Source organism: Streptomyces sp. NPDC002573 (assembly GCF_042889625.1).
GTDB lineage: Bacteria > Actinomycetota > Actinomycetes > Streptomycetales > Streptomycetaceae > Streptomyces > Streptomyces gibsoniae.
Window position 1 is genome coordinate 1 of the sequence record NZ_JBIARC010000055.1, and the last position, 51,962, is coordinate 51,962.

Sequence of the window (51,962 nt, forward strand, 5' to 3'; positions counted from 1 at the left end):
TCGAACAGCCCATCGCCACCACTCATACCGAGATCATCCCGCATGAATGATCACGAACCGCAGACGGGTTGCCGGTTACTGAGACACGCTCCTAGCCATTGCTGGGGGCGTAGTTGTGAAGCGCGCGTGTCCGCCCTGCCGTGAAGGAATCTCCCATGGCCCAGTCCACAGCCTTGCCTGTCATCGACGTCTCCCGCTTCCGCGCCCCGGACGCGGACCGTGACGCTTTCCTCGCCGAACTCCGCTCCGCCGCCCACGAGGTGGGCTTCTTCTACGTATCAGGGCACGGTGTGTCAGCGGCACTGCGGGAAGAGGTGCTGAGCGCGGCCCGCCGCTTCTTCGCGCTGCCGGAGGAGCAGCGGCTGGAGATCGAGAACCTCAACTCACCGCAGTTCCGCGGCTATACGCGCACCGGCACCGAATACACGGGGGGCAGCGCCGACTGGCGCGAGCAGATCGACATCGGCCCGGAGCGGGCGGCGCTCGAGACCGGCCCGGACGATCCCGACTATCTGCGCCTGATCGGCCCCAACCAATGGCCCTCCGCACTACCGGAGCTGCGGGACATCGTGCTGCGCTGGCAGGCGGAGGCGCTGCGGGTGAGTCGTGAGGTGCTGCGGGCGCTCGCCGCGGCGCTCGGGCAGGACGAGGGCTACTTCGACCAGTGGTTCGACGGCGAGGCGGCCGTGCACGTGAAGATCGTGCACTATCCGCCGCGCGTCGCCGAGGACGCAGACCAGGGCGTGGGTGCGCACAAGGACTACGGCTATCTCGCGCTGTTGCAGCAGGACGAGGTCGGCGGGCTCCAGGTGCAGCGCGAGGACGGCGAGTGGATCGACGCGGTACCCGTGCCCGGCGCGTTCGTGTTCAACATCGGTGAGATGCTGGAGATCGCGACCCAGGGCTATCTGAAGGCCACTCAGCACCGGGTGGTCAGTCCGCAGCCGGGTGTTCACCGTTACTCGATCCCCTTCTTCCTCGGCCCGCGCCTGGACGCGGTTGTCAGGCCGCTGCAACTTCCCCCGGAGCTGGCGGCGTTGAGCCGTGGAGTGACCGACGACCCGGACAACCCGCTGCTCGCGGCCTTCGGGGAGAACGCGGTCGTCGGCTGGCTCCGCTCGCATCCGCGGGTCGCCGAGCGCTGGTGGTCCGAGGCCCTGGTGAAGCGGGAGGCCGAGAACCTATGAGCAACTGGGCCTTCGAGACCCGTCAGGTGCATGCCGGTGCCGTTCCGGACCCCGCGACGGGCGCCCGGGCGGTGCCGATCCACCAGGCCACCAGCTACGTCTTCCGGGACGTCGCGCACGCCGCCGCGGCCTTCGAACTGTCCGACCTGACCACCCACGCCTACACCCGGCTGTCGAACCCCACCACCTCGGTGGCCGAGGAGCGCATCGCCGCGCTGGAGGGCGGGTCGGCCGCGGTCGCCGTGGCCAGCGGCCAGGCCGCGACGAGCCTCGCCCTGCTCAACCTGGCTCGCGCGGGCGATCACATCGTCGCTTCGTCGTCCCTGTACGGCGGCACCCGCACCCTGCTGGAGCACACCTTCGCCGACTTCGGCATCGATGTCACCTTCGTCGACGACCCGGACGACCTGGGCGCCTGGCACACGGCCGTACGTCCCACCACGAAGGCGTTCTTGGGTGAGACCATCGGCAACCCACGCGGCAACATCCTCGACAACGAGGTGGTGGCCCGCATCGCCCACGAGGTCGGCGTGCCGCTCGTCGTCGACAACACCGTGCTCACGCCCTACCTGCTGCGCCCGTTCGAGCACGGCGCCGACATCGTCGTGCACTCCACCACCAAGTTCCTGTCCGGCCACGGCACCGGTATCGGCGGGGTCGTCGTGGACAGCGGGCACTTCGACTTCGGTGCCGACCCCGATCGATGGCCGGGACTGACCCGCCCCGATCCGACCTACAACAGCCTGTCCTTCTGGGACTCCTTTTCCGACCTTGGCCTTGCCTACGCGCTGCGCCTGCGCACCCGCCTGGTCCGGGATCTGGGACCGGCCGTTTCCCCCTTCAACAGCTTCCTGCTCCTGCAGGGCCTGGAGACGCTCAGCCTGCGCATCGAACGGCACGTGGCCAACGCCCAGTCGCTCGCGGAATGGCTGGAGGAACAGCCCCGGGTGACGCGAGTGCACTACGCCTCCCTGCCCTCCAGCCCGTGGCAGACGCAGGCCAAGCGGTATCTGCCGCGCGGTGCCGGAGCGGTCCTCGCCTTCGAACTTGTGGGTGGCCTGGAGGCGGGCCGGCGATTCGTCGAAGGCGTCCGGCTGTTCAGCCATCTCGCGAACATCGGCGACGTACGCAGCCTCGTCATCCATCCCGCCTCCACCACCCACGCCCAACTGGACGCCGGTCAGCAGGCCGCAGCTGGTGTCACCCCCGGCCTGGTGCGGCTGTCGGTCGGGATCGAGGGTATCGACGACCTGATCGCCGACCTCGACGCAGGGCTGAGAGCCGCCGTCGTATGAACCCCGTCGCCAGCACCCGAGGAGCACGATCCGCCATGCGCCGCAGCACCGCCCTCCGGCTCGCCGCCAGCTCAGTCCTCGCCGGCCTGGCCGCGACCGCCTGTGGCACCGGCGCGGCCGACGACCCGGCGAACGCAGGGCCGAGCAGCCTGGACGCCTTCGCCGAGCGCGTCATCCCCGGGTTGCGGCGCCGCAGCCTGTTCCGCACCCACTACACGCGCCGCACACTGCGCGATCACCTGGGCCTGCCGCAGTCGTCCCGGCGGGCGTAGTGCTCCCGGGAGAAGACCGCGCCGCACGGCGGGTGCTGCTGGTGTGCATGGCGGCGGGCGGGACGACCCTGCTGGACCAGGCTGTGCTCAACATCGCGATCCCCAGCATGCGCCAGTCGCTCGGGGCCACCGGGGCGGACGTCCAGTGGATCGTGGCCGGGTACTCGCTGGCCTTCGGCCTGGCCCTCGTCCCCGGTGGCAGCCTCGGTGACCTGCACGGGCGCAAGCGGCTCTTCATGGCCGGGGTGGCGGTCTTCCTCCTTGCCGGGGTGACGGCCGCGACCGGAGGTGAGCCGGAGACCCTGATCGGTGCCCGGCTGGTCCAGGGTGCTGCGGCCGGGCTCGTCAACTCGCAGGTGATCGGCACCATTCAGGACGTCTTCCACGGTCCGGCCCGCGGGCGTGCGCTTGGCCTGTACGCGGTCACCGGCGGCGTGGCCACGGCCCTCGGCCCGCCACTCGGCGGTGCGCTCGTCGCCGGACTCGGCCCCGAGGCGGGCTGGCGGTGCTGCCTGTTGATGAGCACTCCGTGCGCCGTACTCACCCTGACCCTCGCGGCCCGCCTGCTGCCTCCGCCCAGGCGCACCGCCCGCAACTCCCGGCTGGACGTCCTCGGCCTCGGTCTGCTCTGCGGCTGCACGCTGACGCTGATGGTGCCCTTCATCCGCACCCCGGACGGCGGGGGAGAAACACTGCTGTGGGGCACCGCGGTGGGCGTGCTGGCAGCCGTCTTCGCCGTGCACCAGCGCCTGCGGGTGCGGCGGGGTCGTCAGCCACTGGTGCACCCCGCGCTGACCTCGTCGAAGCCGTACATGCTGGGCACAGCCGTCGCCATGGCCCAGTTCGGCTCCTCACTGGCCGCGTTCCTCGTACTCACCGTCTTCCTGCAAAGCGGCCTCGGTCTGTCCGCTCTGCTCACGGCGGCGGTCACCCTCCCCGGGGCGGTCGGGATGGGCATCTCCTCGGCCCTCGCCTGGCGGCTCGTGCGACGGATCGGACCGCGTACGGTGACCGTCGGGCTGACCCTGGGCATCGGTGCCGCCCTGACGGGAGCGGCAGTCGCGCTCTACGCGCCGACGGAGGCGCTGCCGATGGCACTGGCCGGGACGCAGCTGATGTCCGCCACCGCCGGAGGGCTCACCGTCTCGCCCAACCAGACCCAGGTGCTGCAGCATGCTCCGGCCGAGGCCGCGGGAGTGGGCGGCGGCGTCCTGCAGATGGCCCAGCGCATCGCGGCGGCCATCTGCCTCAGCGCCGTCCCGGCGGTCTATCTGCACGCCGCTTCCGGTCCCCCGGGAGACGGTCAACCTCGGACCGGGTACGCGCTGGCCTCCTGTGTCTGCGCGGGCCTGCTCGCCGTTGCCCTGCTGCTGTCCTCGAAGCGCCGCCCCGTCCCGCCGTCTCGCCTGTCCGCACCACCGTCGGCGCACCACGCCGGCGCGGTTCCCCGCTCCAAGGAATCGACCTGATCCCCCGCGACGCGGGTGCCACACCTCGCCCTCTTCATGCCTCAGCGGCTCTCTCACCCCTACTGAAACCGGAGGAGATCACATGAGTTCGACCAGAACGCGGCCCGCCCTCGTAGTCCTGGGTGCGGCGGCGCTGTTGACCGCGTCCGTCGCCGTTCCACAGGCCGCGGCGGCCGGCCGTACGTCCACGTCCCTCGCCTGGTACGACGCCACCGCCGAAACCATCGCGGCGGCCGGGGCATCCACCCAGATCACCAACAGCCGCACGTGGGCCATCAGTTGGCTCGCCGCCGCCAGGGCCACCCGGAGCGTGCCCACGGGCGTCGAGCGCGGCGTGTATCAGGAGGCGGCGCTCGCCGGGGCCGTACACCGTGCGCTGGTGACGCTGGTCCCAAGCCGTGCGGAGCAGCTCGACGCGACGTACAAGGCGACCCTCGACGCGATCCCCGATGGCCCCGCTGAGGAGCGGGGTGTCGCAGCGGGGGAGAAGCAAGCCGATCTTGTCCTGAAGTCGAGGGAGGGCGACGGCCTGGATCCCGCCTCGGTCAACGCGCCCTATCCCGTGAAGCCCGCGGCGCCGGGCGTCTGGCAGCCGACGCCGCCCGACTACGCACCGGCGGCCCAGTACGGCAACCGTCTCGCCAAGCCGTTCCTGCTCAGAACGCAGAGCCAGTTCCGGCTCGGCCCGCCGCCCGCCCTCGACTCCAGGCGCTACGCAGCCGACCTCGCGGAGGTGCGGGCGTACGGTGCCGCGGACAGCGCGGTGCGCAGCGCCCAACAGACCGAGACCGCCACCTTCTGGCTGGGCTCCTCCCTCACCCTCTACACCGAGCCGCTGCGGGTGGCGCTCTCGCGCGCGGACCAGGGGATCGCCGGGCAGGCGCGGCTGGTCGCGCTCTTCCACGTGGCGCTGGTGGACACACAGATCGCCACCTCCGACAGCAAGTACACCTACGAACGCTGGCGTCCCGTCACCGCGATCCGCACCGGCACCATCGTCCCTGACCCGGACTGGACGCCGCTGCACACCACCCCCGCTCACCCGGACTACCCCAGCGGCCACAACACCTACGCGGGCGCCGCACAGACCGTGCTGTCGGCGCTGGTCGGGCCGCGTACCGCCCCGTTCGACCTGACCAGCCCCACCGCGCCCGGGGTGACGAGGACGTACACCGCCTGGAAGCAGCTCTCGGACGAGAACGTGGACGCTCGGGTCTTCTCCGGCATCCACACCCGGTCGGCCGACCAGGCGGGGATCACGCTTGGCACGAACGTTGCACGGTACGTCCTGCAGAACGCGGGACGGCTCCTCGCCCCACGCTGACCCTCCGAGCGCTCACCGGCAGCGCGGCGCCCAATCCGTTGCTGACAAAACGCAGGCGATGACCGTACCGAGGCCCCGCCGTCGTGTGGGGCCTCGGTGGGCCGGCCTCATTCGAACGCCGCCGCGTCGCGCAGCGCCTGGGCCGCATGGCCCCACCCCGGCGCACCGCCCGCAACTCCCGGCTGACGTTCTCGGCCTCGGCCCGATCTGCGGCCGCCCGCTGACGCTCACCGGGGTGGCTGTCTGCAGGGCCCGCTGTTCGGGCGTGGCCACCGGGGGGATCGAGCAGAGTGCGCAGCCCGGGGAAGACAACGAAGCACCGCTGCTGATCGAGGGAAACGGGCCGAGCGTGGACGACCGGCGGCGCTGCCGCACAGGAGGCTTGCCCTTGACGCACACGTCAGAGGCAAGCAATGCGGCCTGTGCGGTCTCCACGACCAGGCGGAGGCGTTCTCCGTGTCCGCAATGCAAGACCTGTCCGGAAAGTTATTGACCGACGTGGTGGACCTCTGCTGAACTCCCGTCTTATGAACCCGCGCGTGGATCTCACTCGGCGGCGCCACATCGACTTGGCGCACGTCTCCAGCGCGTTTTGTTGTCGCTGACGCGGCAAGGGATCGTCGTATCCACCTCCTGAGGGCTCCCCTCTCCTCTCATCTCCTTCTCGTATGAGCCGGGGCCTGTTCGCGCACGCCGACGCGGCCGCTGAGAACGCGGCTGTAGCGGTCATGCGACCACGCGCCTTCTGCGACCACGCGTCCTCTCTCCGGCCGACCCAGTCCGGTATTCCGCGTGGTCGATCAGTCCTGCGCAGTACCCAACCCCCTTCACCCGACTCCCCGTTCTCCAGCAGCCCTTGGCGTGCCCATCTGCCCGGGAGGGATCCCCTCATGCCTCCGTCCATCCGAAAGCTCACCGGCCGCATCGGCGCGGTCGTCGACGGCGTCGACCTCGCGGCGCCACCCGACCTCTCGACAGTCACGACGCTCCGAGACGCCCTCAACGAGCACAAGGCGATCGTGTTCGACGACGTGCAGCTCGACAACGCCGGTCAGGAGCGTGTGGCCGGGTGGTTCGGCGAACTCACCACCGCCCATCCGAACGTGCCGGCCGCCGACGGCACGACGAATGTCCTCGCCGTCGACAGCGCGACGTCCAAGGCCAACGAGTGGCACACGGACGTCACCTTCGTGGTCAACCCGCCGCAGCTCACCACGCTCCGGTCCATCGTGACCACGCCCTACGGCGGCCAGACGCTCATCGCCAACGCTGCTGCGGCCTACCGCGACCTGCCCGAACCGCTGCGCACCCTCGCGGACACGCTGCGCGTCGTGCACACCAACCAGTACGACTACGCCCGCCCCGCAGCCACGACGGCGCAGCGACAGGAGTACGACCGGGCCTTCGTCTCGACGCCCTACGAGGCTGAGCACCCGGTCGTGCGAGTCCATCCGCTCACTGGCGAACGCGGGCTGTTCATCGGCGGGTTCGCCAAGCGGATCGTCGGCCTGTCGAGCAGCGACTCGGCAGATCTGCTGCGCATCCTCCAGTCGTATGTGACCCGTCCGGAGAACATCCTGAGCTGGACCTGGTCCCCGAACCAGCTGCTGATCTTCGACAATCGGATCACCCAGCACTACGCGGTGGACAACTACGACGACCACCCGCGCCGCCTCAACCGGGTGACGATCGCAGGAGAGGTACCGACCGGTGTCGACGGCCGCCGCAGCGAGCAACTGATCGGCGATGCCTCGCACTACAGCAGCGTGCTGGCGGTGGCGGCATGACCGAGCTCAGCCTCAAGGCGCCGGCCGTCACCAAGGGCTCGGACGTCGAGACGACGAACGTGCGGGAACGCGAGGTGTTCCTGCCGCGCGACGCCCGCCGCCGGACGTTGCTCAGCACACTCCGCGAACGCCTGCGCTGGCCGCTGGGCATCTACACGACACCGGTCGCGATCCTCATCGCCTGGGAGATCCTCGCCCGGGCCGGAGTGGTGTCGAAGACCTACGCCCCCGCGCCGACCTCGATCGTGAAGTCCGCCGCCGATCTTTGGCAACAGGGCGTCCTCGGGCCGGACTTGGCCATCTCGCTGCAGCGGGCCGGCATCGGTCTCGCGATCGGTCTGACGGTGGGCATCGTCAGCGGGGTGCTCGGCGGGCTGCTACGCAGCGGTGAGTACCTGTTCAACGGCTTGGTACAGGTGCTGAACACGATCCCCCTCCTCGCGGTGCTGCCGCTGATGATCGTGTGGTTCGGTATCGACGAGCTCACGAAGGTGCTGCTGATCTCCTTCGGCGCCGGTGTCCCGATGTATCTCAACCTGTTCGCCGCGATCCGGGGTGTCGACCAGCGGCTGATCGAAATGGCGCGCACGACGGGCGCGGGCACCTGGCGCCTGGTGACGCGCGTGCTGGTGCCCGGGGCCCTGCCGGGGTTCCTGGTGGGCCTCCGGTTCTCCCTCGCGTACAGCGTCCTGGGCCTGGTCGCCGCCGAAACGGTCAACGCGGACAAGGGACTTGGCTTCCTCATCACTCAGGGGCAGACCTATCTCCAGACCAACCAGGTCTTCGTGGGGCTGGTGATCTACTCGCTCCTCGGTCTGCTCGCCGACCAGTTCGTCAGGGCTCTCGAGCGGGTGCTGCTGCGGTGGCGCCCCAGTTATGAGGCGTCATGAGCAACACGATCGCGACGGAGCCCCGTCGGCAGACCGGGGTCGTCGTCGAGCAGGTGGTCCGACGGTTCGGTGACCGAGTGGTGCTCGACCATCTCGACCTCACCATCGCCGAGGAGGAGTTGGTGATCCTGCTCGGTCCTTCGGGCTGCGGCAAGAGCACCCTGCTGCGGCTGCTCGCCGGACTGGACCGGCCCGACGGCGGGCGCGTGGAGGTCCCGGCCCGGCGCGCGATCGTCTTCCAGGCCGACCGGCTGCTGCCCTGGCAGCGGGTCCTGCGCAACGTCACGCTCGGCCTGCACGCGGCAGACGCGGAACAGCGGGCCCGCGACGTGCTCTCCGAGGTCGGCCTCGCCGGGCGCGAGAAGGCCTGGCCCAAGGAGCTCTCCGGCGGTGAGGCCCAGCGGGTCTCACTCGCGCGGGCGCTCGTCTCTGAGCCCGAACTCGTCCTGCTCGACGAACCGTTCGCCGCCCTCGACGCGATCACCCGGCTGCGCATGCACGACCTCGTACGCGCACTGCGGACCAAGCATCAGGCCGCCATGCTGCTCGTCACCCACGACGTCGACGAGGCGATAGCCCTGGCGGACCGCATCGTCGTCATGAGCAACGGCCGCATCGGCACATCGCACGAGGTGCACCTCACCGCCGCGGACCGCGAGGCGAGCGTCGCCCGCGAGGAACTCCGCGCCCGGCTCCTTGAAGACCTCGGCCTCGCCGGCCGGCACTGACCTGCTCGAACACCCTCACCCAGCACAGAAAGCACGACAACCCCATGCGAAAGAGAACCACGAGACTCATCGGCGCAGTCGGCTCGCTCGCTCTGGCGAGCACCCTCGTTGCCTGCGGAGGATCGTCGTCGGACACCGCCGCGCCGCTGAGCAACGCCGTCGACGCGAGTGACGCCAAGCACCCCGAGTGGAGCAAGTACACCTTCACGATCGGCGACAACGGCGGTGACGGCAGCCAGGAACTGGCGAAGGTCACCGGCGTGTTCGACAACGCGCCCTACAAGGTGAAGTTCGCCCGCTTCACCTACGGTCCGCCGCTCGTGCAGGCCGCCGCCTCGGGCGACATCGACCTGGGCAGCGTCGGCGACGTACCGCCGATCACCGGCGCGGCGAAGGAGTACGGTTTCAAGGTCGTCGCCGTCAACCGCTCGCTCACCCCCGACCAGGCGGTGGAGAACATCATCGTGCCCAAGGGCTCGAAGCTGAAGACGGCCGCCGACCTCAAGGGCAAGAAGATCGCCGTCCCGCAGGGCAGTTCGGCCCACGGTCTGGCCCTGAACGCGCTGAAGAGCGTCGGTCTCACCCCCAAGGACGTGAAGCTGGTCTTCCTCGATCCGGCGGCCGGTGCCACGGCGTTCAACACCGGGAAGGTGGACGCCTGGTCGATCTGGAACCCGCAGTCGGCGATCGCGGTCAAGAACGGCGCGCGGATCCTGGTGAAGGGTCTCCCGCCGATCGACCAGACGAGCAGTTACTACGTTGCGAGCGACACGTCACTGAAGGACAAGACCAAGCGTGCGGCTCTGACGGACGTCCTGAAGAGGCTGTCGCGAGAGTTCGCCTGGGCGGTCAAGAACCCCGACAAATACGCGCAGGCGCTGTCGAAGGAGCAGGGCATCCCGCTGGCCGACGCCAAGGCGTCCCTGGCCGCCTACTCGAACCGGGTGACTCCGGTGGAGCAGTCGGACATCGAGCTGGAGCAGAAGCTCGCCGACGCCTTCCTGGAGGCGGGGCAGATCGCCAAGAAGGTCGACGTCCCGTCGATCGTCGACAACCTTCTGCCGGCCGACTACGACAGCTCCAAGCTCAAGGTCACCTCATGAGCGCGGGACGGAGGAGGCTCCACCTCAACGCCTTCCTCATGGAGGCGGGCCACCACGAGGCGGCGTGGCGGCTCCCGCACAGCAATCCCCGGGCGGACTTCGACCTGCGGCACTGGATCGAGCTGGCACAGCTCGCAGAGAGCGCCAAGTTCGACTCGCTGTTCCTCGCGGACGGCCCGGCCCTCATCGGCACCGGCGAGTTCCGCCCGCCCGGCCAGCTCGAGCCGCTGACGCTGCTGACTGCGCTGTCCCAGGCGACCAGCAGGATCGGCCTCATCGCGACCGTGTCGTCGACGTACAACGAGCCGTACAACCTCGCCCGCAGGCTCGCGTCCGTCGACCACGTCAGCGGTGGCCGCGCCGGCTGGAACATCGTCACCTCGGCAGGGGCCGACGAGGCCGCCAACTTCGGCCTCGACGACCGCCCTGGCCACGCCGAACGCTACGCCCGCGCCGACGAGTTCCTGAAGGTCGCCAAGGCGCTGTGGGACAGCTGGGAGTCCGAGGCCGTCGTCGCGGACAGGTCCACGGGCCGCTACGCCGACCCCGGGCGCCTCCACCGGCTCGGCCACCAGGGCAGGTACTTCAAGGTGGCCGGCCCGCTCAACGTCGAACGTCCGCCGCAGGGCTACCCGCTGCTCGTCCAGGCCGGCTCCTCCGAGGACGGCAAGGACTTCGCGGCCCGCCACGCCGAGGCCGTCTTCACCGCCCACACGACGTACGAGCGCGCCGCCGCCTTCTACGCCGACATCAAGGAACGCACCAGGGCCGCGGGGCGCGACCCGGACGGCGTCATCGTGCTGCCCGGCATCGTCCCGTACATCGGCTCGACCGAGGAGGATGCCCGGGCGCTTGCGCGGCAGTTCGACGAGCTGCGCGTCCCAGAGTACGGGCTGCGTCAGCTGGCCGCGGTGTTCGAGACCGAGCCGTCGGCCTTCGAACTCGACCAGCCGCTGCCGGAGTTCATCCTGGCGAGACCGAAGCTGGAGGGCTCGCAGAGCCGTTCCGACCTGATCATCGATCTCGCGGTGCGCGAGCAGCTCACGGTCCGGCAGATCATCTCTCGGCTCGGGGGCGGACGCGGCCACTTCGAGTTCGTCGGCACACCCGAGCAGGTGGCGGACACGATCATCGCCTGGTTCGAGGGCGGTGCGGCAGACGGGTTCAACATCATGGCCCCCGCGCTGCCGTCGGGCCTGGCGGCCTTCGTCGAGCACGTGCTGCCGATCCTGCGCGGCAAGGGGTTGTTCCGCGAGGAGTACGAAGGCACCACCCTGCGTGAGCACTACGGGCTCCCGGTGCCCGCGAACCAGTTCCATGGCTGACCTGCTTTCCGGGCCTGATCCGCTTCCCACGGCCGGCCCGCTTCCCCTGGGGGACCCGCTCGCGACTCCCGCCGCTTCCACTTTCCGGAGCGGCGGGAGTCCGCCCGCGCTGCGGGTCGAGGGCCTGCGCAAGATGTACGAGGACGGCTTCACCGCGGTGGCTGGGCTCGACCTGGAGATACCGGATGGTGCTTTCTTCGGGCTGCTCGGCCCGAACGGCGCGGGGAAGACCACGCTCATCGGTTCGGTGTGCAACATCGTGCGCCCCAGCGCCGGCAGCCTCTCCGTCTTCGGGCACGACCACCGCAGCCGTCAGGCCCGCAGACTGCTGGGTCTGGCCGCGCAGGAGATCAACTTCGACCGGTTTCTGTCCATCCGGCAGATCCTGGTCTACCACGCGGGATATCACGGCATCGGCCGGAAGGCGGCCGCCTGGCGCGCGGACGAACTGCTCGCCCTGTTCCGTCTCGACGACAAGGCCGACGTACGTGCCTACGAACTCTCCGGCGGCATGCAACGGCGCCTCGTCCTCGCGCGGGCCCTCATGCACCGTCCCCGCCTGCTCATCCTCGACGAGCCGACGGCCGGCGTCGACGTCGAACTGCGCTCGGAGATCTGGCGGGTCGTGAAGGGCCTCAACGCGGCCGGCACCACGGTCCTGCTGACGACGCACTACCTGGAGGAGGCGGAGACCTTGTGTGACGAGATCGCGCTGCTGCGAGCGGGCCGGATCGTCGACCGCGGCTCCGCCGCCTCGCTGCGGGAGCGGTACGCGGCCCGGGACATCTCGGAGGTCTACGAACGGGTGATCACGGCGGAGGAGATGGCCTCGTGAGCAGCACCGAAACGCCGGCCCTCCCGGCGTACGACGAGTCCTTCCGGGCGGAGCGCTCACCGTTTCTGTGGTTCCTGGAGCGCGAGGTCCTGCGTTTCCTCAGGATCTGGCGCTACAGCGTCGTCGGTCCGGTGCTGTCGACGGTGCTGTTCGTCGTGGTTTTCGGATCGGCTCTCGGCTCGCACGTCGACACGATCGACGGTGTCGGCTACGGCAGCTTCATCCTGCCCGGCCTCTTCGCCCAGGCGATCGTCAACGTCGGCTTCTTCAACGGGACGACCAGCCTGTTCGAGGCCCGCCGGGACCAGTACATCAACGACGTGTTCGCGAGCCCGCTCAGGTGGTGGGAGATCAACGCGGCACTGGTGGGCGCTGGCGTCGCCCGAGGCGTCGTCGTGGGCGCGGGCGTCCTGGCGGTGGCCGTGCCGCTCACCCACGGCGGCACCCCGGCCCGCCCCGTCGTCCTGCTGTTCGGCACGCTCGGAGTGCTCCTGGTCGCCGCGCAGGTCGGCGTGATCGCGGGCGGTCACGCCAAGTCCCTCGACCATGTCTACTCCATGGAGTCGATCATCCTGCTGCCGCTGGGCTTCCTCGGCGGCGTCTTCTACTCGGTCCGTCAACTGCCGCCGTTCTGGAAGTACGTGAGCCACCTCGACCCCGTCTTCTGGCTGGTCCAGGTCGAACGGATCGGGTTCCTCGGCAAAGGCGACGTCAGCGCCGGCTGGGCCCTTGCCGTGGTCTGGGGCCTGGCGGCGACGCTGACGGCCTGGTCGTCCGCGATGTTCGCCACCGGCCGACTCAAACCCTGAATCCCATACGGGAAGGAACACATCATGGCGAGCACCGAACCCGAACAGGCTCTGTCCACCGACGTGTTGGTGATCGGCGGCGGCCCCGCGGGCACCTGGGCCGCGATCAAGGCCGCTCAGGGGGGAGCCGACGTTGTGCTGGCCGACAAGGGATACACGGGCGCGAGCGGAGCGACCGCATCCGTCGGCACCGGCATCTGGTACGTGGACGACGTCCCCGAACTGCGCGAGGCCGCCATGGCGAGCCGGGAGGCACTCGGCGGATTCCTCGCCGACCGGGACTGGATGGCGCGCGTGCTTGACGAGACGCACGCGCGCATGGACGAACTGGCCCGCATCCAGCGCTACCCCTTCCCCGTCGACGCCGACGGTCGTCAACTGCGCGGCGACCTCCAAGGGCCGGAGTACATGCGGCGGCAGCGCACCCGGGTGCGGCGGCTCGGCGTCCGCATCCTCGACCACACCCCGGCGCTGGAGCTTTTGACCGACGCCGACGGCATCGTCTCGGGGGCGCGGGCGCTGGACCGTACGACCGGTGAGACCGTCCGCATCGAGGCCGGGGCGGTGGTACTCGCCGCCGGGGGATGCGCGTTCCAGTCCAAGACGCTCGGCTGCGACGTCAACACCGGGGACGGCGCGCTGCTGGCCGTCGAGGCGGGGGCGCGGCTGTCCGGGATGGAGTTCTCCAACGCCTACGCCATCGCCCCCCAGGGCACGTCACTGACCAAGACCGCCTACTACTCGTGGGCGACCTTCTACCGCGCCGACGGCTCGGTCCTCGACGGCGCGGGCAGCACCCGCGGCCGGTCGGTGATCGCCAAAACCCTGCTCACGGAACCGGTCTACGCCCGCTTCGACAAGGCCACACCGGACGAGCAGCGGGCGATGCGCAAGGGCCAGCCGAACACCTTCCTGGTCTTCGACCGGCTGGGCATCGACCCCTTCACCGACCTGTTCGAGATCACCCTGCTCGCCGAGGGCACGGTGCGCGGGACCGGCGGTGTCCGCATCGCCGGCCACGACTGCTCCACCGACGTCCCCGGCCTGTACGCGGCCGGCGACACCGCGACCCGCGAGCTGATCTGCGGCGGCTTCACAGGCGGCGGCAGCCACAACGCCGCGTGGGCGGCGTCCTCGGGCAGCTGGGCGGGCCGGGGCGCCGCCACGTTCGCCGCCGGGCGCGGCCGTCCGGGCCGCGCCGTGCGCCCAGTGGGGACGGCGGGCCTGCGCCCCACCGGCGCGGTGAACGTCGGCCACCGCGAGGTCGTCACCGCCGTACAACGCGAGGTCCTGCCGTACGACCGCAACTACCTGCGACACGCGGACCGTCTGGAGCCGGCGCTGCGTTCGCTGCACGAGACGTGGTCCGCGGTCCGTGAAGGGCTCGGAGCGAGCGGCGAGGCGCTGTTCCGGGCCAGGGAAGCGGCCGCGATGGTGGCCCACGGCCGCTGGATGTACCACGCGGCGCTGCAGCGCACCGAGTCGCGCGGTATGCACAAGCGGGCCGACCGGCCGGCGCAGGACCCGGCCCAGCACCACCGGCTGCTCACCGGTGGGCTGGACGAGGTCTGGAGCCGCCCGGAGGCGGTGCAACGGCAACTGGTCGCGAGCGGAGGCCGAGCCGCATGATCGAGATCGTCGACCCGGATCGCTGCGTTGCCTGCGACCGGTGCATCGAGGTGTGCCCGACGCGCGTCTTCGATCGCGGCGCTGACGGCGTTCCGGTGATCGCGCGCCAGGACAGCTGCCAGACCTGCTTCCAGTGCGAGGCTTACTGCCCGACCGACGCGCTGTTCGTCGCCCCACTGGTGACCGCGGTCGCTCCCGGCTCGCGTTTCCGTGATGTGACAGAGCTCGAGGACTCCGGTCTGCTCGGCGGATACCGGCGTGAGCTCGGCTGGGGCAGGGGAAGGACGCTCGGCGCCCGCACCGCGGTCGGACCGGAGTATCCGGACTGACCAGGGCCTGGATCGTCGCAGGATCCAGGCCCAGACTCCTGTACCCGGCCGAGGACGCCGGACACCGACCACGAAGAACGACTTGTCGCACGCCGCTCAGATGCTCCGCAAACGGGGACAGGGGATCGCAGGTTCACAACCTGTCGTCCCGATGATGTCCCGACGGTGCGAGGAGTCTTCGCGGGCGAGAGTCTGCGGGCCCTCTCGTCTGGGCCTTCTGCGGTGAGCACGCAGCCCGTCGGCACGTCACCCACGCCGACTCGACACCGTCGCCGCGTCCCGACGGTTGCAGTGGGAAACGTGTGGTGACCGTGTCGAGGCGGGCCGCCGTCCCATCGGGGCGTCCGCGATGCGGGACGGCCCTCTTGACGCCGATGCCGGTCGGATCGACACTCACTGAGGGAATCCTAGTGAATAGGTAGGGAAAACATGAGGCGCCTGGAGCCGGTCACCGCACGCGTGAGCCGTTCGCCTCTTCTGACCTCCCGCCGTCACATCGATCTGCTGCGCGTCTGCAGCGCTATCAACCCCCAGGACTGAGCCGCGCCCATCCCGCACCGGAGACGCCCTCGGGCGTCGTGCCGTCCGGTGCGTACGGGAGAGCTCCGCTCCCTCACCCGACGTCGCTTCCGCCGCGCGTACGCCCGCGCCCGCTCCCGGGGAGAGTCATGACTGTCACACCGCTGGCCGCCCACGCCGCCGACCGACCCGCGCCCGCCTTCCGGGGCCGGATCGGCCGGGACGCGCGCAGCGGCCACTACGCCGTTCCGGGCCGCTACCGCCTCCATCTGTCGACCGCCTGTCCCGGCGGCCTGCGCATCGCCGTCACCCACAGCCTGCTCGGCCTGGACACCGTCTGTCCGGCCACCTACCTGCCCGCGCTCCCCGACTGCCCCGAGGGCGGCCACTCCGTCCTGCGTCCGTTGTACGAGGCCAGCGCCCACCGGTACCCCGGTCCGGCCGTCGCGCCGGTGCTCAGCGACGACTGGTCCGGGCGGATCGTCAGCACCCATGCCCCTGACATCATGCGCGACCTCGGCCGCCGGTTTGGCGGTGACCGTCTCTCGCTCTACCCGTGCGGCGCGGAGTCGGAGATCGAGGCGGTCGAGCGGATGTGCGCTCAGGGCATCGAACAGGCCGCGCAGCGCGCCGGATCGGCCGGTGGCGAGCCGTTGGAACGTGACACGGCACTTGGCATGCTGCTCGAAACGCTTGGGGCCCTGGAACGCTGGCTCGAAGGACGCACGTACCTGATCCGCGACGAAATCACCGCCGCCGACGTCGAGTTGTGGGTCGCCCTGGTCCAGCTCGACACCGTCCACCGCAACCACCTCGACGCCTCAGCCGTCCAACGCATTGCCGACCACCCGACCCTGTGGGCCTACGCCCGCCGGCTCGCCGCCCACCCTGCCTTCGGCGGCCACCTCGACCTCGACGGCATCGAACGCCGCCACCACGCCCGCTGCCAGGGCCTGGAGGCCGCCGGAGCAGCCGTCCAGATCCTGGACTGGGCGGCCCACACCACCCGTTAGCCGTTCCACCTGGTGGACCGGCGTTGACATTCGTTCGGGCAGTTGTCTTAACTACGGCCCAGAACGGTCATGAGTGTCAGCGACAAGCCCTGGCTTGCTGACCGGCAACCCTCGCGCCGCGGTGGGGTGCCCCAGGTGACGACCGGACCGAAGATGTTTCGGTAAGCGCGAGGCCCACCGGGCCGGAACAGTGATGGTGACGCCATGTACGCAGCTCCCAGGACGGCCACGCGCCGCTCCCAGGGCTGCGTACAGCCGTACCCGAACCGTCTCGTCGCCGATCGCGCCGTCGATCTGCTCCGCGTGAACAGCGCACTGTGTACCGCACCGGGCTGTGCCCGCTGTCGGGGCTGACACCTCCCCGCAGCCCCCGCACTCCCTGACGAACACCGCCCGTGCGGTGTGCCGTTGTCCTCCCCGCCCCCGGTACCTCACCGTCGTGTGCGCTTCCGCATGCCGCCGTGCTTCCGGGGTGTTCCCACCCAGCCGGAGCCCACCATGAGTGAACCCCCTGGCGCCACCGTCACCCTCCCCGAGGCGCCGACCGCCGACGAACCATCGAAAGCCCTCACTGCCCAGCGAGTTCTGCCGCTGCGGCGCCCCGGACGCTGGATCGCCACCGCGGTCGTCCTCGTCCTGGTCGCCCAGTTCGTGCACGGACTGGTCTCCAACCCCTTCTACCAGTGGGACCGCTGGGGCTACTGGTTCCTGCGCCCCACCATCCTCGACGGCCTGCTGATCACCCTCGAAGTCACCGCCTACAGCGCGGTGCTCGGCCTGATCAGCGGCATCGTGCTCGCCCTGGCCCGGCTGTCGAGGAGCCCCGTGCTGCGCGCGGTCAGCTGGACCTACGTCTGGGCGCTGCGCTCCATCCCGCTCATCGTGGTACTGATCTTCCTCTACAACTTCAGTGCCCTGTACAAGACGTTGAGCGTCGGCATTCCCTTCGGCCCGGCCTTCTTCTCCTTCGACGAGTCGAAGCTCGCCACCGACATGGTCGTCGCCGTGATCGGCCTCAGCCTCAACGAGGCCGCCTACGCGGCCGAGGTCGTACGCGGGGGCATCCTCTCCGTCGACCAGGGCCAACACGAGGCGGCCGCGGCGCTCGGCCTGCCGAAGGGCTACCAGTTCCGGAAGATCGTCTTTCCGCAGGCGCTGCGCTCGATCATCCCGAACTACGTCAACCAGCTCATCGGCCTGATCAAGGGCACCTCGCTGGTCTTCTACGTCTCTCTGCTCGACCTGTTCGGCTCGGCGCAGACCATGGGTTCCACCTACCCCGGCGACATCGTGCCGCTGCTGCTGGTCGTCACCGTCTGGTACCTGATCCTGACCAGCGTCGTCTCCGTCGTCCAGTTCTACGTCGAGCGGTACTACGCCCGCGGTGCCATTCGCAGCCTGCCGCCGACACCGCTGCAGAAGCTCCGCACCGGGCTCACCGACCTGCGGGCCCGCATCCGCCGGGAGGCCGCCGTATGACCGCCGACACCATCGAGGCCCTGGCGGACGTCGAGGCCGCCACCGTCGAGGTCCACGACGTGCACAAGTGGTACGGCACCCATCGGGTGCTGGACGGCGTCGACCTGACCGTCCGCCCCGGCGAGGTCACCGTGATCCTCGGCCCCTCGGGCTCCGGCAAGTCCACCCTGCTGCGGGTCATCAACCATCTGGAGAAGCCCGAGATCGGCCACGTCAGCATCAATGGCGAGCTGATCGGTGTGAAGCGACAGGGCGAGAGGCTCAAGGAGCTGAGCGAGCGCGCCATCCTCACCCAGCGCGGGCGGATCGGCTTCGTCTTCCAGAACTTCAACCTCTTCCCGCACCTCACCGTCCTGGACAACGTGGCCGCCGCCCCGGTCGCCACCGGCAGGCTCGGCAAGCCCGAAGCCCAGGAGCTCGCCCGCGAACTCCTCGGCCGGGTCGGCCTCGGCGACAAGACCGGCGCCTACCCGCGCCAGCTCTCCGGCGGCCAGCAGCAGCGCGTCGCCATCGCCCGCGCCCTCGCCCTGCGCCCCGGCGTCATCCTCTTCGACGAGCCCACCTCCGCCCTCGACCCCGAACTCGTCGGCGAAGTCCTCGCCGTCATCAAGGACCTGGCGACCAGCGGCACCACCCTTCTCATCGTCACCCACGAGATCGGCTTCGCCCGCGAGATCGCCGACCGGGTCGTCTTCATCGACAGCGGCAAGATCATCGAGCAGGGCCCGCCCTCCGAGGTCCTCGACAAGCCCCGGCACGAGCGGACCAGGGACTTCCTCAGCAAGGTCCTCTGACCCGCCGCACCCTTCAGACCTCCCCCCACGCCACCCTCATCACCTCCAGCGACAAGGAACGGCCATGCCCACCCAGTTCACCCGACGCAGCCTGATACGCGGCATCACCGCGGCGACCGCCGTCGCCTCCCTGGCCACCGGGCTCGCCGCCTGCGGTGGCAACAGCGACGCGGCCACCTCCACCGACAGCGCCAAGTCCGGCGAGGTCGTCATCGGACAGGTCTCCAACGGCGCCGCCAAGCAGACCTCCATCAAGGTCTCCGAGGTCAAGTCCATCAGCGCCGAACTGCCCGCCGCCGTCAAGAAGAGCGGCAAGCTGGAGATCGGCATCGGCGCCCTGCCGGCCGGCTTCCCGCCGCTGGCCTACGTGGGCAGCGACCAGAAGACCCTCACCGGCGCGGAACCCGACTTCGGCCGCCTGGTCGCCGCGGTCCTCGGCCTCCAGCCCGAGGTGAAGAACTCCACCTGGGAGAACCTCTTCGTCGGCATCGACAGCGGCAAGGTCGACGTGGCCTTCTCCAACGTCACCGACACCGAGGAGCGCAAGGAGAAGTACGAGTTCGCCTCCTACCGGCAGGACAACCTCGCCTTCGTGGTGCCGAAGAAGAGCACCTGGAACTTCGAAGACAACTACGAGAACCTCGCCGGCAAGACCGTCTCCGTCAGCTCTGGCACCAACCAGGAAAAGATCCTCCTGGAGTGGAAGGCGAAGCTGGCCAAGGAGGGCAAGAAGCTCACCGTCAAGTACTTCCAGGACAGCAACAGCGTCTACCTCGCCCTGTCCAGCGGCAAGATCGACGCGTACCTGGGCCCCAACCCCGGCATCGCGTACCACAACCGCCAGGTCGCGAACACGCCCAACGCCACCCGCACCGCTGGCACGTACTCCGGAGCCGGCGCGAGCCTGCAGGGCCTGATCGCGGCGACCGCGAAGAAGGACAGCGGCCTGGCGAAGCCGCTCGCCGACTCCATCAATTACCTGATCGAGAACGGTCAGTACGCCGAGTGGCTCAAGGCCTACAACCTCTCCAACGAGGCCGTCGCCAAGTCCGAGGTCAACCCGCCCGGACTGCCCCTCGACAACTCCTGACCATCGCGTGACCGGGACTCCGCCGCCGCCTCGCGGTGGAGTCCCCGCGCGCCGGACACCCGAGCCGCACCCCGGAGACTGCCACACCATGTCCGTGACCAGCATCGACGCCAGCTCCTCGCACATCCTGGACAACCCCGCCTGGGCCGCGCTTACCGGCCCCCACGCCCCCTTCGCCGAACGCATCGGCCGCGCCGCCCGCTACCGCGAGGACGTGGCACCCTTCCACGCCCTCTCCGACGAGGACGACCCGCGCGCCTGGGCCGACCTCGCCGCACTCGTCGGCCCTGGCGGCACCGCCGCGGTGCGGGGCGTCACCGAGGCGGCGGTGGGCTGGGAGGTCGTGCGCACCGGACACGGCGTCCAGCTCGTGGACACCTCCCTGCGCGCGGGGCCCGACCCTGAGGCCGTACGGCTCGGTCCCGACGACGTGCCCGAGATCCTCGACCTGGTCGCCCGCACCGAGCCGGGCCCCTATCTGCCGCGCACCGTCGAACTGGGCACCTACCTCGGCATCCGCCACGAGGGCCGGCTGATCGCAATGGCCGGCGAGCGGCTGCACCCGCCGGGCTGGACGGAGATCAGCGCCGTGTGCACCGACCCCGCCCACCGCGGCCGGGGCCTGGCCACCCGCCTGGTCCGTGCGGTCGCCGCCGGCATCAGGGAACGCGGCGAACGCCCCTTCCTGCACGCCGCGGCCACCAACGCGAACGCGATCCGGCTGTACGAGTCGATCGGGTTCACCCTGCGCCGCCGTACCGTCTTCTCGCTCGTCCGGCACACCGGGGCAGCCGCTCTGGAAGAAACGGCATAGCCGTGCCGTTGTCCTTGTCGAAGGTGAGTGCATGGTCCGCTCGGACGGAGGTGCGACACGTGACACGTGTACTGCGTGCCGTCCGCCTCCACTCCCGGCCCCACATCGACCTCCAGCGCGTGGCCGGCTCCCTCTGTAGCTCCTGACCCCGTTTCCCTAGCCGCCGTGTGCCCCGACTCCCGCGGGCCGGCGATCTCGTACGGACCTCCAGGAAGGCACCCTCGTGTCCGCAACTCCCGCTTCTCCCCTGCACCTTGCCGTGGCTCTCGACGGCACAGGCTGGCATCCCGCCTCCTGGCGCGAGCAAGTCGCCCGCCCCCGGTACCTGTTCACCGCCGGATACTGGGCCGACCTGGTCGCCGAGGCCGAACGCGGCCTGCTCGACTTCGTCACCCTCGAGGACGGCCTCGGCCTGCAGTCCTCGCACTACGGTGAGTTGGACGGCCGTACCGATCAGGTCCGCGGACGCCTGGACGCCGTACTGATCGCGTCCCGTATTGCACCCTTGACCCGGCACATCGGCCTGGTGCCGACCGTGATCGCCACCCACACGGAGCCGTTCCACATCTCCAAGGCGATCGCCACTCTCGACTACGTCAGCAGCGGCCGGGCCGGCCTGCGCGTGCAGATCTCGCCCCGGCCGCACGAGGCCGCGCACTTCGGTCGCCGCACCTTTCCACCGCTCAGCCTGGAGGGCATCCAGAGCCCGGCCGGGCAGGACCTGCTCACCGACCACTTCGACGAGGCCGCCGACTACGTCGAGGTCGTGCGCCGACTCTGGGACAGCTGGGAGGACGACGCGGAGATCCGCGACGTCGCCACCGGCCGCTTCATCGACCGCGACAAGCTGCACTACATCGACTTCGAGGGCAGACACTTCAGTGTGAAGGGCCCGTCCATCACCCCGCGGCCTCCCCAGGGCCAGCCGCTGGTCACCGCCCTGGCCCACCAGACGATCCCGTACCGGCTGGTGGCCCGTCAGGCCGACGTCGGCTACGTCACCCCGCACGACGCCGGCCAGGCCCGCGCGATCGTCGCCGAGATCCGCGCCGAGCAGGAGGCGGCCGGACGCGCCGGTGAACTCGTGCACGTCTTCGGTGACCTGGTGGTCTTCCTGGACGACGAGCCGGCCGCGGCGGAGGACCGCCGGGCACGTCTCGACGCCCTCGCGGGGGAGCCGTACACAAGCGACGCACGCATCTTCGCCGGTACGCCCGCTCAACTCGCCGACTTGTTGCAGGACTTGGCGGTGGAGGGGCTGAGCGGCTTCCGGTTGCGGCCCGCCGTCGCCGGGCACGACCTGCCGGCCGTCACCCGGGGCCTGGTGCCCGAACTCCAGCGCCGCGGTGCCTTCCGCACCGCCTACGAGGCCGACACCCTGCGCGGCCTGCTGGGCCTGGCCCGCCCCGCCAACCGCTACGCCGCTGCCACCGTCTGAGCCGGAAGGACCCGCACCGACATGACCAGCAAGCCGCTGAAGCAGATCCATCTGGCCGCGCACTTCCCGGGCGTCAACAACACCACCGTGTGGAGCGACCCGAAGGCCGGCAGCAACATCGAGTTCAGCTCCTTCACCCACTTCGCGCAGACCGCCGAACGCGCAAAGTTCGACTTCCTGTTCCTCGCCGAGGGCCTCAGGCTGCGCGAACAGGGCGGAAAAATATACGACTTGGACGTCGTCGGCCGCCCCGACACCTTCACCGTCCTCGCCGCGCTCGCCGCCGTCACCGAACACCTCGGCCTGACCGGAACCATTAACTCCACCTTCAACGAGCCCTACGAGGTGGCCCGCCAGTTCGCCAGCCTCGACCACCTCTCGGGCGGCCGCGCCGCCTGGAACGTCGTCACCTCCTGGGACGCCTTCACGGGCGGGAACTTCCGCCGCGGCGGCTTCCTGCCGCAGGGCGAGCGTTACTCCCGGGCGAAGGAGTTCCTGGCCACGGTGGGCGAACTCTTCGACTCCTGGCAAGGCGACGAGATCATCGCTGACCAGACGACCGGCGTCTTCCTACGTGACGCGAAGGCCGGCTCCTTCGTCCACACCGGCCAGCACTTCGACATCCACGGCCAGTTCAACGTCCCGCGCTCCCCGCAGGGCCGCCCGGTCATCTTCCAGGCCGGAGACTCCGACGAGGGCCGCGAATTCGCCGCTTCGAGCGCCGACGCCATCTTCAGCCGCTACGCCACCCTCGAAGGCGGCCAGGCCTTCTACACGGACGTCAAGAACCGCCTCGCCAAGTACGGCCGCCGGCACGACCAGTTGCTCATCCTGCCCGCCGCTTCCTTCGCCCTCGCCGACACCGACGCCGAGGCGGAGGAGCTGGCCCGGGAGGTGCGCCGCCAGCAGGTCAGCGGGGCCACCGCCATCAAGCACCTGGAGTTCGTCTGGAACCGCGATCTGTCCGCCTACGACCCCGAAGGCCCGCTGCCCGACATCGACCCGGACGTCAGCGACAACCACATCTCCAAGGGCCGCGCCCAGGTCCGGATGTACCGCGACCCGCTGGCCACCGCCCGCGAGTGGCGCGAGCTGGCCGAGGCGAACAACTGGTCCATCCGCGACCTGATCATCAACACCGGCAACCGCCAGAACTTCATCGGCTCCCCGGCGACCATCGCCAAGACCATCAACGACTACGTCCAGGCCGACGCCAGTGACGGCTTCATCCTCGTCCCGCACATCACCCCGACCGGCCTCGACGACTTCGCCGACAAGGTTGTCCCGCTGCTGCAGGAACAGGGCGTCTTCCGCACCGACTACGAGGGCCCGACGCTCCGGCACCACCTCGGCCTCGCCCACCCGGACGAGGCGTCCGACGAGCGGGCGGCGTCGTGAAGTTCCTCGCGATCACCCTGATCGTGCACCGCCCGGACCCGGTCACCGGGGTGCAGAAGTCCACACACGACCGGTTCCGCGAGGTCCTCGACAACGCCCTGCTCGCCGAGGAGCTGGGGTTCGACGGCTTCGGCGTGGGGGAGCGGCACGAGCGGCCGTTCATCTCCTCGTCCCCGACCGTCGTACTGAGCCATGTGGCCGCCCGGACGAAGCGGATCCGCCTGTTCACGGCCGTCACGACGCTCAGCCTGCTGGACCCGGTCCGCGCGTACGAGGACTACGCCACCCTCGACCATCTCTCGGGCGGCCGCCTCGACCTGATCATCGGCAAGGGCAACGGCGCCGCCCAGCGCGTCCTGTTCAACGTAACGCCCGAGGACCAGTGGGACCGCAACGCCGAGAGCTACGAGGTCTTCCGGAAGATCTGGCGCCAGGACAAGGTCACCGCCGACGCCCGCTTCCGTCCCCCGCTGACCGACGCCGAGGTGTGGCCGCGGCCGTACCAGCAGCCGGTCCGGGTCTGGCACGGCAGCGCCACCAGCAAGGAGTCGGTCGATCTCGCCGCCCGCTACGGCGACCCGCTGTTCTCCGCCAACGTCACCAACCCCATAGAGCCGTATGCCGAGTTGATCCGCCACTACCGCGAGCGCTGGGAGTTCTACGGCCACGACCCGGCGCAGATCGCCGTCGGCGCCGGCACCGCGGGCATCTGTGTCGCCCCCACCTCGCAGGAGGCGCTCGCCGCGTACCGGCCGATCTTCGAGGCCAACCTGGCCTTCTTCAAGAAGGCAGGCCTGCCGGTGGTCTTCGAGACCTTCGAGGACTTCGTCGAGCGCAGCTCGGCGCTGATCGGCAGCCCGCAACAGGTCGTCGACAAGGTGCACCGCTACCACGAGCAGTTCGGCCACACGGTCGTCCACCTGCACGCCGACGCGGGTGGGCTGCCGGAGTCCCAGCATCGCGCCTCCCTCGAGCTGTTCCAGTCCGAGGCCGCCCCCGTGCTGCGCCGCGAGATCCCCGACCCGCCGTTCGCCTGGGGCCCCGTGCTTCCGGCATCACCGATCACCCAGGAGTCCACCCGTGTCTGACATCTCCCTCGGCGTCCTCGACCTGGTCCCGATCTCCTCCGGATCGACGGCAGCCGATGCCCTGCGCAACTCCATCGACCTCGCACAGCAGGCCGAACGCCTCGGATATGCCCGCTACTGGTTCGCTGAGCATCACCTCAATCCCGGCGTGGCGGGCACGTCACCCGCCGTCGTCCTGGCGCTGACCGCCTCCGCCACCTCCACCATCCGGCTCGGCTCCGGGGCCGTGCAGCTCGGGCACCGCACGGCGCTGTCCACCGTGGAGGAGTTCGGCCTGCTCGACACACTGCACCCGGGCCGCTTCGATCTGGGCCTGGGACGCTCGGGCGGCCGCCCGCCGGGACAGCCGGTCGCACCGTTGCCCACGGCGACACCCGTCGTCGACGGCCGCACCCCGAACGGCCTGCTGATCCCACCCCGCTTCTCATTCGAACATCTGCTCGGCTCACCCCGCATCGCGCTGCAGCGCAGGCTGCTCCTGCTGCCAGGCGCCGAGTCACAGGACTACGCCGAGCAGATCGACGACATCCTCGCCCTGCTGGCCGGCACCTACCGCTCGCCGGAGGGCGTCGAAGCGCACGTCGTGCCAGGGGAGGGCGCCGACGTGGAGGTGTGGATCCTGGGCAGCAGCGGTGGTCAGAGCGCCGAGGTGGCGGGCGGCAACGGTCTGCGGTTCGCGGCCAACTATCACGTCAGCCCAGCCACGGTCCTGGAGGCGGTGGAGGGCTACCGGTCCTTCTTCCAGCCCTCCGAGTTCCTCGACAAGCCGTACGTCAGCGTCTCGGCGGACGTCGTCGTCGCAGAGGACGACGCAACGGCCCGTGAACTCGCCACCGGCTACGGCCCATGGGTGCGCAGCATCCGTACCGCCGAAGGCGCCATCGAGTTCCCGACGCCGCAGGAAGCGCGTGCCCACGCATGGACCGACGAGGACCGGGCCCTCGTCCAGGACCGCCTCGACACCCAGTTCGTCGGCTCGCCGAGCCGGGTCGCCGACCAGTTGGAACAACTGCAGGAGGCCACGAGCGCGGACGAGTTGCTCCTCACGACGATCACCCACGACCACACGGACCGGGTCCGCTCGTACGAACTGCTCGCGGAGGAATGGCGCCGACGGGGGCACTCCTTCCAGCAGTGAACGCCCGCGCCACCGACGTCGCCCTGGAGATCGGCAACCAGATCCTCGAAGTGACCGGCGCCCGCGCCACCGCCGCATCCGAGGGCCTGCCGCTTCTGGCGCAACGTCCGCACCCACACCCTCCACGACCCTGTCGCCCACAAGCGGCCAGAGGTCGGGCGCTGGGTCATCGAGGGCGAACTGCCCGAACCGACCTGGTACCCCTGACCGCCCCCAGAGCGCCTCCCCGGCGGAGGCGCCCCCTTCTCCCCGAAAGAGGACCCATGGCCACCGTCCTGTCCGTATCCGGCAGCCCTTCCGCCTCCTCCCGCACCAACCGCCTGCTGCGCCACCTGGACCAGCGACTGACCGCTCAGGGGCACGACGTCGTTCCGCTCGACGTTCGCACCATCCCGGCCGATGCCCTGCTCGGCGCGGACTTCCGGCATCCGGCGATCGTCGAGGCCACCGAACTGTTCGCGAGCGCCGCCGGCGTCGTCGTAGGAACACCCGTCTACAAAGCGTCGTACTCCGGAGTCCTCAAGGCGCTCCTCGACCTGCTCCCGCAGTACGCACTCACCGGAAAGACGGTCCTCCCTCTCGCCACCGGCGGCTCCACCGCGCATGTCCTCGCCATCGACTACGCCCTGCGTCCGGTCCTCAACTCCATGGGCGCCGCGCACATCATGCAGGGCTGGTTCACCCTCGACAAGGACATCACCGCCCACGACGACGGCTCGATCACTGTCGCACCGGCCGCAGCCGAGGCCCTCACCCAGGTCGTCGACCATTTCTCGCTGGCGCTGGGCCGTACCCCGCTCCTCGCCGCGGCGAGCTGAGGCCATGACCGCGCAGGTCATCACCGACGACGCCGAGGCCGTCACTGTCGCGTCCGCCCCGAGCAACGAGTTTCGGGCGGGCGCCTCGGCTCGCGACGCCGAACGCCGGCTTCCCCGCGAGGAGCTGGACCGGCTCTCCGCCCCGGCGCCGACGAACGTCCCCTGATCGCACCCCAGATCGGAGCCCCGAGTGTCCCTCACCTTCCACTGGTTCCTGCCGACCAACGGAGACAGCCGCCACGTCGTCGGCGGCGGCCACGGCACCCCCGCCACCGAGTCCGGGCGCGACCGGCCGCCCACTGTCGCCTACCTCAGCCAGATCGCCCGCGCCGCCGAGGACCTGGGCTTCGTCGGCGCACTCACGCCGACGGGAGCCTGGTGCGAGGACGCGTGGCTGACCACCGCGATGGTCAGCCAGAACACCGAGCGGCTGAAGTTCCTCGTCGCCTTCCGGCCTGGCTTCGTCTCACCGACGCTCGCCGCGCAGATGGCCTCCACCTTCCAGCGGCAGACCGGCGGACGGCTTCTGCTCAACGTCGTCACCGGCGGGGAAAGCCACGAGCAGCGGGCCTACGGAGACTTCCTCGACAAGGACGCGCGCTACCGCCGTACCGGCGAATTCCTCGCGATCGTACGAGGGTTGTGGGAGGGCAAGACCGTCGACCTGCGCGGCGAGCACCTCCAGGTCGAGGACGCGAAGCTCGCACGGGTACCCGGCCCGGTCCCCGAGGTGTACTTCGGGGGCTCCTCGCCGATCGCCGGAGAAGTCGCCGCCAAGCATGTCGACGTCTATCTCACCTGGGGCGAGCCGCCCGCCGCCGTCGCGGAGAAGATCTCCTGGATCCGGGCGTTGGCCGACAAGGAGGGCCGTCGCGTCCGCTTCGGCATCCGCCTGCATGTCATCACCCGCGACACCTCCGAGCAGGCCTGGGCCGAGGCGAACCGGCTCCTGGACGGCTTCGACCCGGAGGCGGTCAAGACCATCCAGGCGGGCCTGGCCCGCAGCGAGTCCGAGGGCCAGCAGCGCATGCTCGCCCTGCACGACGGCGGCAGCCGTGACCGCCTGGAAATCCACCCCAACCTGTGGGCAGGCATCGGCCTGGTGCGCGGCGGCGCGGGCACCGCCCTGGTCGGCAGCCATGGCGAGGTCGCCGAGCGGATCAAGGAGTACCACGCCCTCGGCGTCGACGAGTTCGTGCTCTCCGGCTATCCGCACCTGGAGGAGGCGTACTGGTTCGGCGAGGGCGTCCTGCCGAGACTTCAGGCGCAGGGCCTGTGGCAGCACCCGTACGGACAGCAGGCCGCCCCTTCGGCCCAAGTGCCCTTCGCCGGCGCCGGGGGCCCGCGATGACCACCTGATCGCGGTGGAGGTCGGGAGCGCCCAAGTGATCGCTGACGACAACGAGGCGGTCGCTGTCGCCGTCGAGCCGGCCTCCAAGTTCGCCCGTGAGGCTGCCTGCGACACCGAGCCACCACCCCAGGCACCTTCGCCGACTTGGTCGACCTCGTCGTTCCGGAACCGCGCAGCCGCGGCAGGTTCCTGGCCCCGTCCGGCGGCGCCACGCTCCGTGAGCGCCTCCACGGTCGACCGGCAGCCCTCGGGGCCGGGACAACTGTCCGGCTGCGCGCCATCGCGAACTCGCCATCCAGGAGCGTGAATCAGCCGGAGCGTGGCTATATCCCTAGTTTTCCTATCGAATTACTAGGGAAGTCTTGACGGTGGTCGAAGAGGAAAGTGAGGATGATGAAGCCGACGCCTCTCGCGCACCGCTGCACTCCCACGCCGCCTCGCCGGGCATCGCGTCGTCCTCGGCCCCCTGAAGGAAGACGCCATGACAACAGCACTGAGGTGCAGTGACAGCCGCAGTCGCATGAAGCGGGTCCGGATATGGCGGTGACGGCCGACGAGGTGACCGACGCGGGAGCCGGGCAGGTCGACTGGCTGCACATAGCCCGTGAGATGGCGGACGACCTGGCCACGGACGCGGCCGAGCGCGAACAGGCCGGCAAAGCACCGCTCGACGAGGTCGCGCGGCTGCGCGAGTCGGGGCTGCTGACATTGCTGGCGTCGGCCGAGCAGGGGGGAGGAGGTGCGGACTGGCGCACGGCCTGCACGGTCGTCCGGACCGTCGCTGCGGCCGACGGGGCCATCGGCCACCTGCTGGGCCACCACTACTTCCTGTCCTTCACCGCCCGTTTCTTCGCAGACCCTGCACGTGCCGCCCGTGTCGAGCGGGAGTCGACGGAGGGACAGTGGTGCTGGGGAGGCGGTATCGCCTCACACGAACCGCCGCTCATCCTGACTCCCACGGCGAGCGGCTATCTGCTGAACGGCTACCAGAGGTACGCCACCGGCGTCGGGATCGCCGACCGGCTGGTGGTCCGAGCCGCCAGGTACGGCACGGGTGAGCCGCTGGCCGTCCTCGTCGACCCCACCCACCCGGGTGTCGTGAGCGGCAGCAGCGGGGACACCTTCGGCCAGCGGCTGGCAGCCGGTGGCGCCGTGGAGTTCGACTCCGTACCGGTAGCGGCGGACGATGTGTTCGGCTCGCTCTCGCCCGACGAGGGCGTCCTGTCACCCTTCGCCTCTCTTGCCGTGCCGACCGCGCGCCTGGTCTCCGCCCAGTTCTGTCTCGGCATCGCCGAGGGACTGCTGGACGAGGTCCACGAGCACGGAAGGGCCGTGCGGTCGCCCTGGCAGCCCCTCTCGCCCCAGCCCTGGCCGGGCAGTCCCCCGCAGGATCCCTACGCGCTGACCGTGTACGGCGAGCTCGCCGTCGTCGCACGTGCCGCGTCCGCTCTCGCCGACCAGGCGGTGGATGCCCTCCTGCGCGGCCTCGCGCAGGACGAGGATCTCCACGACGAGGAGTGCGCGGAGATCGCCGTCCTCGCGAGCGTGGCCGAGGCAGCGGCCTCCCGGGCCGCGCAGGAGATCACTAACCGTGCCCTGGAGGTCGTCGGAGTCGAGGCTGCCTCCATGCGGCACGGCTTCGACCGCTTCTGGCGTGACGCCCGGACCCACACCCTGCGTGAACCGGCCGCCCACAGACTGCGTGAGATCGGGGACTACTTCCTCAATGGTGCGCACCCGTCCTTCATCCTTCCTGCCTGACGGCGCAGCCGGTGACGGGCGGACTCGGCAGTGATGGATAATCGCGGCATGCGGATCTCGGCGCGGGCGGACTATGCGGTGCGGGCGGCCCTGGAGCTGGCCGCGGCAGGGGATGAGGCCTCGCTCAAGGCCGAGGCGATCGCCTCGGCGCAGGGGATCCCGCACAAGTTCCTGGAGGGCATTCTCGGCGACCTGCGCCGGGGTGGTCTCGTGGTCAGCCAGCGTGGCGGAAAGGGTGGCTACCGTCTCGCCCGCCCGGCTGGCTCGATCGCCATCGCGGACGTCATCCGTGTGGCGGACGGCCCCCTGGTGTCGGTGCGGGGGGTGCGTCCACCCGAGCTCTCCTACTGCGGCCCCGCGGAGTCGCTGCTGCCGCTGTGGATCGCCGTACGCGCCAACGTTCGCAAGATCCTTGGCGAGGTCACCCTGGCCCACGTGGCCGCGGCCAAGCTGCCCGACGAGGTCCTGAGCCTCGCGGAGGACCCCGAGGCCTGGACGAATCCCTGACCGGTGTCCGGTCAGCGAGCAGATCTCCGAGACGGGCAAGCTCATCGAGGGCCGGTTTTCGCGAGCGTGAACTCGCCGACATCGTCCTGAGCATCCCGGGCATCGGTACGTGCTTGGTGCGGAGTTCTCAGCCACCACCCCAGATTCCAGCGCGTCTCATCGTCGAATTGTGGTCGTCTCCTGGCCGCACGGTAGGTCGCGGTCACAGCGCCCGCGTCGCATAGGCCCTGACGTCCGCGTCCGAGTCCGTCGTCGCGGTGGCCAGGGCTGTTCGGGCGTCCTCGACGGCACGGTGGCGGGTCAGGGCCAGTACGGCGGCCTTGCGGACGTCGGCGTTCAGGTCGGTGAGGGCCTTGGCGAGGGCCGGCACAGCCAGGTCTGAGTCTGCGGCGGACAGAGCGGTGGCGGCGCCGGCCCGTACCTGCCAGGCCAGGTCGGACAAGGCTTTCTCGGCGCGTGTGGCCAGGGCGGCAGGGCAGCCCGTCGTGCCCAGAGCCTCGTAGGCGGCCCCACGCACCAGGGCGTCGGAATCGTCGACGAGCGCGGCCAGGGCCGAGCGGACTGCCGCGTCCGAGCTTGTCCCCAGGGTGGCCAGGGCCTTGGCGATCGTGACGCGGACCTCGCGGGACGGATCGACGGTTGCCGCGCGGGACACCTCTGCCGCGGCGTCGACCGACACGAGCGCGCGCACGGCCGCGATGCGTACGGCGATGTCGGAGTCCGACAGGGAGCCCGTGAACAACTCGGCGTCACCGAGCCGCAGGGCACGCAGCACGTCCAGTGCGGCGGCGCGGACGGCGGGGTCGGCCTCGGACAGGGCGGCGGCGAGGCCGTGGCGCAGGGCCGGTTCCGGCGGCAGCGTCTCGACCAGTTCGCGCAGGGACGCCGCTGCGGCGGCGCGGACGCCGGCGTCGGTGTCGGTGAGCGCCGAGGCCAGTGCCGGTCCGGTGCCCGGCGGTACGGTCTCCGTCAGGACCGTGACGGCCGTCCGGCGCACGCTGGGCTCGGGGTCCGTCAAGTAGGCGGTGAGCGCGGAGAGATCGCGCTCGTCCTCCGCGAGAGAGAGCAGTTCGAGCAGACGAGGTGTGGCCGGCGCGTCCGCGTCGGCCCGGGGGTGGGCGGCTGTGTCGTCCGGGGTGGGTTCCTGCCGCAACACCACCGGTGCCGCTTCCCGGGCCCCTGCCGTCGCCACCTGTTCCGGGTGGACCTCGCCGAGGTGCCGGGAGGGGCCGCCGGCCGGGGCGAAGCTGTCGACCGGGACCAGGTAGGGAGCCACGGGACGGGCCGTGAACTCCATCGCCCCCGAGGGGGACTTGTACAGGTCGAGATGGTGGAACCAGGAGGCGTCGTCGCGCTGCGGATGGTCGAGCCGGTCGTGGTAGAGGCCCCAGCGGGACTCGGTGCGGGCCAAGGAGGCACGGGCGGCCATTTCCGCGCAGTCGCGGATGAACGTGACCTCGGCGCAGCGCATGAGTTCGTGGGGAGTGCGGGCGCCCATCGCGGCGATGTCGTCGCGCATCCGCTCGAAGGCATCCAGGGCGAGGGAGAGCCGGGCGCCGGACTTCGGCGGGGCGACGTAGTCGTTCACGAAGCGGCGAAGTTTGTACTCGACCTGGGGCTGCGGCGGCCCGTCCGGGTTGCGTAGCGGACGGTAGATCAGTTCGTGCGCCTCGTGGAGCTGGTCGGCGGGCAACTCACCCTCGTAGGGCGGGTACTGGGAGGCGTCCGCGCCCGCGAGGTCGCCGAAGACGAACGCACCGATCATGTAATTGTGCGGAACGCAGGCCAGGTCGCCCGCGGCGTACAGCCGAGGGACGGTCGTACGGGCATGGTCGTCGACGCGGACGCCGGAGGCCGAGTGGCCGCCGCACAGGCCGATTTCGGAGATGTGCATCTCGACGTCGTGGGTGCGGTAGTCGTGGCCGCGGCCGGCGTGGAAGGTCCCTCGGGTGGGTCGCTCGGTGGAGTGCAGGATCGACTCCAGCGCGGAGACCGACTCCTCGGGCAGGTGGCTGAGCTTCAGGTAGACCGGGCCTCGGTCGGAGGCGACCTCCGCCGCGAACTCGGCCATCATCTGGCCGGACCAGTAGTCGGAGTCGACGAAGCGCTCGCCATGCCGGTTGACCTGGTAGCCGCCGAAGGGGTTGGCGACATAGGCGCAGGCGGGGCCGTTGTAGTCCTTGATCAGCGGGTTGATCTGGAAGCACTCGATGCCGGTGAGTTCCGCGCCGGCGTGGTAGGCCATGGCGTAGCCGTCGCCCGCGTTGGTCGGGTTCTCGTACGTGCCGTACAGGTAGCCCGAGGCTGGCAGGCCGAGCCGGCCGCAGGCGCCGGTCGCCAGGATCACGGCACCCGCGCGAATGGTGACGAACGCGCCCGTGCGGGTGTGAAAGCCCACCGCTCCGACGGCCCGCCCTTCTGCCGTCAGCACCCGCACCGGCATCACACGGTTCTCGATGCGGATCCGCTCCCGCATCTCCCGGCGCCGCAGCTGCCGGTACAGGACCTTCTTGACGTCCTTGCCCTCCGGCATCGGCAGCACGTAGGAGCCGGAGCGGTGGACCTGGCGGACCGCGTACTCGCCGTGCTCGTCCTTCTCGAACTTCACGCCGTACGACTCAAGCCGCTGCACCATGGCGAAGCCGCGGGTGGCGGTCTGGCGGACGGTGGACTGGTCGACGATGCCGTCGTTGGCGCGGGTGATCTCGGCGACGTAATCTTCGGGTTCCGCGCGGCCGGGGATGACCGCGTTGTTGACGCCGTCCATGCCCATGGCGAGCGCACCGGAGTGGCGGACGTGGGCCTTCTCCAGGAGGAGGACGTTCGCGCCGTGTTCGGCGGCGGTGAGCGCGGCCATCGTGCCGGCGGTGCCGCCGCCGATGACGAGGACGTCGCAGCTGATCTCCTCGGCGTCGGTGAGGGCCGGGATCTGCAGGGGGATGTCCACCGGGATGCCTTTCAAGAACCGAGTGACGTGAGGACTTCGCGCCGCAGGGCGATGCGCGTCGGATCGTCATGGGCGGCGCGGTCGCGCGGGCGCGGTACGTCGCGTACGGCGATGAGGCGGCTTTTGCCGAGCAGGGCCACGCGGTCGCCGAGGAAGAGGGCCTCGTCCACGTCGTGGGTGACGAAGACGACGGTCGCGCCCGTGCCCTGCAGCACCTGCACCAGCAGGTCCTGCATGCCGGAGCGGTTCTGGGCGTCGAGGGCGCCGAACGGCTCGTCCATCAGGACGGCGTGGGGCGTTCCCGCGAGGGCGCGGGCCAGCTGGGCGCGCTGACGCTGCCCGCCGGAAACGCGGTGCGGCAACTGCCGGGCCTGCTCGGCGAGTCCGACCCGGGCCAGCCACGCCTCCGCCTGCGTGCGGCGTTCCGTGCGCGGCACCCCGCGGATGGCCAGCGGGAGTTCCACGTTGGCCCGCAGGGTGCGCCAGGGGAGCAGGGCGTCCTCCTGGAAGACCAGGGCGCGTTCGGCGGACGGGCCGGCCAGGGACTGCCCGTCCTGGCTGATCTCTCCGGAGAGCGGGGGCAGCAGACCCGCCAGGGTGCGCAGGAGGGTCGACTTGCCACAGCCGGACGGACCGACGACGGTGAGGATCTCGCCCGGCGCGATGTCCAGGTCGACGCCGGACAGGACCGGGGCGTCGGGGCGGCCGAGCGTGGCGGCGTGGAAGGTGAGCCGGGTGCCGCGGACGGGGGACGGCGCCTGGCGCACCGTACGGTGGTCGGGCCTGGCGTCAGACGAGGTGCTCATCTCGTGCCTCCTCGGCGTTGGAGGGCTGGTCGGTGCGTGCATCGGTGGGGGCCGGGCGGGCGCGAGCGCGCGCGGCGCCGTCGGCCGGGCTCCGGGGACGTACGACGTACGCGGCAGCCAGCGCGTCAGGCGTCGGCCCAGGAGTTCCACCGCGGTGGAGGTGAGCCAGCCGAGGACGCCGATCGTGACCATGCCGACGAAGACGCCGGGGTAGTTGACAATCGTGTAGTCCTGCCAGGTGCGGTAGCCGACGCCGTACTGGCCGGAGATCATCTCGGCGGAGATCACACAGATCCACGAGACGCCGATGCCGACCGATAGGCCGCCGAAGATGCCGGGCAGCGCGCCCGGCAGGACGACCGAGCCCAGGATGCGCCACCGGCCGCCGCCCATGGTCAGCACGGCCTCCTCCCACACGGGGGTCAGCGCACGGACGGCGTGCCGGGTGGAGACCAGGACCGGGAAGAAGGCGGCGGTGAAGGTGATGAAGACGATGCCCTGTTCGTTGGAGGGGAAGAGGAGGATCGCGACGGGGACCAGGGCGATCGCCGGGATCGGGCGGACCACTTCCAGGATGGGGCCGAGCAGGTCCTCGGCGAGACGGGAGCGGGCCACGAGCACGCCCACCGCTACGCCCAGCACCGCGGCCAGCAGGAAGCCGGTGAGGATGCGGGTCAGGCTGTCGGTGAGGTCCGTCCAGTAGTCCGGCCCGGAGAGGCGGTCGGCGAAGGCGTGGGCCACGTCGGTGACCGTGGGGAACTGCGAGAAGCGCAGCCACGGGTCGATGTCCAGGCCGGTCAGGAGCTGCCAGAGGCCGAGGGCTGCCGCGAGGGCGGCCACCCGCAGCGCATACCGGCCTATCGTCGGGAGGGGGCGCTGGTTACGGCCCGCTCGCGGCGCGGGCCGGCTCATGCGGCACGCTCCAGGGCGTCGGCGTAGGTGATGACGCGGGCGCCGCCGTGCGCGGAGACGTACGCCTGCGCGGTCGCCGGGGCGACGAACGGCAGGAGCTTCTCGCCGTCGGCCACCCACACCGCCTTGTCGGCGAACCAGAGCGTGCCGGTGGTGGCGTCGGGGACGTAGGCGGCGCGGATGCCGTCGCGGTGGGCGGCCACGTACCTCAGGAGCTGTGCCGGGGAATTGAAGGCCTTGGTCTCCTCGGCGCTCTTAGGCCATGCCTCGCTCGTGGCGGCGGGCGGCCTGGCGACGAGCTGCTTCGCGTAGGACGCCCCCAGGGCCTTCTTCACGTACTGGTCGTCGACGAAGGAGTCCACGTCGACATCGCCGGTCAGCTTCGCCGCCTTGAGGACCGACACGTCCTGCTTGAGCGCGGAGACGAGCTGCGGCTTGACGGCCGGATCGAAGGTGGAGATGCCATGGGCGCCGTTGTAGAGGTAGACGACCTCGGCGGGCAGGCCGGTGGCCTTGGCGACCTTCTCGGCGGCGGCCACGGGGTGGGTGTTGAGGTAGTCGGTGGCCTCGGCCTGGGCCTTGAGGAAGGCCTCCAGGACGGCAGGGTGCTGCTTGGCGAAGTCCTCGCGGGCGGTGACGCCGTGGAAGGTGGGCAGGTTCAGCTGGGCGCCGTCGTACAGGGCCTTCGCCTTGCCCTGGAAGGCGAGCAGACCGGGCCAGGCGACGAACTGCGAGAGCGCGTCCGTGCTGCCCGCGGCCAGGGCCGACGCGCCCACGGCGGGCTGCTGGTTGAGTTTGTTGATGCCGTCGTTCGGGTCGATGCCGGCGCGCTGCAGGGCCCGTACGAGGGTGCCGTCGGCGGCGGAGCCCACGCTCGTGGAGACTTTCTTGCCCTTCAGGTCCGTCAGGGAGGTGAGCTTGGAGTCGGGGGCGGTGACGATGGTGTTGAGGCCGCCGCGGAGGTTGTAGCCGGTGACGGAGACCAGGTGGGTGGGCTTGCCGAGCTGCTTGCCGCGGGCGCCGTTGATGAGCAGGGGGAAGTCGCCCATCGAGCCGATGTCGATCTTCCCGGCGGTCATCTGGGCGGTGATGGGGGCGCCGGTGGCGTAGTCCTGCCAGTCGACCTTGTATGTCTTGCCGTCGTGGAGGGAGCTCAGCTGCTTCTCGAAATAGCCGAGGGAGCGCAGGAGGGTGCCCGCCGTGACCGTGTTGATGGTTTTGGACTGGTAGCCGACGGTGACCGTGACGGTGGAGCCGTCACTACCGGCCGCGGCGTTGCCGCCGCAGGCGGTGAGCGGCGCGAGGAGCAGGGCGGCGGCTGCGGCAAGTGCTGTGCGTTTCATGGGAGGTGTGACCTTTCACCGGAGCAGGTAGGGCATGTTGACCGTGACGGCTCCGGTGGGACAGCGGGCGGCGCACGGGCCGCAGTACCAGCACTCGTCGACGTGCATGTACGCCTTGCCGGTGCTGTCGTCGATGGCGAGGGAGTCCAGCGGGCACATGTCCACGCAGAGGGTGCAGCCGTCGATGCACTTGGACTCGTCGATGGTCACGGGCACGTCGGCCCGCTGGGGCGCCAAGGGCATGGCTGTCTCCAGGGAGGTCGGGCAAGGAGGGGGGTCGTCAGAGGGAGCGGTGCAGCAGGCCGCTCATCGTGATGCGGTCGCCGCGGAAGCGGATGAACTCGAGATCGACCGGGCGGCCGTCGGAGAGGTGTGTGAGGCGTTCCAGCATCAGGACGGCGGCGCCCTGCGGGGCTTCGAGGACGGCGGCGGAGTGGGCGTCGGCGTTCACCGCCTCCAGGCTGATCTCGGCATGGCCGAGATGCTGGCCGGTAAGTGTCTCCAGGAGCCGGAAGATGTCGGTGTTCTCCAGGTCCTCGCCGAGCAGGGCGGTGCCGAGGTCGAGGGTGATGTAGGTGAGGTCGAGGGACAGGGGCAGGCCGTTCAGCCGGCGGAGACGTTCGATGTAGAGGACGTCGGCACCGGGCGGGAGGCGCAGCCGGTCGGCCACCGGGGCCGGGGCGGGGACGGGGCCCACGGTGCGGACCTCGTTGGCGACGTGGCCGTGTTCGCGGAGGGTTTCCGCGAGGCCCATCAGGCAGTCGAGACCGTGGGGGTATTTCTGGCCTACGACGACCGTGCCGACGCCGGGGAGGCGTTCCACCAGGCCCTCGGCTCGAAGCAGGTCCAGTGCCTGGCGGACGGTGTTGCGGGAGGCGCTGTAGTCGGCGGCGAGGGTCGTCTCGTGGGGAAGCGCGCCGTCCGGGAACTCCCCGGCCAGGAGCTGGTGGCGGAGCAGGTCGGCGAGCTGGCGTGCCCGGTCCGCGCGCAGCCGTCGCCGCGCACGGTGGGCGGCGACGGTGGTCGCGCCCTGGCCGGCGTGGTCTCGGATGCGGTCCGCGGTTGACATGTTTTGGACCATACCTATCTGGTAGGGAAAGCGGTGTTGCTGGAGTATTGCGCCACCTGACACGGGACCAGGTATGATCTGACCTGCGGTTTTGTCGGCCGGACGGGAAGATCTGCCAGCGTCGGGGTCTACGGCCCACGTGAACCAACGAGGCGCTCAGCGGGAGAGTCCGCAGAGCCGATACTCCCCATGCCTGAGGCGGCCCGCCTACCCCGCACAACGACAGCACCGGCTCCGCTGTGAGGCGATGACGCCTCTGCGGGCCGGTGCCGTGTGCGTGGGCGCCGGTGGCTGACGGGATCGGGCGGCGCACCCGCCGCCGCTCGGGATCCGTTCGTTCAGCGGGTGACCAGCAGGCCGCGGCTGCGCAGCACCCACCGCTCCAGCGGGCTGAAGCTCAGCAGATCGATGGCGATGCCCACGAGCAGGATCAGGAAGATGGCCAGGAACACCTGGGGCATGCTGGAGTTGTTCCGCCCGTTCTCCAGCAACTGGCCCAGACCGACGCCCAGATCAGGCGAGGATGCGATGATCTCGGCGGCCATCAGGGACCGCCACGAGAACGCCCAGCCCTGCTTCAGCCCTGCCAGATAGCCAGGGAGCGCCCCCGGCATCACGATGTGCCAGGCCCCGCGCAGGCCGGTTGCGCCCATCGTCCGGCCGGCCCGCAGGAACAGCGGCGGAATCTGGTCGATGCCCGCGACGAGGCCGTTGGCGATGGACGGGACCGCGCCGAGCAGGATCACGGCGTACATCATCTTGTCGTTCAGGCCCAGCCAGATCACGGCGGGCGGCACCCAGGCCACGGACGGCAGCGACTGCAGGCCGGACAGGATGGGGCCGATGGCCGCCCGGACGAAGGCCACCCGGGCGACGAGCAGGCCGAGCGGCGTACCGATGGCGAGCGCCAGCAGGAAGCCGAGCAGACCGCGGGAGACGGATGTCCAGATGTAGTCGAGCAGGGTGCCCTGGACCCAGGCATCGCTTACCTCACCCCACACATCGGAGGGCGCGGGCAGCTTGTAGTCGGGGGCGACGTTCGCCCACACCAGCAGTTGCCAGACGACCAGCACCAGTGCCACGGCAGTGACGGGGGGCAGGACCTTGCGCAACAGGGTCTCGCGCAGCGGCGTGCGGCCGGACTGCACCGAGTCCAGGGCGTCGAGGCCGGCTTCCAGTCCCGCCAGACCGTAAGCGTCCCGGGTCTGCTCGGCCACCGTGGAGCCGTCCTTCTCGGTGTCGACGCCGGTATCAGTGCTGGCCATGGCGGCGGATCTCCCCACGCAGTTCTTCGGTGATCTCGACGGACAGCTCGGCGACCGCGCTGTCCTCGATGCGGCGTGGCTGCGGAATGCCGACGGTCCACTCCCGGGCGATGCGGCCCGGGCGGGAGGACAGCAGCACCACTCGCTGTGCAAGCCGTACCGCCTCGCGCACGTTGTGCGTCACGAACAGCACCGACAGTCCCGTCTCACTCCAGATGCGGGTCAGCTCGTCGTGCAGCACGTCCCGGGTGATGGCGTCGAGCGCGGCGAACGGCTCGTCCATCAGCAGCAGTCGGCTGTCCTGGGCCAGCGCCCGGGCCAGAGCGACCCGCTGGCGCATACCGCCCGACAGCTCATGCACCCGCTTGCGGTGGGCGTCCTGCAGTCGTACGAGTTCCAGCAGCCGTTCCGCCTCGGTGCGGCGCTCCTGCTTGGCCACGCCGCGCAGTTTCAGGGCGAGTTCGATGTTCTTGCCCGCGGTCAGCCATGGGAAGAGGGCGTGCTCCTGGAACATCAGGGCGGGCCGGCCGTCCGTGGCGATCGTGCCCGTGGACGGCTGGTCCAGTGCCGCGACCAGGTTGAGCAGGGTGGACTTGCCGCAGCCGGAGGCTCCCAGGAGGGTGACGAACTCGCCCGGTGCGACGTCGAGCGTGATGTCGTCCAGCACGAGCTGCCGTCCGCTGGGCGTGCCCGGTGCGGGGAAGGACTTCGAGACGTGCTCGATCCGGGCGGCGTACGTCACCGCCGTGGCGTCCTCGGCAGCCCTGGCGATCGTGGTGGCCATGGTCGCACCTCCTGGGAACTCATCGGGTCCGGTTGCTGGTTACTCGGCGCCGAGGCCGGCGTCGTCGACCTCGCTCTTGCCTTCGGCCTTCAGGACCTTGTTGAGGAGCGTGAGGTCGTAGATGCCCTTCAGGTCGGGCTTCTCCAGCAGACCGGCCTTGACCGCGTGCTCCGCCTCGGTGTTGAGGGTCGAGGCCAGCGGGTCGTCGGTGAACTGGATGGACTTCCAGGCGGGGTCGATGACCTCGGCGGGAAGCGCCTTGCCCGACAGCTTTTCCAGCGCCTTGTTGGCGGAGGCCTTCGCCTCGTCCGGGTTGGCGTTGATCCACGCGTTGGTCTTCACCGAGCCGCGCAGCACGGCCTCGACGACGTCCGGGTGTTCCTTGAGGAACTTCTGCGACACGATGATGTTCGTGATCACGAACTTCTTGTCGGGCCACAGCGTCGACTCGTCGAGTAGGACCTTGCCGCCCTCGGCGACCAGCTTGGACGCGGTCGGCTCCGGCACCCACGCGCCGTCGATGGAGTTGGACTTGTAGGCGTCCGGGGTGATCTTGTTGTCGGTACGGACGACGGAGACGTCTCCCTTGCCGCTCTCGGCGTCGACCTTCCAGCCCTGGTCCGCGATCCAGTTGAGGAACGCGACGTCCTGGGTGTTGCCGAGCTGTGGGGTGGCGATCTTCTTGCCCTTGACGTCCTTCAGGGACTTGATCTTCTTCGGGTTGACGACGAGCTTCACGCCGCCGGAGGCGGAACCGCCGATGATGCGCAGGTTCTTGCCGTTCGACTTGGTGTAGCCGTTGATGGAGGGGGAGGGACCGATCCAGCCGATGTCGATGGACCCGGCGTTCAGCGCCTCGATCTCGGAGGGCCCGGCGTTGAAGGTTGAGGCCTTGATCGTGGTGCCGCCGAGCTCCTTCTGGAACAGGCCCTCCTGGACACCCACCAGAGCGGTGGCATGCGTGAGGTTGGGGAAGTAGCCGATCTTCACTTCGTCGGCGGAGAGCTTCTTGGCGCCCGCCGCGGCCGCCGGGGTCTGCTTGCCGTCATCGGTGGACTTGGAACCGTAACCGCAGGCGGTGAGCAGGAGGGGAAGCGCGGCTATGGCGGCGAGGGTGCGCAGGGTGGTGAGCGGTCTTGCGGCAGACACGGAGGTGTCCTCTCAGGGAAGGAGGGGTGGTCAAAGAGGTGTGGGATGGCGTGCTGAGGTCTCAGACCGGCCGACAGATGGCGGTGGACGTACGGCCGAAGTCGATGTGACGACGCGAGGTCAGCACGGGCAGCACCCGGTCTGCGCAGCTGAGCGCTCCCATGGCCGCCCCCTGATCCCTAGTTTTCCTACCTGGCTGCTAGGGATCGTGACAGAAGGTGGCACCCACCCCAAGAGGGTGTTCACACGATGGACGCGAATATCTCAATCCTCGGGATGGGTGGCGATTGGCCCAGCGTGTCAGCGATTTTTCCCGGACGAGGGGATCGCTCACGCAGCTGCCTCCAGACCCACACGCCGAGCGAGGCGGAGAACTGATCGGCGACCGCTCAAGTGCCTCACGTGCGGCGGGCTCCACGACGCCCCCGCGTCCTCCCGCACATCGATGTGCTTGTCCAGCACGAACCAGCTGGCGTGATGTGCGCGGGGCCCATGGAGGTGCACCGGGCGCAGCCCGTAGTCGATCGCCAGGGCGTGTGCCATGCTCCCGCCGATTGCCAGCGGCAGCACGGTCACGCCCTCCAGCGCGCACTGCGGCAGCAGATCGAGCAACGCCTTCAGCTGCCCGGAGTACGCGGCCTTGTAGACCGGGATGCCGATGACTACGCCGTCGGCGCTACGGAAGCGCTCGATGGCGTGGACTGTCTCCGGGTGTCCGATCGCCCGCCTGCAGCAAGGCTTCGGCCAGAAAAGTGCAAACATCGAGGGCGATCACGTCGTGTCCCTGGGCTGCGAGCCGGGCGTCCAGGCGGCGCAGCGGACAGGCCGTGCGGGGAGGTGTTGGAGAGGCCTCCGCAGAGGAGGGGCCACCCAGCGCGCCGGGCAGTCCGATGGCGGCTCAGCGGCACGCCACGCTGGCCACCCTGCTGCGCGCGCGGGACGTGCTTGAGTGGCGGCTCGCCTCCCGGGAGCACGTGCTGGGAAGCGGCGAACTCACCTGGTTGTGGGTGACGCTCGTGCCGCTGGACACCGTGCACCGCTGCCACCTGGCCGCCGCCGCGGTGCACCACATCACCGAGCACCCCCATCTGTGGGCGTGTGCATGGGGGCTGGCGGCACACCGCACCTTTGCCGCCCACCTTGACCTGGACGGCATCGCCCGCAGGCGCCCCGCCCACTGCCGGGCCAAGGAGACGGCCAGGGCGGCGGTACAGATCGTGGATTGGATGACGTACCACTGACCGGTTGTCCCGATCGCGGAACCGCCCCAGGCGGCCGTCTCAGGGGGCGGGCACGTACTTGTACCCCACCCGACGCACTGTGACGATCCGCTGCCGGTGTGCCGAGCCCAGCTTTCGGCGCATACGTGCGACGTGCACGTCGACGGTGCGTCCATCCCCCATATGGGTGTGACCCCACACGTGCTCGACCAACTGTTCGCGGGTGTGGACTCGGTGAGGATGAGCCACGAGCCGGGTCAGCAGGGCGAACTCCAGATAAGTGAGGTCGAGTTCCTCTCCCTCCAACTCAGCGACATGGCGCTCGGCATCGATACGGATCGGGCCATCGGCCAGGACCGACTGGTCCGGCGTGCGCGTCGGGAGCGGTACGGCGTCGGGGGCGACCGGGTGGATCTGTGGCCGCAGTCCCGCGTCGGCGAAGAGAGCGGCCGGGTCGACCCCCTTGGGAAGCAGCACCAGATAGCCCACGAGCGGTGAGCCGTCGCCGGGCGGTGTGCCGCCTCCTTCCTCCTCTTGTGGCTCTTCGTGTACAAGACGCAGGCGACGAGGGGCGGTCAGCGGGGCGTGGAGCAGAGTGGCGTGAGACGAGGGTGCCGAAGTCATGGCTTTGTAGTCCCTTCCCTGTGCATGGGGAGTTGTTTTGGCGCCAGGTCGATGCGTCGAGCCAGAGGGGGCATAAACCCGGACGAGCCGGAGCGACTGTTCGATGGGAGGTCGCGTGGAGACCCAGTGCGGCGATGGCTCAGCCATCTGTCGCACCTGCGAGCCAAAGGAGAGAGGAGATGGACGAGCAGATGCGCTGCTGAGCGCCGGCCGCTTTCTAGCCGCGTCGGCAGACGGCGCTGGCCACTCGACGGAAGTCGACGTGCCGGCGGCGTACCAGGGGCTGCTGCGCGCGGGACATGGCCCCATGGTGGGTGAGCGCAACGACGGCGTCAACGCTTCTCTACTAAATCGATAGGGATAGTGGGGAATTTCACTGGGTCGGGCTGCTTGAAGAGGCGCTCAACGCCACTGGTCCGTGACAGCGGCAATCGGTGCCTGCGGAAAGCTCCGTCATCGATGGTCGTATCAACCTGAAAACACGGTGAGTGCCGACCCCCATTGCGGACGACACGGAACCCGGGGCCGCGGCCGGACCGGTAGCCTGGCGAGGCTCGGGGTGTCGAAGGTGCTCTGGACGCCGAAGGCCATACGAAGCAGGAAGCTGGTCGGTCCCGACGCGAGGAGATTCATGGCCACGCCCAGGAGCACCGCTTCGCCGCGCAGGGTCACCGCGCTGGCCGCGGGGAACGGAGGGCGAGGCCACGGCCACCCCGCGCGGTCTAGTCGACGAGTTCGAGCACGAGTTCGGCGACTTGTTCCACTTCGATGAGGAAGCCGTCGTGACCGTACGGGGATTCGACCACCCGGACGTGATCCGCTGTTGGGATCCCGGCCGCCAACTCCGCTTGCTGGGACAGCGGATAGAGGCGTTCCGAGTCGACGCCCGCGACGAGGGTCCTGGCCATCACACGGCTCAGGGCGGCGCGCGTACCGCCCCGGTCGCGACCGACGTTATGACTGTTCATGGCCTCTGCCAGGGTGACGTAGCTGCCCGCGTCGAAGCGGCTCACGAGCTTGACGGCGTGGTGGTCGAGGTAGGACTCGACCTGGAACCGGCCGCCGTTCCCCGTACCCTGCGGCGCGCGCCCGAAGCGGACCTGGAGCTCAGGTTCGCTGCGATAGGTGACATGGGCCAGGCGACGGGCCAGGCCGAGCCCCGCATGCGGGCCGAGCCCGGGGCCGGCGTCGTGGTAGTCGCCGCCACGCCAGTGCGGGTCGCTGCGAATGGCATGGAGCTGGATTGTCAACGGCCATCGGGATACCCAGGTGGGCGGCCGGGGGTTCTCCCGGCTCGTGGCCATCAGAATTCCAGGCTGATGGCCAGTGGTGTTCCTGGGGTGGGATCAGTTCAGAGCGATGACGCCCTGGCCGGCGAGGGCCTGCGAGAGCCGGTGTGAGTCGCCCTTGGTGACCACGAGGTGGGCGTGGTGGAGGAGGCGGTCGACGGTCGCGGTGGCGAGGGTCTTGGGCATGATCGTGTCGAAGCCCGAGGGGTGGATGTTGCTGGTCGCGGCGATGGAGCGTCGTTCGTAGGCGGCGTCGACGATGCGGTAGAAGGCTTCGGCGGCGTCCTCGCCGGCGGGCAGCATCCCGATGTCGTCGATCACGATGAGGTCGGCCCGGCAGATCTTCGCGACCGTGCGGGCGGTCGAGCCGTCGACCTTGGACTTGGTGATCGTGGCGGTCAGCGACTCCAGGGTGAACCAGGCCACCTTCAGGTCCTTCTCGATCGCCGCATGGGCCAGCCCCTCGGTGAAGTGCGACTTTCCCGTGCCGGAGGCGCCGGTGATGACGAGGTTCTCCGCCCGGCCGACCCATTCCAGGGTGGCCAGGGCGTTCTGGGTGGGCTCGGGGATGGTGGAGTCCTCGGCCCGCCAGGACGCAAGGGTCTTGCCGGTGGGGAAGTTCGCCGAGGAGCGTCGCAGGCGGCGGGTGGCGGCGTCGCGGCCGGTGACTTCCTCGGCGACCAGGACCCGCAGGACCTCGGCGGGGTCCCATCGCTGGGCCCGGGCGGTGGCCAGCACGTCGGGGGCGGCCTTGCGCAGGTAGGGCAGGCGCATCCGCTTCAGGAGTTTCTCGAGTTCCTCGGGGATGGCAGGGGCGGCGGGGTAGGTCATCGCGGAGCTTCCTTGGTGTGGTGCGGGGGTATCGGCCCTTGTTCCAGGGCGATTTCGAGGCGGGCGGCGTTGTAGTGGAGGTCGTGGAGGATCTGGGTGGGGAGTCGGCCGTGGGCGAGGTGCTCGGCGGCGCGGAGCAGGACCCGTCGTAGTTCGAGGACGTGGTCACAAGGCAGGGACAGCGCGGGAGAGGGGCCGGTCACTGGCCCATCGCCTGCCAGCCGCCGGTGCCCGGCTGGACGGAGTGCGTCTCGTCGACGCGGACGAGGTCGCCGGGCGGCCGGCTGGCGGCCAGGTGGTCCAGGATCGAGGGCAGGTCCTCGTCACCGAAGCGGCCCGCCGCCGCGGCCAGGCCCAACGCCTCGTCGACCTTGCCGGTGCCCAGGATCGTGGCGAGTTCGACGGCGCGGGCCATCTTCGCCCTGATCCGGCTCGCGCCGGCGGGTCCTGCTTCCTTCAGCCAGCGTCCGGCGCCGGGTCCGATGGCGACGAAAGCGATCTCGGCCTCGGTGCGGGGCCGCAGCCTGGGCTGGTGGACGCTGCGGCCGTCAGGGTGGTCGGGGTAGTGCTCGTCGATGATCTGCGGGATGCCCGGGATGGACAGCCGATGGCGCCAGATCTCGGACAGGTCACCGGAGTTGGTGCGGGCGGTGATGGACAGCTCCTCGCCGACGACCCGGCACCACACCCGGGCGCCGGTATAGCCGGGCGGGGTGGAGTAACGCACCGATCCGAAGCTGACCGTGCGATCGTCACGGACGGTGCGTTCCTCGCCGAGCGCGAGCGCGAGGGGTTCGTCGGGCAGGACGTGCAGGGTGGTGCGTTCGATGTCGAGGCGGTCGTCGGGTATCTGCCCCGTCGCCCGGTGGCGGCGGGCGTTGACCTGATCGCACCAGATGCGGCAGGCGTCGGCGAGTTCGGCGAAGGCGGCGTACTGCGGCAGCAGGTTCGCCTCGGTGGGCACCAGGTCGGCCTTGGCGATACGGACGGTGGCCTCCGCGCCGCCCTTGGACTCCGGGTCGTAGGGCACACACGTCATGACCTGGCAGCCGTAGTGCCGGCCGGCGGCGACCATCTGCGGGTGACGGACAGGGATCCCGGCGATGTGCTCGATGGTGACCGTCCTGACGTTGTCGGTCAGGATGTAGGTCGGTGCTCCGCCGATCCTGCGCAGCGTGGTGTCCAGACAGGCGACCAGGGTGCCCAGGGTGCAGTCCCAGACCGGGATCACGACCCGGAACCGGGACCAGGACAGCCACGCGCAGAACAGCCACGTCCGCCGGCCCTCGATCTTCGGGCCCTCGCCCCAGTCGAACTGCAGCCACATCCCCGGCTCGGGAATCCAGGGCCGATACGTGCGACGCTTGCCTGCCCTCCACGCGCTCTTCGCCGCGTTCACCGCCCGCCTCGTCGAGCGCGGGCTGCCCCGATATCCCATCCTCACCAGCCGGTCGTGGACCACATCGGCGCGGATCTTCGCCTTCGAGGTGTCGACCCAGTCCTCGATCTTCTCCAGGAACGCGTCGATGGCCTTCGGTCTCGGCGCGTGCTCGTAGGGGTTGCGGCCGCTGTCGCGGGCCTGGACGTAACGCTTGACGGTCTTGGGGTCGTGCCCCGTCAGCTCGGCTGCCGACCAGACAGTCTTCGTCAGGTCGTACGCCTCAAGGATTTCCATGATCTCTCTGTCAGACTTCGTCACAGGACCTCTCCGGCCGGTTGCTGTTGCGCGCAAACATCAGCAAACCGGACGGAGGGGTCTCCTTCGGATGAGAGGGGGATCAGGAACACCACAGGCCGATGGCCGCCCACCAGGAATTCTGACGGCCATCAGCCTGGACTCAACTGGCCGCCCACCTGGAGCTTGGCATGGCCGCCGTCAAGCTGGATGTTCGCCCAGGCGATCTGCTCCGCGCTCGCCGCGGCCGTCGTGGCGAGCAGCAGAAGCGCCCGAGACCGTTCCGGATACGACACGGCCCACTCCAGCGCCCGCATCCCGCCCATCGACCCACCGACGACCAACGCCCAGCGGTCGACGCCCAACGCGTCGGCCAAGCCCGCCTCGGCGGCAACCTGGTCACGCTGTGTCAGGAAGGGGAAGGCACCGCCCCAGCGGCCTCCATCCGGTGTGAACGACGACGGTCCGGTGCTGCCCTGACAACCGCCCAGCACGTTCGGAGCCACGACGAACCAGCGGTCCGTGTCGAGCGCGCGCCCGGGACCGATGAGCCCGTCCCACCAGCCGGGAGTGGAGTGCCCAGGCTCGGCGGGACCGACGACGTGACTGTCGCCGGTCAGGGCGTGCAGATCTCGACGGACAGCTCGGCGACCGCGCTGTCCTCGATGCGGCGCGGCTGCGGGATGCCGACGGTCCATTCCCGGGCGATCCGTCCCGGCCGGGAGGACAGCAGCACCACCCGCTGGGCCAACTTCACCGCCTCGCGCACGTTGTGCGTCACGAACAGCACTGACAGTCCCGTCTCCTGCCAGATGCGGGTCAGCTCGTCGTGCAGCACGTCGCGGGTGATCGCGTCCAACGCGGCGAACGGCTCGTCCATCAGCAGCAGCCGGCTGTCCTGGGCGAGCGCCCGGGCCAGCGCGACGCGCTGCCGCATACCGCCCGACAGTTCGTGCACCCGCTTGCCGTGCGCGCCCTGCAGCCGTACGAGTTCCAGCAGCCGTTCCGCCTCGGCGCGGCGCTCCGCCTTGGCGACCCCGCGCAGCTTCAGCGCGAGTTCGATGTTCTTGCCCGCGGTCAGCCACGGGAACAAGGCGTGCTCCTGGAACATCAGGGCGGGCCGGCCGTCCGTGCCGATGGAGCCGGCGGACGGCAGGTCCAGTCCCGCGACCAGGTTGAGCAGGGTGGACTTGCCGCAGCCGGAGGCACCCAGGAGGGTGACGAACTCGCCCGGTGCGACATCGAGCGTGATGTCGTCCAGCACGAGCTGCTGCCCGCCGGGCGTCCCCGGCGCGGGGAAGGACTTCGAGACGTGCTCGATACGGGCGGCGTGCGTCACCGCCGTGGCGTCCTGGACAGCCTTGGCGACCGTGGTGGCCATGGCCGTCACCTCCTGGGTACTCATCGGGGCGGTTGTCGCTTGTCAGCTGTTCCGCTACTTGGCGCCGAGACCGGCGTCGTCGACCTCGTCCTTGCCCTCGGCCTTGAGGACCTTGTTGAGCGGTGCGAGGTCGTAGATGCCCTTCAGGTCGGGCTTCTCCAGCAGACCGGCCTTCACCGCGTGCTCCGCCTCGGTGTTGAGGGTCGAGGCCAGCGGGTCGTCGAGGAAGGTGATGGACTTCCAGGCCGGGTCGATCACGTCGGCGGGCAGGGCCTTGCCCGACAGCTCCTTCAGGGCCGTGTTGGCGGACGCCTTCGCCTTCTCCGGGTTGGCGTTGATCCACTCATTGGTCTTCACCGACCCGCGCAGCACCGCCTCGACGACGTCCGGGTGATCCTTGAGGAAGCTCTGCGACACGATGATGTTCGTGATCACGAACTTCTTGTCCGGCCACAGGTCGGCCTCGTCGAGGATCACCTTCGCGCCCTCGGCGACCAGCTTGGAAGCGGTCGGCTCCGGCACCCAGGCTCCGTCGATGGAACCGGACTTGTAGGCGTCCGGGGTGATCTTGTTGTCCGTGCGGACGACGGAGACATCGCCCTTGCCGCTCTCGGCGTCGACCTTCCAGCCCTTCTCCGCGATCCAGTTGAGGAACGCGACGTCCTGGGTGTTGCCGAACTGTGGCGTGGTGATCTTCTTGCCCTTGACGTCGTCCAGGGACTTGATCTTCTTCGGGTTCACGACGAGCTTCACGCCACCGGAGGCGGAACCGCTGATGATGCGCAGGTTCTTGCCGCCCGACTTGGTGTAGCCGTTGATGGCGGGGGAGGGGCCGATCCAGCCGATGTCGATGGACCCGGCGTTGAGCGCCTCGATCTCGGAGGGCCCGGCGTTGAAGGTCGAGGCCTTGATCTTGGTGCCGCCGAGCTCCTTCTGGAGCAGGCCTTCCTGGACGCCCACCAGGGCGGTGGCGTGCGTGAGGTTGGGGAAGTAGCCGATCTTCACCTCGTCGGCGGAGAGCTTCTTGGCGCCCGCCGCGACCTCGGTCTGCTTGCCGTCGTCGGTGGCGTCGGATCCGTAGCCGCAGGCGGTGAGCAGGAGGGGGAGCGCTGCTACGACGGCGATGGTGCGCAGGGTGGTGAGCGGTCGTGCGGCAGACACGGAGGTGTCCTCTCGGGAATGGGTTGATCAGGGAGATGCGAAAGCGCGAGGCGCAAAGCTCATGGGCATGCGCCTGCGCTCCATTCGTCGGCCCTCGGCGGCGGGAATGCCGTCGTGGGTCCGGAAGCGGAGCTGTGCGGGGATGGGCGGGCGCGGGTGACGCTGCCGACCGAAGGATCTTCTGTCGGCGGCCTCAGGCGGGCCGACAGAGGGCGCTGGACGTGCGGCCGAGGTCGATGTGGCGGCGCGAGGTCAGCAGAGGGAGCGACAGTTCTGCGCGGTTGCGCGTTCGCATGGCCCCCCCACGGATCCCCAGTTTTCCTATCTGGCTGATAGGGATCGTGGCAGAAGGCGGCGTTCACCCCAAGGGGGTGTTCGTATGATGGACGCGACTATCTCACTCTTTGGGATGTTCGGTCGACGGCCCCGCGTGTCAGGGGTTGACCCAGGCTTTCGGGGCGTCGGTCAGTGCGGCTATGTAAGCGGGCAGTTGGGCCGATGCGACGTCGGCGAGCGACACGCCCTCGAGGATCTCGCGCACGTTGGACCGCAACGCGATCCACAAGGGGAGCAGTGACTCGGCGGGGCCGGTGTAGGACAACTCGGGCGGGCGGACCCCGCGTACCGAGACCAGGGGTCCCTCCACGACGCGGATGACGTCGGCGATGCTGATCGACTCGGCGGGCTTGGCCAGCCGGTAGCCGCCGTTGCCGCCGCGCTGGCTGAGGACGAGACCGCCCCGGCGCATGTCGTTCAGGATGCTTTCGAGGAACTTGTGCGGGATGCCCTGGGCGTCGGCGATGGCCTCGGCCTTCAGTGGCCCGTCATCGCGTGACGCGGCGAGCTGCAGTGCGGCACGTACCGCGTAGTCCGCCCTGGCTGAGATCCGCATGCGTCCATTATCCACTAAGGCTTCGGTCGGTATCCGCTGCCGGCAGGCCGCCGGGCGGGAGCGGATACCCCTGCCCGGCGGCCGTGCGCGGCGGGTGCGGTGCTCAGGCCGCGGCCGGGGTGTAGTGGGCGGCGTCGTCGCCCCCGATGACGTGGCTGAGAGTGCCGTCTACACCGGCGGGGACGTCGCCCGCGACGGTCACCCGGTGCAGCAGTCGCGGCAGGTCGCCGTAGTCGTCGGGGGCGTAGTGCTGGGTGATGCGGTTGTCGAACAGGACGAGGTCGCCGGGCGTCCAGGCCACGCGCACGATGTTCTCGGGACGCGTGACGTACGACTGGAAGATGCGCAGCAGGTCACGGGAGTCGGACGGGCCGAGGCCCACGATGCTCTGGGCGAAGCCGCCGATGAACAGCCCCCGCTCCCCGGTCTCGGGGTGGACGCGGACGACCGGGTGGGCGGTGCGGTACTTGCGGGAGACGAACCGCTTGCGGTGCTCGGCCGCCTTCTCGTTCTTCGGGGTGGCGTAGTCGTAGTCGTTGGTGTGTACGGCCCAGAGCTTGTCCGCGAGCTCGCGCAGCGGCTCGGGCAGATCCCGGTACGCCGCGGCCGAGTTGGCGATGAGGGTGTTGCCGCCGTAGGGCGGGACCACGATGCTGCGTAGCGTGGACGCCTTCGGGGGCGTACGGACGAAGGTGACATCGGTGTGCCACTGGTTGGCGCGGATCCCCTCGTCGCCGTCGACCGGCAGGATGTTCGGCTGGCCGTCGACGGAGGGGACCGTCGGGTGCGCGGTGGTCAGCTCACCGAAGAGGGAGGCGAAGCGGAGCTGGCCCGCGTCGTCCAGGTCCTGGCCGCGGAAGACGAGCGTCTTGTGCTCCAGGAGCGCGGAGTTGATCTCGGTGACGACAGCGGGGTCGAGGCCGGTGGAAAGATCCACGCCGAAGATCTCGGCGCCGATACGGCCGCCGATCCTGCGGACGTCGAAACCGGTGCTGGTGGTCATGCGCGGGTGTCCTTTCGAGGGGTGATCAGCCGGGACGTGATCGGCCGGGTGGTCACGAAGTGATGGGCGGTGAGGTTCCCTGGGCCCCTGGCGGGCTGAGGGAAGGGCCGACGGCCCGCAGCGCGCCGGGCGTGCGGCCCCGACCCCAGCCGATGTGACGGCGGTAGCTGCCGAGCAGGCCGGCACGGGCCAGGTGGCCCTCGTCCCGGGCGGTGGAGTCGTTGGGCAGCGGCTGGGTCAGGGGCGCGACGAACAGGGCGTCGGCCGGGCAGTTCGCCTCGCACTGGAAGCAGGTCTGGCAGTCGTCGCGGCGGGCGAGCACCGGGATGCCGTCCTCGCCCCGGTCGAAGACATCGGTCGGGCAGACCTTGATGCACTTGTCGCAGGCGATGCAGCGTTCCGCCGAGACCAGCTCGATCACGAAGCCACCTCCAGGGGTGCGGCTGACGTGGCCGACGCGTTCGACAGGGGCTCGACGCGGGTCCACACCCGGTCCAGACCGCCCGTCGTGATGCGGTGGTACTGGCCGGGGTCCTGCGCGGGGAAATCGAGCCGCTTGGCCATACCGCGGGTCTCGGTACGGGCCAGTGCAGCCGCGTACATCCAGCGGGCGTGTGCCGCCATCGCCGCCGCCTGCCTCGCCCGTACGGTGTCCCCGCCCACGGCGTGCAGGGAGGCCCGAGACTGCTCCCAGACGCTGTCGAGGACCTCCAGCGAGGCGGTGAGCCGATCGCCGTGGCGCAGGTAGTTCTTCTCGTACGGCAGCACCTCGGCCTGGACCGCGGCGACGACCTCGCGGAAGCCATCGGCCGGACCCGCTGCCCCGGTGGGCCGCAGTCCGGCCCCACCCACGGCCACCAGGCGCCTCGTGGCGGCGCGTGCGCCGAGCGAGCGGGCGTGGCGGGCCGCGCCCCGGCCCGCCCAGATGCCGGAGGAGATGGCCCAGGCGGCGTTGTGGCTGCCGCCGCCGGTGAAACCGCCGCAGATCAGCTCACGGGTCGCCGCGTCGCCGGCCGCGTACAGCCCGGGGACGGTGGTGGAGCAGTCGTCGCCGGTGATGCGGATGCCGCCGGTGCCGCGCACGGTGCCCTCGGCGAGGAGCGTGACGGCGAAGCGCTGGGTGAAGGGGTCGATGCCGAGCCGGTCGAAGGTGAGGAAGAAGTTCGGCTGGGCCAGCCGCATCGCCTGCCGGGCCGCCTCGTCCGCGCGGTCCAGGCGGCAGTACACCTTCTCGCTGAGCAGCGCCCGCGCGATCACGGACCGGCCGCCCTGGCTGGCCGCGCCCTCCAGGACCGTGCCGTCCTCGTGGTAGAAGGTCGCGAACGATTGAAGTGCTCTCCCGGCTGAAGCCGGGAGATTCCTGCTTACCTTGCGGTAGCGGGCTTGACGCGCTTCGCGCGCCTGACGACTGCCCTCCCGGC

The 51,962-nt window shown here is 70.1% G+C and carries 50 protein-coding genes, 6 pseudogenes and 1 riboswitch; of the genes and pseudogenes, 32 read left to right on the forward strand and 24 right to left on the reverse strand.

Annotation, left to right across the window (positions count from 1 at the left end; all coding sequences use genetic code 11):
- Positions 1–155: 155 nt before the first annotated feature.
- The 31 genes and pseudogenes from ACFYX0_RS35365 to ACFYX0_RS35515 all read left to right on the forward strand — a co-directional run bounded on the left by ACFYX0_RS35365 (position 156) and on the right by ACFYX0_RS35515 (position 30,190).
- Positions 156–1,187 (forward strand): isopenicillin N synthase family dioxygenase, encoded by a 1,032-nt coding sequence (locus ACFYX0_RS35365; RefSeq protein WP_388976727.1) that lies wholly within the window; start codon positions 156–158, stop codon positions 1,185–1,187.
- Positions 1,184–2,482: an O-acetylhomoserine aminocarboxypropyltransferase/cysteine synthase family protein gene (locus ACFYX0_RS35370; protein ID WP_388976730.1), complete on the forward strand. Its 1,299-nt coding sequence runs from the start codon at positions 1,184–1,186 to the stop codon at positions 2,480–2,482. The genes ACFYX0_RS35365 and ACFYX0_RS35370 overlap by 4 nt, the downstream gene beginning before the upstream one ends.
- A gap of 35 nt (positions 2,483–2,517) precedes the next feature.
- Complete coding sequence (locus ACFYX0_RS35375; protein ID WP_388976733.1) at positions 2,518–2,754, forward strand: hypothetical protein; 237 nt, start codon at positions 2,518–2,520, stop codon at positions 2,752–2,754.
- Positions 2,754–4,223 carry an MFS transporter gene (locus ACFYX0_RS35380; RefSeq protein ID WP_388976736.1) on the forward strand — a complete coding sequence of 490 codons (1,470 nt, stop codon included), beginning with the start codon at positions 2,754–2,756 and terminating at the stop codon, positions 4,221–4,223. Before ACFYX0_RS35375 ends, ACFYX0_RS35380 begins: the two co-directional genes overlap by 1 nt.
- 82 nt (positions 4,224–4,305) lie before the next feature.
- Entirely contained in the window at positions 4,306–5,547 is a 1,242-nt protein-coding gene (locus tag ACFYX0_RS35385) for a vanadium-dependent haloperoxidase (RefSeq protein WP_388976739.1), read from the forward strand.
- Positions 5,548–6,437: 890 nt separating this feature from the next.
- Complete coding sequence (locus ACFYX0_RS35390) at positions 6,438–7,334, forward strand: TauD/TfdA dioxygenase family protein (protein ID WP_388976741.1); 897 nt, start codon at positions 6,438–6,440, stop codon at positions 7,332–7,334.
- Positions 7,331–8,224 (forward strand): ABC transporter permease, encoded by an 894-nt coding sequence (locus tag ACFYX0_RS35395; RefSeq protein WP_388976744.1) that lies wholly within the window; start codon positions 7,331–7,333, stop codon positions 8,222–8,224. Before ACFYX0_RS35390 ends, ACFYX0_RS35395 begins: the two co-directional genes overlap by 4 nt.
- Positions 8,221–8,952, forward strand: a complete 732-nt coding sequence (locus tag ACFYX0_RS35400) for an ABC transporter ATP-binding protein (protein WP_388976747.1) — start codon at positions 8,221–8,223, stop codon at positions 8,950–8,952. The genes ACFYX0_RS35395 and ACFYX0_RS35400 overlap by 4 nt, the downstream gene beginning before the upstream one ends.
- 44 nt (positions 8,953–8,996) lie before the next feature.
- Complete coding sequence (locus ACFYX0_RS35405) at positions 8,997–10,055, forward strand: aliphatic sulfonate ABC transporter substrate-binding protein (protein ID WP_388976750.1); 1,059 nt, start codon at positions 8,997–8,999, stop codon at positions 10,053–10,055.
- The gene (locus ACFYX0_RS35410; protein ID WP_388976753.1) at positions 10,052–11,380 is read left to right on the forward strand and encodes an LLM class flavin-dependent oxidoreductase; all 1,329 of its coding nucleotides are present in this window, start codon (positions 10,052–10,054) and stop codon (positions 11,378–11,380) included. Before ACFYX0_RS35405 ends, ACFYX0_RS35410 begins: the two co-directional genes overlap by 4 nt.
- Positions 11,373–12,215 carry an ABC transporter ATP-binding protein gene (locus ACFYX0_RS35415; RefSeq protein ID WP_388976756.1) on the forward strand — a complete coding sequence of 281 codons (843 nt, stop codon included), beginning with the start codon at positions 11,373–11,375 and terminating at the stop codon, positions 12,213–12,215. The genes ACFYX0_RS35410 and ACFYX0_RS35415 overlap by 8 nt, the downstream gene beginning before the upstream one ends.
- Positions 12,212–13,024: an ABC transporter permease gene (locus tag ACFYX0_RS35420; RefSeq protein ID WP_388976759.1), complete on the forward strand. Its 813-nt coding sequence runs from the start codon at positions 12,212–12,214 to the stop codon at positions 13,022–13,024. The genes ACFYX0_RS35415 and ACFYX0_RS35420 overlap by 4 nt, the downstream gene beginning before the upstream one ends.
- 24 nt (positions 13,025–13,048) lie before the next feature.
- A complete protein-coding gene (locus tag ACFYX0_RS35425) occupies positions 13,049–14,653 on the forward strand; it encodes an FAD-dependent oxidoreductase (protein WP_388976762.1) in 1,605 nt (534 codons plus the stop codon).
- Positions 14,650–14,982, forward strand: coding sequence for a 4Fe-4S binding protein (locus ACFYX0_RS35430; protein ID WP_388976765.1), 333 nt, complete (start codon positions 14,650–14,652; stop codon positions 14,980–14,982). The genes ACFYX0_RS35425 and ACFYX0_RS35430 overlap by 4 nt, the downstream gene beginning before the upstream one ends.
- Positions 14,983–15,411: 429 nt before the next feature.
- Complete coding sequence (locus ACFYX0_RS35435; RefSeq protein WP_388976768.1) at positions 15,412–15,522, forward strand: putative leader peptide; 111 nt, start codon at positions 15,412–15,414, stop codon at positions 15,520–15,522.
- 128 nt (positions 15,523–15,650) lie between these two features.
- Positions 15,651–16,514, forward strand: a complete 864-nt coding sequence (locus tag ACFYX0_RS35440) for a glutathione S-transferase C-terminal domain-containing protein (protein ID WP_388976771.1) — start codon at positions 15,651–15,653, stop codon at positions 16,512–16,514.
- Between the two features lie 65 nt (positions 16,515–16,579).
- Positions 16,580–16,688: riboswitch (SAM riboswitch) on the forward strand.
- A gap of 324 nt (positions 16,689–17,012) precedes the next feature.
- Positions 17,013–17,993, forward strand: coding sequence for an amino acid ABC transporter permease (locus ACFYX0_RS35445; RefSeq protein WP_388976774.1), 981 nt, complete (start codon positions 17,013–17,015; stop codon positions 17,991–17,993).
- On the forward strand, positions 17,990–18,787 hold the full coding sequence (locus tag ACFYX0_RS35450) for an amino acid ABC transporter ATP-binding protein (RefSeq protein ID WP_388976777.1): 798 nt from the start codon (positions 17,990–17,992) through the stop codon (positions 18,785–18,787). The genes ACFYX0_RS35445 and ACFYX0_RS35450 overlap by 4 nt, the downstream gene beginning before the upstream one ends.
- 64 nt (positions 18,788–18,851) lie before the next feature.
- A complete protein-coding gene (locus tag ACFYX0_RS35455) occupies positions 18,852–19,877 on the forward strand; it encodes a transporter substrate-binding domain-containing protein (protein ID WP_388976779.1) in 1,026 nt (341 codons plus the stop codon).
- An 88-nt stretch (positions 19,878–19,965) separates the two neighbouring features.
- On the forward strand, positions 19,966–20,691 hold the full coding sequence (locus ACFYX0_RS35460; RefSeq protein ID WP_387195564.1) for a GNAT family N-acetyltransferase: 726 nt from the start codon (positions 19,966–19,968) through the stop codon (positions 20,689–20,691).
- A gap of 59 nt (positions 20,692–20,750) precedes the next feature.
- A complete protein-coding gene (locus ACFYX0_RS35465) occupies positions 20,751–20,837 on the forward strand; it encodes a putative leader peptide (RefSeq protein WP_319193969.1) in 87 nt (28 codons plus the stop codon).
- Positions 20,838–20,914: 77 nt separating this feature from the next.
- Positions 20,915–22,129 carry an LLM class flavin-dependent oxidoreductase gene (locus tag ACFYX0_RS35470; protein WP_387195558.1) on the forward strand — a complete coding sequence of 405 codons (1,215 nt, stop codon included), beginning with the start codon at positions 20,915–20,917 and terminating at the stop codon, positions 22,127–22,129.
- Between the two features lie 21 nt (positions 22,130–22,150).
- Complete coding sequence (locus ACFYX0_RS35475; RefSeq protein WP_388976783.1) at positions 22,151–23,527, forward strand: NtaA/DmoA family FMN-dependent monooxygenase; 1,377 nt, start codon at positions 22,151–22,153, stop codon at positions 23,525–23,527.
- A complete protein-coding gene (locus tag ACFYX0_RS35480; RefSeq protein WP_388976785.1) occupies positions 23,524–24,615 on the forward strand; it encodes an LLM class flavin-dependent oxidoreductase in 1,092 nt (363 codons plus the stop codon). Before ACFYX0_RS35475 ends, ACFYX0_RS35480 begins: the two co-directional genes overlap by 4 nt.
- Positions 24,608–25,753, forward strand: a complete 1,146-nt coding sequence (locus ACFYX0_RS35485) for an LLM class flavin-dependent oxidoreductase (RefSeq protein WP_388976787.1) — start codon at positions 24,608–24,610, stop codon at positions 25,751–25,753. The genes ACFYX0_RS35480 and ACFYX0_RS35485 overlap by 8 nt, the downstream gene beginning before the upstream one ends.
- Positions 25,660–25,960: pseudogene (locus ACFYX0_RS35490) on the forward strand (monooxygenase); the annotation flags it as partial. The gene ACFYX0_RS35485 and the pseudogene ACFYX0_RS35490, both read left to right, overlap by 94 nt.
- 56 nt (positions 25,961–26,016) lie before the next feature.
- Positions 26,017–26,571 (forward strand): NADPH-dependent FMN reductase, encoded by a 555-nt coding sequence (gene ssuE, locus ACFYX0_RS35495; RefSeq protein ID WP_388976789.1) that lies wholly within the window; start codon positions 26,017–26,019, stop codon positions 26,569–26,571.
- 4 nt (positions 26,572–26,575) lie between these two features.
- Positions 26,576–26,713: pseudogene (locus ACFYX0_RS35500) on the forward strand (SfnB family sulfur acquisition oxidoreductase); the annotation flags it as partial.
- 48 nt (positions 26,714–26,761) lie between these two features.
- Positions 26,762–27,922, forward strand: a complete 1,161-nt coding sequence (locus ACFYX0_RS35505; RefSeq protein ID WP_388976792.1) for an LLM class flavin-dependent oxidoreductase — start codon at positions 26,762–26,764, stop codon at positions 27,920–27,922.
- 537 nt (positions 27,923–28,459) lie between these two features.
- Positions 28,460–29,683, forward strand: a complete 1,224-nt coding sequence (locus tag ACFYX0_RS35510) for an acyl-CoA dehydrogenase family protein (protein ID WP_388976793.1) — start codon at positions 28,460–28,462, stop codon at positions 29,681–29,683.
- Between the two features lie 48 nt (positions 29,684–29,731).
- The gene (locus ACFYX0_RS35515; protein ID WP_366013204.1) at positions 29,732–30,190 is read left to right on the forward strand and encodes an Rrf2 family transcriptional regulator; all 459 of its coding nucleotides are present in this window, start codon (positions 29,732–29,734) and stop codon (positions 30,188–30,190) included.
- A 202-nt stretch (positions 30,191–30,392) separates the two neighbouring features.
- Here the strand turns inward: ACFYX0_RS35515 and ACFYX0_RS35520 are convergent, their stop codons facing one another.
- The 10 genes and pseudogenes from ACFYX0_RS35520 to ACFYX0_RS35565 form a co-directional block, all read right to left on the reverse strand.
- Positions 30,393–33,137 carry a fumarate reductase/succinate dehydrogenase flavoprotein subunit gene (locus ACFYX0_RS35520; RefSeq protein ID WP_388976796.1) on the reverse strand — a complete coding sequence of 915 codons (2,745 nt, stop codon included), beginning with the start codon at positions 33,135–33,137 and terminating at the stop codon, positions 30,393–30,395.
- Between the two features lie 11 nt (positions 33,138–33,148).
- Entirely contained in the window at positions 33,149–33,943 is a 795-nt protein-coding gene (locus ACFYX0_RS35525; protein ID WP_388976840.1) for an ABC transporter ATP-binding protein, read from the reverse strand.
- Positions 33,944–34,126: 183 nt separating this feature from the next.
- Positions 34,127–34,855: pseudogene (locus ACFYX0_RS35530) on the reverse strand (ABC transporter permease); the annotation flags it as partial.
- Positions 34,852–36,198, reverse strand: a complete 1,347-nt coding sequence (locus ACFYX0_RS35535; RefSeq protein WP_388976799.1) for an ABC transporter substrate-binding protein — start codon at positions 36,196–36,198, stop codon at positions 34,852–34,854. The pseudogene ACFYX0_RS35530 and the gene ACFYX0_RS35535, both read right to left, overlap by 4 nt.
- A gap of 15 nt (positions 36,199–36,213) precedes the next feature.
- The gene (locus ACFYX0_RS35540; protein ID WP_030180763.1) at positions 36,214–36,441 is read right to left on the reverse strand and encodes a ferredoxin family protein; all 228 of its coding nucleotides are present in this window, start codon (positions 36,439–36,441) and stop codon (positions 36,214–36,216) included.
- A 37-nt stretch (positions 36,442–36,478) separates the two neighbouring features.
- A complete protein-coding gene (locus ACFYX0_RS35545) occupies positions 36,479–37,267 on the reverse strand; it encodes a GntR family transcriptional regulator (protein WP_388976801.1) in 789 nt (262 codons plus the stop codon).
- 338 nt (positions 37,268–37,605) lie between these two features.
- A complete protein-coding gene (locus tag ACFYX0_RS35550) occupies positions 37,606–38,532 on the reverse strand; it encodes an ABC transporter permease (RefSeq protein WP_388976804.1) in 927 nt (308 codons plus the stop codon).
- On the reverse strand, positions 38,519–39,316 hold the full coding sequence (locus ACFYX0_RS35555) for an ABC transporter ATP-binding protein (protein ID WP_388976806.1): 798 nt from the start codon (positions 39,314–39,316) through the stop codon (positions 38,519–38,521). The genes ACFYX0_RS35550 and ACFYX0_RS35555 overlap by 14 nt, the downstream gene beginning before the upstream one ends.
- A gap of 39 nt (positions 39,317–39,355) precedes the next feature.
- Complete coding sequence (locus ACFYX0_RS35560) at positions 39,356–40,465, reverse strand: aliphatic sulfonate ABC transporter substrate-binding protein (RefSeq protein ID WP_388976809.1); 1,110 nt, start codon at positions 40,463–40,465, stop codon at positions 39,356–39,358.
- A gap of 330 nt (positions 40,466–40,795) precedes the next feature.
- Positions 40,796–41,227: an NAD(P)H-dependent oxidoreductase gene (locus ACFYX0_RS35565; RefSeq protein ID WP_388976811.1), complete on the reverse strand. Its 432-nt coding sequence runs from the start codon at positions 41,225–41,227 to the stop codon at positions 40,796–40,798.
- A gap of 128 nt (positions 41,228–41,355) precedes the next feature.
- On the opposite strand from ACFYX0_RS35565, the gene ACFYX0_RS35570 reads away from it, so the two are divergent.
- Entirely contained in the window at positions 41,356–41,706 is a 351-nt protein-coding gene (locus tag ACFYX0_RS35570) for a hypothetical protein (RefSeq protein ID WP_388976814.1), read from the forward strand.
- A gap of 39 nt (positions 41,707–41,745) precedes the next feature.
- Here ACFYX0_RS35570 and ACFYX0_RS35575 read toward each other — a convergent pair whose 3' ends face one another.
- From ACFYX0_RS35575 to ACFYX0_RS35640, 14 genes and pseudogenes are all read right to left on the reverse strand, one after another.
- Entirely contained in the window at positions 41,746–42,309 is a 564-nt protein-coding gene (locus tag ACFYX0_RS35575; protein WP_388976816.1) for a winged helix-turn-helix domain-containing protein, read from the reverse strand.
- 217 nt (positions 42,310–42,526) lie between these two features.
- Positions 42,527–42,610: a putative leader peptide gene (locus ACFYX0_RS35580; protein WP_351945955.1), complete on the reverse strand. Its 84-nt coding sequence runs from the start codon at positions 42,608–42,610 to the stop codon at positions 42,527–42,529.
- 421 nt (positions 42,611–43,031) lie between these two features.
- Positions 43,032–43,553 (reverse strand): annotated as a pseudogene (locus tag ACFYX0_RS35585) (homoserine O-acetyltransferase); the annotation flags it as partial.
- Between the two features lie 102 nt (positions 43,554–43,655).
- Positions 43,656–44,429 carry an IS21-like element helper ATPase IstB gene (gene istB / locus ACFYX0_RS35590; protein WP_388976818.1) on the reverse strand — a complete coding sequence of 258 codons (774 nt, stop codon included), beginning with the start codon at positions 44,427–44,429 and terminating at the stop codon, positions 43,656–43,658.
- Entirely contained in the window at positions 44,426–44,632 is a 207-nt protein-coding gene (locus tag ACFYX0_RS35595; protein ID WP_388976821.1) for a hypothetical protein, read from the reverse strand. The genes istB and ACFYX0_RS35595 overlap by 4 nt, the downstream gene beginning before the upstream one ends.
- On the reverse strand, positions 44,629–46,104 hold the full coding sequence (gene istA / locus ACFYX0_RS35600; RefSeq protein WP_388976823.1) for an IS21 family transposase: 1,476 nt from the start codon (positions 46,102–46,104) through the stop codon (positions 44,629–44,631). Before istA ends, ACFYX0_RS35595 begins: the two co-directional genes overlap by 4 nt.
- Before the next feature lie 203 nt (positions 46,105–46,307).
- A pseudogene (locus tag ACFYX0_RS35605) lies at positions 46,308–46,802 on the reverse strand (alpha/beta fold hydrolase); the annotation flags it as partial.
- Complete coding sequence (locus tag ACFYX0_RS35610; protein WP_388976842.1) at positions 46,721–47,485, reverse strand: ABC transporter ATP-binding protein; 765 nt, start codon at positions 47,483–47,485, stop codon at positions 46,721–46,723. The gene ACFYX0_RS35610 and the pseudogene ACFYX0_RS35605, both read right to left, overlap by 82 nt.
- Positions 47,486–47,539: 54 nt before the next feature.
- Positions 47,540–48,646 carry an aliphatic sulfonate ABC transporter substrate-binding protein gene (locus ACFYX0_RS35615; protein ID WP_388976826.1) on the reverse strand — a complete coding sequence of 369 codons (1,107 nt, stop codon included), beginning with the start codon at positions 48,644–48,646 and terminating at the stop codon, positions 47,540–47,542.
- A 193-nt stretch (positions 48,647–48,839) separates the two neighbouring features.
- On the reverse strand, positions 48,840–48,941 hold the full coding sequence (locus ACFYX0_RS35620; RefSeq protein ID WP_388976829.1) for a putative leader peptide: 102 nt from the start codon (positions 48,939–48,941) through the stop codon (positions 48,840–48,842).
- 138 nt (positions 48,942–49,079) lie between these two features.
- The gene (locus tag ACFYX0_RS35625) at positions 49,080–49,538 is read right to left on the reverse strand and encodes an RrF2 family transcriptional regulator (RefSeq protein WP_388976832.1); all 459 of its coding nucleotides are present in this window, start codon (positions 49,536–49,538) and stop codon (positions 49,080–49,082) included.
- Positions 49,539–49,641: 103 nt separating this feature from the next.
- Positions 49,642–50,541, reverse strand: a complete 900-nt coding sequence (locus ACFYX0_RS35630) for a TauD/TfdA dioxygenase family protein (RefSeq protein ID WP_388976834.1) — start codon at positions 50,539–50,541, stop codon at positions 49,642–49,644.
- Positions 50,542–50,593: 52 nt separating this feature from the next.
- Positions 50,594–50,962 carry a 4Fe-4S dicluster domain-containing protein gene (locus tag ACFYX0_RS35635; RefSeq protein WP_388976837.1) on the reverse strand — a complete coding sequence of 123 codons (369 nt, stop codon included), beginning with the start codon at positions 50,960–50,962 and terminating at the stop codon, positions 50,594–50,596.
- Positions 50,959–51,962: pseudogene (locus ACFYX0_RS35640) on the reverse strand (hypothetical protein); the annotation flags it as partial. The pseudogene ACFYX0_RS35640 and the gene ACFYX0_RS35635, both read right to left, overlap by 4 nt.

Bases quoted from the DNA above. Each gene is read 5' to 3' on its own strand.
- ACFYX0_RS35515 (WP_366013204.1), top strand. From the start codon at position 29,732: ATGCGGATCTCGGCGCGGGCGGACTATGCGGTGCGGGCGGCCCTGGAG.
- ACFYX0_RS35425 (WP_388976762.1), top strand. From the start codon at position 13,049: ATGGCGAGCACCGAACCCGAACAGGCTCTGTCCACCGACGTGTTGGTG.
- ACFYX0_RS35455 (WP_388976779.1), top strand. From the start codon at position 18,852: ATGCCCACCCAGTTCACCCGACGCAGCCTGATACGCGGCATCACCGCG.
- ACFYX0_RS35625 (WP_388976832.1), bottom strand. From the start codon at position 49,538: ATGCGGATCTCAGCCAGGGCGGACTACGCGGTACGTGCCGCACTGCAG.
- ACFYX0_RS35565 (WP_388976811.1), bottom strand. From the start codon at position 41,227: ATGTTTGCACTTTTCTGGCCGAAGCCTTGCTGCAGGCGGGCGATCGGA.
- ACFYX0_RS35365 (WP_388976727.1), top strand. From the start codon at position 156: ATGGCCCAGTCCACAGCCTTGCCTGTCATCGACGTCTCCCGCTTCCGC.
- ACFYX0_RS35555 (WP_388976806.1), bottom strand. From the start codon at position 39,316: ATGGCCACCACGATCGCCAGGGCTGCCGAGGACGCCACGGCGGTGACG.
- ACFYX0_RS35410 (WP_388976753.1), top strand. From the start codon at position 10,052: ATGAGCGCGGGACGGAGGAGGCTCCACCTCAACGCCTTCCTCATGGAG.
- ACFYX0_RS35400 (WP_388976747.1), top strand. From the start codon at position 8,221: ATGAGCAACACGATCGCGACGGAGCCCCGTCGGCAGACCGGGGTCGTC.
- ssuE (WP_388976789.1), top strand. From the start codon at position 26,017: ATGGCCACCGTCCTGTCCGTATCCGGCAGCCCTTCCGCCTCCTCCCGC.
- ACFYX0_RS35620 (WP_388976829.1), bottom strand. From the start codon at position 48,941: ATGCGAACGCGCAACCGCGCAGAACTGTCGCTCCCTCTGCTGACCTCG.
- ACFYX0_RS35430 (WP_388976765.1), top strand. From the start codon at position 14,650: ATGATCGAGATCGTCGACCCGGATCGCTGCGTTGCCTGCGACCGGTGC.
- ACFYX0_RS35550 (WP_388976804.1), bottom strand. From the start codon at position 38,532: ATGGCCAGCACTGATACCGGCGTCGACACCGAGAAGGACGGCTCCACG.
- ACFYX0_RS35545 (WP_388976801.1), bottom strand. From the start codon at position 37,267: ATGTCAACCGCGGACCGCATCCGAGACCACGCCGGCCAGGGCGCGACC.
- ACFYX0_RS35390 (WP_388976741.1), top strand. From the start codon at position 6,438: ATGCCTCCGTCCATCCGAAAGCTCACCGGCCGCATCGGCGCGGTCGTC.
- ACFYX0_RS35610 (WP_388976842.1), bottom strand. From the start codon at position 47,485: ATGGCCACCACGGTCGCCAAGGCTGTCCAGGACGCCACGGCGGTGACG.
- ACFYX0_RS35475 (WP_388976783.1), top strand. From the start codon at position 22,151: ATGACCAGCAAGCCGCTGAAGCAGATCCATCTGGCCGCGCACTTCCCG.
- ACFYX0_RS35450 (WP_388976777.1), top strand. From the start codon at position 17,990: ATGACCGCCGACACCATCGAGGCCCTGGCGGACGTCGAGGCCGCCACC.
- ACFYX0_RS35395 (WP_388976744.1), top strand. From the start codon at position 7,331: ATGACCGAGCTCAGCCTCAAGGCGCCGGCCGTCACCAAGGGCTCGGAC.
- istA (WP_388976823.1), bottom strand. From the start codon at position 46,104: ATGGAAATCCTTGAGGCGTACGACCTGACGAAGACTGTCTGGTCGGCA.
- ACFYX0_RS35575 (WP_388976816.1), bottom strand. From the start codon at position 42,309: ATGACTTCGGCACCCTCGTCTCACGCCACTCTGCTCCACGCCCCGCTG.
- ACFYX0_RS35415 (WP_388976756.1), top strand. From the start codon at position 11,373: ATGGCTGACCTGCTTTCCGGGCCTGATCCGCTTCCCACGGCCGGCCCG.
- ACFYX0_RS35385 (WP_388976739.1), top strand. From the start codon at position 4,306: ATGAGTTCGACCAGAACGCGGCCCGCCCTCGTAGTCCTGGGTGCGGCG.
- ACFYX0_RS35540 (WP_030180763.1), bottom strand. From the start codon at position 36,441: ATGCCCTTGGCGCCCCAGCGGGCCGACGTGCCCGTGACCATCGACGAG.
- ACFYX0_RS35370 (WP_388976730.1), top strand. From the start codon at position 1,184: ATGAGCAACTGGGCCTTCGAGACCCGTCAGGTGCATGCCGGTGCCGTT.
- ACFYX0_RS35440 (WP_388976771.1), top strand. From the start codon at position 15,651: ATGACTGTCACACCGCTGGCCGCCCACGCCGCCGACCGACCCGCGCCC.
- ACFYX0_RS35570 (WP_388976814.1), top strand. From the start codon at position 41,356: ATGGCGGCTCAGCGGCACGCCACGCTGGCCACCCTGCTGCGCGCGCGG.
- ACFYX0_RS35630 (WP_388976834.1), bottom strand. From the start codon at position 50,541: ATGACCACCAGCACCGGTTTCGACGTCCGCAGGATCGGCGGCCGTATC.
- ACFYX0_RS35435 (WP_388976768.1), top strand. From the start codon at position 15,412: ATGAGGCGCCTGGAGCCGGTCACCGCACGCGTGAGCCGTTCGCCTCTT.
- ACFYX0_RS35535 (WP_388976799.1), bottom strand. From the start codon at position 36,198: ATGAAACGCACAGCACTTGCCGCAGCCGCCGCCCTGCTCCTCGCGCCG.
- ACFYX0_RS35510 (WP_388976793.1), top strand. From the start codon at position 28,460: ATGGCGGTGACGGCCGACGAGGTGACCGACGCGGGAGCCGGGCAGGTC.
- ACFYX0_RS35375 (WP_388976733.1), top strand. From the start codon at position 2,518: ATGCGCCGCAGCACCGCCCTCCGGCTCGCCGCCAGCTCAGTCCTCGCC.
- ACFYX0_RS35445 (WP_388976774.1), top strand. From the start codon at position 17,013: ATGAGTGAACCCCCTGGCGCCACCGTCACCCTCCCCGAGGCGCCGACC.
- istB (WP_388976818.1), bottom strand. From the start codon at position 44,429: ATGACCTACCCCGCCGCCCCTGCCATCCCCGAGGAACTCGAGAAACTC.
- ACFYX0_RS35405 (WP_388976750.1), top strand. From the start codon at position 8,997: ATGCGAAAGAGAACCACGAGACTCATCGGCGCAGTCGGCTCGCTCGCT.
- ACFYX0_RS35580 (WP_351945955.1), bottom strand. From the start codon at position 42,610: ATGTCCCGCGCGCAGCAGCCCCTGGTACGCCGCCGGCACGTCGACTTC.
- ACFYX0_RS35460 (WP_387195564.1), top strand. From the start codon at position 19,966: ATGTCCGTGACCAGCATCGACGCCAGCTCCTCGCACATCCTGGACAAC.
- ACFYX0_RS35525 (WP_388976840.1), bottom strand. From the start codon at position 33,943: ATGAGCACCTCGTCTGACGCCAGGCCCGACCACCGTACGGTGCGCCAG.